We start from the raw sequence: 57671 nt of genomic DNA on the forward strand, positions 1-57671 counted from the left end.
CGTGTGAGTTTTTATAAAGATAATGTTCTTATAGGGACTTATATACCTAAAACTTCATCTTTTGTTGTGACGCCGTTTTTATTAACTTCAAATTCAACTGTTGGTAGTGCTCTGGCAAAAATAATTCACGGTATGGTAGGTGACGTGAATGGGACTTCGCAAATTGTTGATTTGTCTAAAGTGAGGATAGTTAATTCTACATCTACAAATTTAGTGAAAACTTTAGAGGAAAATAAAACTGTTGTTCTTGATGTGGATTTTAATGGAACTTTAATGTCTATTAATGCTACTTCCGATAATGTTACTCTGTGTGTTAGTGGTAACTGTTCTGAAGTTAATTATAGAGATTGGCTGGTTCTGATTTATATGGATGGAGACAATAGTTTAAGTAGTGAAACTGGTGCAGATTTAACCGAACTGGCGGACGTGGTTTATTCTCCGCAGGTGAAAGTTGTTGTTCTTAAAGACACTTATGGTGTGACGGGTGGAACGATTTATGATTATAACTATACGACAGCTTCTTTTGATGAAATTCCTGTATCTGAACCTGATATGGGAAATTCCTCTACGCTTGTTAATTTTGTAGAGAGTTATGCAGTTAAATATCCGGCTTCTAATATCGCTTTAATCATGTGGGACCATGGAGATGGATGGAGGAGTATTAATTATGATGCCAATTATAGGGTAGCAGCTATAGATGAGACAAGTAATGACTATCTATTTATGCACGAATTAAGGGAAGCTTTACAGAAGCTGGAAAGTGATGGTATAAAGGTTAACCTGATAGGATTTGACGAATGTTTGATGGGGAGCTTAGAAGTTTTTTATGACATTAAGGATTATACTGATGTTATTGTAGCTTCGGAGGTTACGGAACCTTTTGATGGCTGGAATTATTCTTACGTTATGGAGGCTATAAATAATAATCCTTCTTTAGATGCTTATGGTTTTGGAAAAGCAATTGTTGATGCTTATAAAAAAGCTTACTCTTCAGGAACAGATACTTACACTATGATTGCTGTTAAAAGTTCTGATGTAGATGCTTTAGTAAAGGACATTAATGAGTTTGTAGATTTATTGAATAACACTACTTATGACTGTTTTTATAGTGCGCGTCAAAGCCAGACAACAATATCTGATAGTTTGGGAGCTATAGATTTAGGTAATTTTGCATACGAACTTGGTAAATGTTTGTCCAATACTTATGTTTCCGATATTATCAATAGAATTAACTCTTTCTATAAGTACGTTTCAGATTCCAGTGTATCTGGTATTTCAATATTTTTCCCTAATTCGGATGAGGTTGCCGAATATGACTATTACTTTGCGAATGTTACTAATCCTGTAGAGATTGCTGTTGGTGATGCGGTAGATGCAAATTACTATAACCCGTTTACAGAAACTACGTGGGATGACTTTTTGAAAAAATATTTTGGTTATTAAGGAGTATTAGGGTGAAAAGATTTCTATCTCTTTCATTTTTAGCGATTTTTTCTTTTTCCTGTGCTGCTCCTACTGTTAATGGAGGAATAAACCTTAGATATGAACAGGTTGGGGAAATTTTAAAGCACTGCGACGATTTAGAAGGTAAAAAAGTTTCCGTTAGAGCTGTTTACGAAGGCTGGCATTGTATAGAGGAGTGTGTTCATCCTGGTTTAACAAGGTCAGATACTTGCGTTATGGATTCTTCAGGTTGTATTTATTTGAAGGGTACGGGAGGACTTGACCCTATTATGGATAGGGGAAAGGAAGTTTTTTTTCGTGCTGTTGTAAGGAAAACGCCTAAAGGGATTTGTTATCTGGAGGTTCAGTCTATAGATGAAATTAGATGAATTTTCTCTTATTTCATTCCTTTCTCGTAAACTGTCCATTTTTCAACCTGAAGTGTTGATTGGTATTGGTGATGATACTGCTGTAGTGAAGAATGGTAATAAATACTCTTTTTATACCACCGATGTTTTAGTTGAAAACGTTCATTTTTTGGACAATTGGAAAAGCAACGTTCCTGACTTTTATTACTTTTTAGGAAGAAAACTGATAACCATCTCTGCAAGCGATGTAGCTTCTATGGGTGGAATGCCCGTTTATGGATTAATTAACCTTTTAATTCCAGAAGTATATGATTTAAAAGAGTTGGAAGAGTTTTATGAAGGAGTTTCCGAGTTATGTAATGAGCTAAGGATTTCTGTTATTGGAGGTGATACTTCAAAGAGTTCTGCTAAAACTTTTTCTTTTTTCTTAATAGGAGAAGGAAAAAAGTTTATGCTACGTTCTAACGCTAAGCCTGGAGATTTGGTTGCTGTTACGGGAACTTTGGGTGATAGTGCTGCTGGTTTGGAACAATTGTTGAAAAAGGAAATAAAGGTTTTTCCGTTAGTTGAAAGGTTTTTAAACCCAACTTCAAGAGTTAGAGAAGGTGTAGAGGTTTCAAATTTGGGTGTTATAACGTGTACTGATGTTAGTGATAGTCTTGTTTTTAATTTATACACGATAGCTGAATCTTCAGGGATTGCTATCAAGGTGGATAGTAAGAACATTCCCCTCTCTCCCCACCTCCTTACATACACTACCGGTAGCCGTGAAAAAGCTTTAAGGTATGCCCTTTACGGTGGGGAAGATTATGAATTAATAGTTACTTTTGAAGAATCACTTCTTAGTGGTGTGGAATCTTTGGGTTTTACGGTGATTGGTGAAGTTGTTGAGGGAGAAGGCGTTTTTGTTGACAATAAAAAGGTTGAAAAGAAAGGGTACAACCACTTTGGAGGTGAACGTTGAACCTGTTTGATGCAGTCGTTTTGGGGATAGTGGAAGGTGTAACGGAGTTTTTACCCATATCTTCTACAGGTCATATGATTTTAGTTTCTTCTCTTTTGGGGATTAAGCAAAACACTTTTGAAAAAACTTTTGAAATAGTCATTCAACTTGGAGCGATTTTGGCTGTTCTATGGATATACAAAGACAGACTTTCAAAGGATATAGCTCTCTGGAAAAAACTTATTGTAGCTTTTATTCCGACGGGGATTTTAGGACTGCTGTTTCACAAGTACTTTGAAGCGCTTTTTAGCGATAAAGTTGTGGCAACGATGCTTATCGTATGGGGCGTTATCTTCATTGTGGTAGAGCTGTTTTACAATAAACTTTCTCATTCAATAAAAGATGTTGATAAGCTGCCTTACTGGAAGGCGGTGATGGTGGGGATTTTTCAATCTTTAGCTATGGTTCCAGGAACTTCCCGTTCCGGCTCAACAATAATTGGCGGGATGCTCTTAGGAATGGATAGAAAAACGGCGACGGAATTTTCTTTTCTACTTGCTATTCCTACGATGTTTGCTGCATCAGGTTTTGAATTAGTAAAAAATGCTTCCTCTTTTACTTTGGATGGAATTGGAATTTTAGCTGTTGGGTTCATTACCGCTTTTACATTTGCTTTCCTTTCCGTTAAGTGGCTTCTCTCATTTATTAAGACACACTCTTTTATTCCTTTTGGTATCTATAGAATAGCTCTTGGAATCTTAGTTTTTTTATTGCTGTCAGTTTTTAATTTACAGTAGTTTTAGTATGCTATACTTAAGTAAGTAATAATAAGGAGAAAAAATGGCAAGAGGGATAGTTGACCTTCTTAAGGAAGTTGTTGATAGAAAAGCTTCAGACCTTCACATTGCTCCTGGAAGTCCTCCTCGTTTAAGGATTAACGGCGACCTTGTTCCTCTTACCGAGTATGGCGTTCTTTCTGCATCTGATACTAAGAATTTGATATACAGCGTTCTTACTGATATGCAAAAGAAAAAATTAGAAGAAGAGTTAGAACTTGACTTTTCTTTTGGAATAAAGGGTGTAGCTCGCTTTAGAGGCAATGCCTACTATCAAAGGTCTTCTTTAGCAGCAGCTTTCAGGTTAATTCCTTTTAGCATTCCTCCTTTTTCAGAATTAGGGTTACCTTCAGTAATAGAAACTTTTGCCCATAAAGACAAAGGACTTGTCTTGGTTACTGGTCCTACCGGTTCTGGTAAATCAACTACCTTGGCTTCACTTCTTGATATAGTGAACGAGACTTATCCTTATCATATCATTACTATTGAAGACCCTATTGAGTTCGTTTACGAACATAAAAAATCTCTGGTGACTCAAAGGGAGTTAGGTAGTGATACCAAGTCTTTTGCCAGAGCTTTGAGAGCAGCTCTCCGTGAAGACCCAGACGTTATATTGGTAGGTGAAATGAGAGACCCAGAAACTATTGAAGCTGCCCTGACTGCAGCTGAAACAGGTCATTTAGTATTTTCCACTTTGCACACGAATTCAACTATTGAAACGATTAACCGTATTGTTGACGTTTTCCCTGCAGAGAAACAGTCTCAGGTCAGAACGCAACTTTCTTTTGTCTTGATTGGGGCTATTGCACAAAAGTTATTAAAGCGAAAAGATGGAAGAGGGAGAGTAGTAGCAGCGGAAGTGTTCATTCCTACTCCTGCTATTAGAAATCTCATAAGAGAAAATAAGTTGCATCAGATTTATTCTTTAATGCAAACAGGTCAAGCAGCTACAGGAATGATTACCATGAATCAATCTTTAGCTAAGCTCTACCTTGACGGCTTAATAGATTTGGAAGAAGCTAAAAGGGTGTCTCCAGACCCTAAAGAACTTGAATCCTTAATTAGAGCTTATTCTAAAGGAATATAAAGATGCCAGTTTATAAGTACGTTGGAAGAGATGTTTTTAACAGACTAAGAAGAGGAAGGGTTGAAGCCGATAATCCTGAAGTTGCAAAAAACCTTATCCTCGCACGTGGTGTAGTAGCTATTGAAAAACTAAAAGAGGATAAGGGTTTTTTAAGTAAGGAGATAAGCCTTTCTCTTTTGGATAGAGTTTCTCTTAAAGATATTGTTCTGTTTACTCGTCAGCTTTATGCGATGGTTCATGCAGGAATTCCTATAGTTAATGCTTTGAAAATTTTGAAAGAACAGATTCCTAACAGAAGGTTAAAAGCAATTTCAGAAGATATGGCTACTTTTATAGAGGAAGGGGGAAGGTTTTCTACTGCTCTTTCTAAATATAGAAATATTTTCGGAGACTTGTATATAAGTATGGTAAGGGCAGCAGAAGAAGCAGGAACCCTTGAGGAAACTTTAAAAAGATTGGCAGAACATTTAGAAAAGATAGAGAAACTCAGAGGTAAAGTTAAAAGTGCAATGTTTTATCCTGTTTTCGTTACGATTGTTGCAACGGTTATCATAGTTGGTATATTGGTTTTCGTTATTCCTACATTTCAGAAGCTTTATGAGAGCCTTGGAGGAAAACTACCTGCATTAACGCAGTTTGTCATTAATTTAAGTAATTGGTTGAGGGATTATATAGGTTGGTTTGTATTTGGTTTGGTTATTTTGGTAGTTCTTCTAATTCAGTTGAGGAAAATAAGAAAAGTTAGGTATGTAATGGACGCTTTCCTTCTTAAATTACCTATATTTGGGGAGTTAGTGCTTAAAAGTAGTATTGCTAATTTTTCAAGAACTTTAGCGTCTATGCTTGCAAGCGGTTTGAACGTTTTGGACGCTCTTGATATTGCGGGGGACACTTCTAACAACGAAGTAATTAAAAAAGCTATTTTAGGTGTGAGGGAACAGGTAGAGAGAGGTGTTTCTATAGGAACGGCTTTAGCCAGATACCGGGTTTTTCCTCCCATGCTTGTTAATATGGTTTCTATAGGTGAAGAAGCTGGAACTGTTGACCAGATGCTTGAGAAAGTAGCCGAGTTCTACGAAGAGGAAGTTGATAGAACAGTAGATGCATTAACGTCTCTTATAGAACCTTTGATGATAGTTTTTATAGGTGGAGCTATAGGTTTCATTATAGTGGCTATGTACTTACCGATATTCAAGATAGGTGAATTGATTAAGTAAACTTAGTGGTAATAACGTTTTTTATTCGTTCGCTCCAGCTAATTCCTGTTGTTTCTTGTGTTTTTCTATTTCCTATCTTCTTTACTTTTACTATATCTTCTCTTGCCGATGTTATAAATATTTCATCGGCATTTAAAAGGTCTTTTAAGTAGAAAAATCCCTCTACCACTTCAATTCCAAACTCTTTTAATATCTCTATGACTACTCTTCTTCGTGTTCCCGGTAAGCAGCCGGTTTTAAGAGAAGGAGTGTAAAAGATGCCGTTTTTGACGAAGAAAATATTGGCGAAAGCTGTTTCTGAAACGAAGTTTTGGTGGGAAAAAAGAAGCGCCTCATTAAAGCCTTTTGACTTAGCCGTTTCAAGTGCAAATAAGCTTTTGGCTATATCTGTTGTCTTGTATTTAGAAAGTTTATCGTAGGTTCTTTTGGGAAAAGGTAAAGGTAGAAGTGAAACTTCGTTTCTTTGGATACACTCTCTTACTTTAAGTGAAAATTTTTCGTTAAAGCTGAGCGTAAATCTGACTAAAACGGGTTTTTCTGAAGAAGCACACTCTTCTAACAATAATTTTTCAAATTTTTCTTCACTTAGGTAGAACGGTATTCCTAACTCTTTGGCGCTTTCTTTTAACCTCTTATAGTGGTAGTTAATAAGTATAGCCTTACCTTTTTCAACTCTTATCGTTTCAAAAATCCCCACCCCTTCCATCCATCTTTCCTCTTACGGCGCATCAAACCCTGGTATTCTCGGGACTTTCTTTAACTTACTTGCTTTGTAATACCAGCCCCACAGTTTTTTTAAGGAGTGACCTATAAACGGTAGTGGTATCATTCTTGAGTGTTTATCGTTTCTTGATACCAATGCTCCACTCATCCAGCAAGGTCCCATATCCATAAGGCATAGTATATGCAAATGTGGTAGATAGCTTTCTCTTTTTTCTATACCTTTTATTTTGTTTTCAAGGTTTCTTGCAACGATTCTTCCCATTACTTCTGCCAAGTGTCCTTGTTTAGCTTTCCACTTGGGTCCTTCTAAAGCTGCACTATCTCCTACTGCCCATACTGTTTCGTTTGTTCCAGGAACAGCGCAAGAAGGTTCTATTTTTACGAAACCTGCCTCGTTGAGGGGCAAGTCTGAATTTTTCAGTACCGGATGTCCATCTGTTGCAGGTATAAACATGGTTAAATCTGTTTTTAAGAAGGAATCATCTTCAAAGACTATTCCATCTTTTCTAAATTCCTTAATCTTTTTGCCAAAATGCCTTTTAATATTCAGCTTATCAAGCATCTGATAAGCTTTTTCTGCATTTTTTTCACCTAACCTTATACCAGGCTTTTCCATGGGAGCGAAGAAGTGAAGTTCAAACTTATCTCTTATGCCTTTTTTCTTCAGGTAGCAATCAAGGTTGAAGATGAATTCAAATGCTGGTCCTCCTCTTACGCCGGAAGGGTCTTTAGGATTTCCGCCGAAACCTGAGGCTATTATTCCACCCCCTTTTTCTATTAATTTTTTTAATCTATCTCTGATTTTGAGGGATTGCTCAGGTTCTGAGCAGATAGAGAGTGTGTTCTCTATTCCTTTGTGTTTTACTTTACTTCCACCTAAAGCTATTACTAAGTATTCGTATTCTTTAACGGTTCCGTCTGCTAAGAATACCTTTTTCTCTTTAGTTGAGATGCCTGTTACTTCTCCTATTGTTAGCTTGAAACCGTTTCTACCAGCTATTTCTTTCAAAGGTATCGTTACATCTTCCCATCTATACTCTTCTGTGGGTATCCAGATAGAGATTGGATAGACATACAGGTAATCGCGGTTTGAAATTAACTCAACGTCAAAACATTTATGGCATAGCGCAAAAGCTGTTTCTACTCCGCCTATTCCACCGCCTAAAACTAAAACTTTTGCAGACATTTTACCCTCTCTATTCGCTTTTCTTTTGAGCAATTTCTTGAGCACCTAACTGAGCAAGCGTATTAACTAAGTTTTTGTCCATACCGGAAAGGCTTGTAAAAGCTTCTATGTATCCTTCAACAACCAGGGATATGATGATGTTTGTTATCATGTTAAATGCGTTAATGAGTTCTTTGGCTTTGTCTGCGGAGTAAGTTTCAAGGGTTTTGTTTGTAAAAATTTCTCTTATAGTGTTCATCATTGCTATGAAGTAGACGTTAGAAACTCTTGCAGCTATATGGATTAACCCTACGTTCCACTGTTTTTCCCAGAACTTCTCGTCAATTTCACCACTTACAATTGCAAGGTACCATTCTCTTAGTGTTTTTTCTAAAGCGTCTCTACTTTTATCTTTAACCAGTTCGTACGTTTCTTCGTATCCGTAAACGATATCGTAGAACGTTTTTACTATTTCGTCTGCCCATTGGGATAAAGTTTCTTTTTCTTCTTTTAAAACGTTGACTTTTTGAGAGTCAAATCCTCTCAAGTTCCTGTAAACTTCTATTACCTTTTTTACGTCCACGCCCTTTCCTCCTTTTATTGGTATTTTACCATTAAATGAAATATTCTTAATGGGTAAATTTAAATATTCTTTTTTCAGTGTCAACTTATGGGAATTTCTATTGTTCTGTTTTGGTCTATGAAGAAGATAATTCCCCTTTTCACTTCATATCCCATAAGCTTTACAGCTTTAGCGTAGAGTTCTATTTGTTTTTTGTAGATTTGTACTTTTTCTTTGCTGTAATTTCCTGTTTTGAAATCCCATACCTCTGCTTCGTTTCTATTTATCGGTAAAATCAAGTCAATTTGTCCTTTGACAATGGTATTTCCTTCTCTGAAAATAAAAGGAATTTCACTTTTTCCTTTTTTCAAAAATGGATAGTTTTCTTCAAGGAGCTTATAGATTTCTTTTAGCCTTTCTTCTAACTCTTTTGGTGGGAACGTTAAAGAACTCAGTGCGAATTTAATTGCTTTTTCTAAACTTGCTCCTTTGACGAAGGCTTGACATAAAGCGTGAACGATTGTTCCGTAGATTTCTGGTGCTATCCGATTTTTTCTATCTGAAGGTTTTTCCTGTTTGATTTCCACTTCTTCTAAGGAAGAAGGGGTAACTCTCTCAAATTTTTTCATTTTTAGGTTATCGGGGTCAAAGATTATTGGTTCTTCTCTGTCTTCATCTATCGGTTTTATTACTTGGACTTTAGGTCTCTGAATATATTTGGTGAAGTCTTTTCTCTCAAAAACAAAACCACCGATTTTGAAAGCGTTATTTTGTTTACCTTCTGGAAATGCTCCTAAAATGAGCTGCTTTTTGGCTCTTGTGATTCCTACATATAAAAGGTTTTTTTCCTCTAATTCGTTGAGAAACCTGTTAACTGTTTTAAGCATGAAGTGGTATGGGCTGGTGTTGGGGTTGTCCCTTTCTTGAGAGAAGAGCTTAACCGTTGCTCCTACGTTGCTAAATATAAATCTACCAAATCTGTTGTTGGGTCTCCAAGGAACTAATATTACTGAGTCAAATTCAAGTCCTTTTGCGCTGTGAATTGTTGTCAGGATAAACCCTTTTTCAGGTACGTTTTTGCCTGTACTTCCGCTGCTGTTGCTGTTTATCAAGCTTTCTATGTACTCTGTAAGTTCTTCAAATGCTACTGGTTCTGACGATTCAAAGAAGAAGGTTTCTGAAATCAATTCAAGTATTGCAATGTAGGAGTCTGGGTCTGTAAGGTGGAGGGCATCTAATATTTTTAGTTTGTTTATCAAGTGAACGATAAGAGCAGAATGGAGTTCTTTGTTTTTCATGGATAGAGCGTTTTCTATCGTTTTTAGCGTTTCCTGTAAAAGTTCTGGTATTTCTTTTTTTATTATCGCTTTGAGACTTTGTTCATGAGAGAGACCTATAAACCTTGAAGATAGGAAGAAAAATAAGGATTTCTTGTCTTCTGGATTACTTAACCATTTCAGGAGGTGTAGAAGCTCTTTTAAACCTTCTGCTTTGAAAGGTGAGGATGAGAGGTAGGTGAAATCTATACCGTTCTCTTTCAGTTTCTTTTCAAAAATTTTGAGAGATTTCCAAGTTCTTGCTACTACTCCTACAGTTCCTTTTTCTGCAAATGGAAGTGCTTTTGAAATTGCTGTTTCTGCGAAGAGTTCCCTTTCTTTCCTTTCTCTGAAAACGATAATTTCAACGCTACCTTTGGGTTCTGTCTTTTCTGTTTTTGTAAACGGCTTGAATAGAACTTCTGCTTTAAATCCGTGATATTTTTTGTTGAAGAGGTGGTCAAAGAAAAGGTTGAAAAAAGATAGAAGGTTTTCTGCAGAGCGGTAGTTTTCTGTTTTTTCGGTTACTTCTGTGCTTATTGATTTCGCTTCGTTCCAGACAAAGATATCTGCAGAACGAAATCTGTATATAGATTGTTTCGGGTCGCCTACTAAGTAGATGAGGAGGTTGGGATTTTCTCTGTGAAGTTCTTTAACTATTTTCCACTGGACTGGGTCGGTATCTTGAAATTCATCAATTATGAGAACTTTTATCTGATTGAGTATTTCGCTTTTCGGGTTATCTAAATGTAGCAACTCCAACGTTCTTTCGAGTATTTCATCGTAGTCTACTGCATTTTCTTCCTTTAGTAGTTTTTTGTAGTTATTAATTGCTTTAAAAGTTAGCTCATAAAGTATTTTTGAGACCTCTAACTCTTTTTGAAAATTCTCTTTCGTTTCTGCTTTTGAAAGGTCAAACTCAACGTCTGTATTCGGGATTGCGCTTAAAGGTAGTTCTTTAAACATGTTTTCTACGTTCTTTACTATTTCTTCTATACTGCTTTTGTAGCCTATAAATCGCGTTCTTTCGCTTATTGCATGTTTTAGGTTTTTCATAAGGTCTTTAAGTGCTGAAACTCCGTCAAAGTCTATTTTGGAAAGTAGTTGGTGGAGTTTTTGGGAATTTTTTGATTGAAACTGGAGTAGAGTTTCAGTTACGGCTTTATCTAAAAGTTTTTCTTTTTTTAGTTCGTTGATTATTTCTGTGTCTAAAGAGATAAATCCAAGTTTGTGTCCATATTTTCTGAGTAGTTCTAAGCAGAATGAGTGAATGGTACCTATCGGAGCTGAGGGTAGGAGCAAGAGGTATTTTTGAAACTGAGGTATCGCTTTAAGCTTTTGACGAATGCGGGTTTTAATTTCAGCAGCGGCAGCTTCTGTAAAAGTTATGAACGCTATATTGTCTGGGTGATATTTTTCTAAAAGTTTTATGTATACGTTGATGAGAGTTGTTGTTTTTCCTGCGCCAGCGTTTGCTTCAATGAGTTTAATCATTGCAGACGTTCCACTACGTATTTTTCAAAGGTTGACCTTATTCTACCAAGTTGAGCGTTTGCAAGTTTTTGTGTTTTGGCTTTGTGAAACGATTCCTTTGCTAATTTTATTGTTAACTTAGAGTCTTTTAGATTCCACTTTAGAGCGTGATTGTCTTTACAGTTAAAGCAGACAATACCGCTGTGTTTGATGGAAAATCCCCCCACTTCTTCGTCTTTTCCAATTGTTTTCTTACATACGGCACATCTGTTCAGAATGGGAAAAATCCCCTCCACGAACGCAAACTTTACTAAAAACATGGTATAGGCAAGGTTAAACTTTTCCGTTATTTTCAGATACCTTTCAACCATTTGGAAAAGTTTTTCGTTTTTGGCAAGAGGGAATTGGGAGAGCAGTTTTGCTATTTTTGACATGTAAACAAAATGCCTGAAGGATTTAGGGAAATTGTGCTCAATCAACTTAACCTGCTTAACTTCAAATCTTTCTCCTATCTGCACTAACTCAAATTGAGAGAGAGAAAAAAGGTCAACAGAAAGGGGGAAGGGGATTTTGTTCGTCTTTACTATTAGATTGAGCATTCCCAATTTATCTGAGAAAACAACTATCTGACGGAGATTTTCCCCTAAGTTTTTGCTTTTTAGGATGAATCCTTTTACTTTCATTACAGCAGGTTAAACTTTTTAAGGACTTCTGCCACTTGCGCATCTTTTTTGGCAAGCTCTCTTAAGCTGCTTACCAGTTTATCTATTCTTTCTGGTTTCCACTTGCGTTCAATCTCTTCTAAGGTTTCCTCTTTTGATTTCCTTATTATTGTTCTTCTGTCCCAGTAAGCGAATCCTATGACGCCAAGAGTGAGCGTTGTAAATATTGCTGTAATCATCCATAGGAAATTTATAAGTTCGTTGAACCTTTTGTTCATATCTTCTCTTAATTCTTCAAATCGTTTGCTAACGTCGTCAAAGCGTCTGTTGGTTTCTTCCCTGAAAGCTTTAAATTCTGCTTCTAAAACCGCTTGCCTTTTCTCTATTTCAATTAATTTCTGGTAAATCATTTCATTTGTAACTTTTACGTACTGCTGCTGCGCCCGTGTGTAAGAAGGAGAGAAAAGAACGGCAACGAAAAATAGCCCGCATAGTATACGTCTCATTCTTTATCTCCTTAAATCCTTATCCCAATTATACATTAAACCTGAAGTAGATAATGTCACCGTCCTGAACGATGTAGTCCTTTCCTTCCAGTCTCATAAGTCCTTTTTCTTTGCACGCCTGCATGGAGCCTTCTCTTATCAGGTCTTCATACTTGATTACTTCAGCTCTTATGAAGCCTCTTTCTATGTCTGAGTGGATTTTTCCTGCTGCTTGGGGCGCTTTCGTTCCTTTCTTAACTGTCCACGCTTTTACTTCCTGCTCTCCTGCCGTGAAAAAGGTAATCAGGTCTAAAAGCTTGTAACCTTCTCTTATTACGGCGTTAAGTCCTGGTTCTTCCATTCCTAACTCTTTCAAAAATTCTTCCTTTTCTTCCTTATCAAGTTCAGAAAGTTCTGCTTCTATCTTTGCGCATATCTTAACTACCGGCGCTTTTTCTTTCTCTGCTAATTCCTTAACCTGCTTTACTAATTCGTTGTCTTCAAAAAGTCCATCTTCATCAACGTTTGCTATATACATTACGGGCTTTGCAGTTAAGAGCGCCAACTCTTTTACCACTTTCAGCGCGTTTTCGTCTAAACTTTCAAGGTGGGGATATATTCTCTCCCCGTTTTCAAGTATCACTTTTAGCTTTTCTAAAGCTTCTACTTCTGCCCTTGCTTTTTTATCGCCAGACTTTGCCTGTTTGGAAACTCTCTGAAGCCTTTTCTCAACGCTTTCAAGGTCTTTAAATACTAACTCGAGGTTTATCGTTTCTATGTCTCTGAGTGGGTTAACGCTTCCGTCAACGTGAACGACGTTTTCATCCTGAAAGCACCTTACAACGTGGGCAATGGCGTCAACGTTTCTGATGTTGGCTAAAAACTGGTTGCCCAATCCTTCACCTTTGCTTGCACCTCTTACCAAACCTGCTATGTCAACAAACTCAATGGTGGTTGGCGTTATCTTTTTAGGTTTAACGATTTCCGCTATCTTGTAGAGCCTTTCATCTGGAACTTCAACGATTCCGACGTTCGGTTCTATCGTGCAGAACGGGTAGTTTGCCGCTTCTGCCTTTGCCGTGTTGGTTAGTGCGTTGAAAAGCGTTGATTTTCCAACGTTTGGAAGTCCTACTATACCGCAGTTGAATCCCATTTTTTCCTCTCCGATTTTTTATGCTGTGTCTTTTACTGTTTTAACTGTTTTGTAGAGCATCCATAAAAGGAGAACTCCGACAGTTACAGTGAAAATTAGCGTAATTATTATTTCTTTTGACATTGTTCCATCTCCTTAATTAGTTTTCGTAAAACATCAAGAATGACAAAAACGCTTACAATTGTTCCTGAGGATAAAATTATTCCTGGAAAAACCAATATTACAGCTACGGGATTGTTTAATTTGAATAGTAAACTTGCAGTTCCTCCTACAATTGCTATTAATAGTAACGTTAAGTTTCTTAATAGGTCCTTATAGTAACTAATCTTTTCCTTAAGGATTTCAAACTTAAGATTTTCTTCTTCCATAATGGCGCCCTGAGTTTTTGTTCAGTCAGTAAATTATACTTTTTTAGCCGTCAGGAAAAGCACTTTATACTTTATCACGCAGTTTTGAGAGAACAGTTCTTTAAACCTTTTAACCGTACTTTTTAAGGGTAGCGGGGGGCGGTGGGGATTTTTTGCGCCGATTTTCGTTACAAATTTAACTGCTTCTTCTACTCTTTCAGGGAATAAGATGTATTCTTTTCTTCCAGCTTCTACTATTTCAAAATTTTCCTTTACCGTTTCAAATATTTTGTTTTCATCAGGAAACTGAAACAAGATATCCTTTTTACCTTTCGTTTCTAAAAAAGCTTTTTGCCAGGCGTTAAATAGTTCCTCTAAACTTCCCTTTACAGGAACAGCTAAGATTAAAATTCCGTCTTTTTTTAAAACGCGGTGAGCTTCTCTAATAGCTCTTTCTACTTCCATCCATTGCAGAGAGAAAGAAGAAATTACAGCTTTGAAGCTTTCATTTTTAAATGGGAGTTTTTCTCCTTCAGCACAGACAGTAAAGCTTAAGTTTTCTTTTGCTTTCTTACACATATCAAAAGAAATGTCTATTCCAAAAGACTGAGGATAACCTTTCATTCCTTCGGCAGTTCCGCAGCCTAAGTCAAGGAGGGGGTGGGGATTTTTTATCAAATCCAATCTTTTCAAAATTTCTTTAAAAACTTCTGTTTGTATTACGGCGTATCTGTTGTATTCTGCTGCTGCTTTTGAGAAATTTCTTCTTACAATCTTTCGCTGCATCTTTTCTCCTTTTACTTTCGCGGAAATTATATAATCACTTTTCTGCAGGAGGGTTGATGGAGAACTGGATTAAAAGGCGCAATTCACGGGTAATATACGTTGGAAACGTTCCAATAGGTGGTAGTAATCCTATAGTTGTTCAATCTATGACAAATACCTTTACTGAGGACGTTGAAAGTACTGTTAAACAGATTAAACGTCTTGAAAAGGTTGGATGTGAGATAGTAAGAGTTGCTGTTCCTTCAGTTGAAGCAGCTGAAAAAATTCCGGAAATAAAGAAAAGAATTTCCATTCCTCTTATTGCAGATATCCATTTTGACTATAAACTTGCCCTTCTTTCTATAGAGAAAGGGGCAGATTGTATAAGGATAAATCCTGGTAATATTGGAGAACTCTGGAAAATAAAGGAAATAGTAAAGTCAGCAAACGAAAAAAAAGTACCAATAAGGATAGGTGTAAATTCCGGTTCTATTCCGAAAAAAATCCTCACCAAACACGGCTTCCCCTCACCGCAAGCTCTTGCCGAAACAGCTCTTGATTACGCTAAACTCTTTGAAGACCTTGGATTCACAAAAATGAAGTTCTCTTTGAAAGGTTCTGACGTTAGAACTACTGTTATAGCCAATCAAGAGTTTGCTTCTAAAACCGATTATCCAATACATATAGGAATAACCGAAGCAGGAACGCTTCTTTCTGGTGCTGTAAAGTCGGCAGTTGGAATAGGTATTCTGCTTTACTTGGGTATTGGCGATACTTTAAGAGTTTCCCTTTCGGCTGACCCGGTTGAAGAGGTGAAAGTTGCCTATAAGATTCTTTCTGCCCTTGAACTTAGGAAAGTAGGGGTAGAGGTAATTTCCTGTCCTACCTGTGGCAGGTGTATGGTTGACGTTCAGGCAATAGCAGAAGAGGTGGAGAAGAAGTTAGAAGGCATAAAGAAACCGTTGAAGGTGGCTGTAATGGGTTGTGCAGTGAATGGACCAGGAGAAGCCCGTTTCGCCGATGTAGGTATAGCAGGAGCAGGTAATTATTTTATTCTCTTTGTTAAAGGTAACGTTGTTGAAAAAAAATTAACCAAAGAGGAGGCTTTAAACCGATTGCTTGAAGAAGTTAAAAAGTTGGCAGGAGAAAGTTAATGAAGGTAACGGTTTTTATAGAAAACATTAAAGCATTTATTCGCTGTGGCGTTTTTGAAGAAGAAAGGAAGTTGGGCGGACAATACGAGATATCACTTTACGTTGAATCTGAAGAATTCGTTGATTACCAAGAGCTTTACTCTTTAACTATGGAATTAACAGAAGATACTTATACCTATATGGAAGATTTTGCTAAAGAACTTTTATTTCGTATTACGGAGAAATGGAATCCTGATTCAGTTATAATAAGAGTTAATAAGTTAAGTGTTCCTTTCAAACACAGCTTTGAAAGAGCTGGAATAGAGATAAGGTGGGTAAGAGATGGAAAAGGAAAGGGAAATAAAATGTAAAGCACTTGAAAAGCTTAGAGAAAAAAAGAGATTAACTCCATCTGAGCTTCAATTTATAAGCTCTGTTGCTAAAGAAACTTTAAAGTTTCTGGCAAGAAATAATATTCCTCTGGTGCCTGAAAACTACGTTCTGTGGTTTGAAATTTTCTGTTATATACTGGAAAACAACCTTAAATTGTCCGACTTGGAAATAATGGGGTTATTTAAAACCAAATATCCTACAACTCAAAGTCTTGAGAACGTCTTAGTTGAACTTGAATCAGAAGATAAGGAACTAATAAAGAAGATTGTTACAGGCATTACTGAAGAGATAGAGAATCTGATTTATACCCTTGAAGAGCATCAGGTTTCTTTAAAACAAAAAGAAGATTCGGTAAGAGAAGTAAAGGATAATATAGAAGACAGAAATATAAAAGATATGTTGTCTTTTATTATAACTGAATTACAAACTATAAGAGCTCAGAATAACGAGCTTAAAAAGAAACTTGAAGAATCCAATCAGCAGATTAAGAAGTTGACTAAAGAATTAGAAGAATCAAGGAAAGAGGCTTCAACCGATTTCTTGACACAGGTAGCTAATAGAGCGAGCTTTGATAGAGCTTTGAGCGATATGGTAAAAGACTTTTACAATAGAAACTATCCTTTTGCACTTTTGATGATTGATATAGATAACTTTAAGCAAATAAACGATACCTATGGACATCAGGCAGGCGATTACGTTCTTCAGGAGCTTGCGAGAGTTATTAAACAACAGCTTAGAGCGAGAGATATTGTTGCAAGGTACGGTGGAGAAGAGTTCGCTATTATCTTGCCAGGTGTAACTTTTAGTCAGGCTGTAAAAATAGCGGAAAGAATAAGAAAGTCGGTAGAGAAACATCTATTTAAATATAGAGATAAGGTTATTCCTGTAACTATAAGCGTTGGTGTTGCAGTTATGAGAGATGGGCTTGATGAAGTTTCTATAGTGGAAAAAGCGGATAAAGCTTTATATTTAGCTAAAAGGGCAGGAAAAAATCAAGTTAAGACCGACTTAGACGTGGAACTTGAAGAATGAGAGTTCTGCTTCATATCTGCTGTGCTCCGTGCGCTTGCTATCCCCTTAAATTATTGAAGAATAAAGGTTATGAAGTTATAGGGTTGTGGTATAACCCCAATATCCATCCTTTAACAGAATATGCTAAAAGGCTTTCTGCTGTTAGAAAACTGGAAGAGTTGGAGAGTATAAAAATTATTTACTTTGACTCATACTCTTTAAAGGATTGGTTAAGGAAGGTAGTGTTCAGAGAAGAAAAACCTGTAAGATGTCAGATTTGTTACGCTGACAGGTTGGAATTTACCGCTTCTATTGCCAAAAAAGGCAAGTTTGATGCTTTTACTTCAACTCTTTTTTACAGCAAGTTTCAAAGTAGAGAGCTTATGGTTCCAATAGCGGAAACTGCAGCTAAGAAATACGGCGTTCAATTTCTAAACGTTGATTTCAGAGAGGGCTGGAAAGAGGGGATAGATATTTCTAAAAATTACAAACTTTATAGACAGCAGTACTGCGGTTGCATTTATTCAGAGGCGGAGCGTTACCTAAAAAAAGGTAAAGTAGAAGATTCTTGGATTGTTGAGCAGGTTTTAAAGGATTGTGAAAACCTTAAGAGTTCAGTTAATTAATTCCGGTTTACCCCATAAGTATCCTTGTCCGTAAATAAGGCAGAACTTGTTTTTATCTGAGAGATTTTTTAGTTTCTCAAGTTGCTCTTTGGTTTCAATGTATTCTGCGACTATGTAGACGTCTTTTATTTTTGCAAATTCAATAACGCTGTTTACGAATAGTTCATCAAGAGGATTTTTTTGTAGGCTTTCTATGATTGAACCATCAATTTTAATGCCATCAACTTGTAATTCTTTTAGTAAGTTATAATTTGAAAATTTAACTCCATAGTCGTCAATGAAAACAGATATTCCTCGCTTTTTTAACTCTTCTAACTTTTTTCTTAAAGCTTTGGTTGTTAGTATATCTGCTCTTTCAGTTAATTCAATAATAAGCTGCTCGTTAGGAATTCCATATTTATCCATCTGGCTTAAAAGCCAGTAGAAGTCATCTTGTAAAAATATTTGTGATACGTTAATGGAAACTCTGTCGTTTATGGCTTTTTCTTTTATTAGTTGAAATAAACTTTCTATCACAAGGCGGTCTAATTTCTTTTCTATAGTTGAATTAGCTGTAAAGTTTATGAATAGCGCTGGTGATATGATTTTTCCGTTAGGAAATATAATACGAGCGAGGATTTCCTTAAAAAACGTTTCTCCTGTAAATATGTTAACTACCTTCTGGACTGATAATTTGATATGTTTTTGATTAAGCGAAAACAAAAGGTCAGTGATTATTCTTTTGTTGTCTAATCTATTTAGGAATTCTTCGCGGGTTATTATGTGGATTTTCTCAATAAATTTATCGTTGATTTCTTTCAAAGAGTTGTATAAAACCCACATAAGGTCGTTGAACTTTAAGTTTTCATCCATTTTTGTGTTCAGGAGTACACCTGTAAATTCTATTTTTATGTTTTCCAAACCAAATGAGGTAGGAATTGATAGTGGGTGTTCTTCCAGCTCTTTTTGTATTTTATAAAGTTTCTTTTTTACTTCTCCTATAGGTAGTTTTGTAGCGATGAAGAATTCATCGTTCTGAAGCCTTGTTACGTAGCAACCGTAAAAGTTGAGTTGGAGGAGAGAAGCTATCGTTGCTAATATGGAATTCCCTACATTGTAACCGTAGTAAAGATTGTACTCTGTAAAGTTTTCTATATCTAATAAAACTGCTGTCTTGAAATTCTTGAGCGTTTCATGCGTTTTAAAAATGAGTTTTGACTTGGAAGGTAATTTAGTTATTGGGTCAACTTCTGCTTTTTCTTTTATTGTATTGATGTAAGTGTCAGTTATGAATGTCAAGATAGCTATTAACATTAGTATGAACTTTTTAAAGGCGTCTAACTTTTCGGGAGGTATTTCTACTTCTGTCAGTATGGCGTTTATGAATTCAGTGTAATCCTTTAAGAAGTCTTTTAATGGTATTTCGGAGCCTGTTATATGTGTTTTTGCAACTGTCTCAACGTAAGTAAACAACTGTTCTCCAGGATTTAACAAATAGTCAATGAATTTTTCTATAGTTCCGGAAAATGCGTTCGTTGCCCCTAAATCTTCCAGCAGTTTTGCTGATTCTGGTAGATATTTGATGACAAATTCGTGCGTTCTTTTACTAATTTTTTCTTTCGTTTTTGCATCAAAAATAGAAGATAGACTCCTAATTTCTTTTAAATTTTCTGGCGTAATGCCGTACAAGTTTATGAAATCTTGAAACTTACCCCTCACATCCTTGCTCCAATAGCCTTAAAACACCTTAAGGAAGCAAAAATCCTATTAGATAAGGTTCCATTAAGAATTTTACCTTTTCTTTGAATTTTGTAAAAGATGCTTGTTTAATATCTGTTATGTATTCTAAATAGTAGCTTTCATCTTCAATTATAGAAACAGCATATCCTATGTTGTCGGCTTCTGTTTCTCCGCTTTCTCTTGAGAAAAGTTCATTTTTAAGGAGTTTTTTCCTGGCAAATTCAAAGTCTTCTTCTGATATAGAGAGAATCTCTTCTATAACTTTCTTGAGTTCTTCTAAACATAGTTCTACGTTGTCCGTCATGGCGCCGATAATGAAGTTAGAACCTAAGAGCAGGTTTTGGTAGTTGGAGTAACAGCTATAGGCAAATCCCTTTTCTCTTATTCTATTGTAGAGATACGCGCTTTTACCGGAAGAAAGAAATGAATCAAGTATTTCATAGTAAACGTCATCTCTACTGCATGGAGGTAGCTTCCATGCTAAAACTAATTGGGGTATTTGAACTGCCGGATGTGTGACGGTAAATTCCCCTCCTTTATTTTCTGCAGGTTCGTTTTCTAAATTTTTGACTTTACCTTTTCTTTTAAAGTCTTCCCACAATTCCTGTATGTTCTTCTTCACTTCTTCTGCATCTATCTTTCCAACTACGCTTATCGCCATTCTGTCTGGAACGTAGTTGTTTTCGTAGAACGTTCTTAATGTCTGAGAATCAATTTTTTTCACGGTGTCTTCAAATCCTAAAATTGGATACTTGTAAGGCGCTTTTGAATATAAGCGGTTCATTAAAGTTTCGGCGAAAACGTCTTGCGGATTATCTTTACTTCTTGCTATCTCTTCCAAAACTATCGGTTTTTCCTTTTCTACCATTTCTTCAGAGAGCAGCGGATTAAGAATGAAATCTGTTAAAAGTTCCAACGCTCTTTTGTAGTGGTTATACGGAACGTTAATATAATAGTACGTATAGTCGTAAGAAGTTGCTGCATTTATTTCACCTCCCATTAGCTCAATTTCTCTGTCTAACGTTCCGGGTGGAAGGTTTTTGCTGCTGTTAAACATCATGTGTTCTAAAAAGTGAGCTATTCCCCTATTACTGTCATCTTCATAAGCAGAACCTGTTTTAATCCAAACGCTTATAGTTACTGTGTTTAAATCTTTCCTTTCTTTGATAGCGTATTTCAAGCCGTTGTTTAGTTTTCCTATTATCATTTTTTGCTTCCTTTTATATCTTTTTTCTCTTTATTTTATGCGCTTTTTCTTCGGAGAACTCACCCATGTTGTACAGTCTAATTTTATGGCTTCTTGGAAATTCCCTTTTTAGGATTTTCTTGAATAATCGTTTCAGTTCTTTATAGGTACTTTTAAACTCGTACTGATAAAAGCCGTTTTCAACAATTCTGTATGAGTCTTCTCCTTCTCTTATAAGTAGCACGCTGCGGTTTCTTTTGTAGGTTCTGATGTCTAAGTAGTGACCTATTGGTAGTTTTTTAGCCCTTTCCATTAAAGTTTTTAGGAAGACGCTCTTATCAATCATTTTTATGTTCGTTTGTAAGGAGGTTTTAAATCTACTTCAATATCTGTAAGTTTTGTGCGGCGTATGAAGTGCTTGCCTTTGCGGGTTATATCGTAATACGTATGGTTTCTGTGTTTAACGACTTTGTTCCTTCTGTCTATTCTATACTCTACTAACCTTCCTGAAACGCGTTCAAGGTAGCCTAATTGTTCAAGCTTTTTTATGTGTTTTCTAATGGTATCGTTGTCTTCTCTGAGGCGTTGACACAGCTTTTTAATGTAAGCTGGTCCTGTCTGGTGGATGTAGTAGAGGATTTTTATCTCTAACTCATTTAAATTGTTTCTGTTGTTCATTTCCTACCTTGAACAGATTTGATTTCTATATAGTATAGAAATGTTTGAGAGATTTTCAAAAATTTCAGGTAGAAAGCAGCTTCCTTTTAGGAAAGAAATTTTATATATTAATAATTAGGTATTGAATTTATTAGGGAGGGAGACATGAGTCCTTATCGTAGTTTCCTGAAGTTTCTTTTCAGTGTTTTTCTTTTAGCCTTTCCTTTAGGTTTGTTTGGTTGTGGAGTTTCATCAAACACTTATAGTACATCAACTTCTCAAGCCAATACAACAGTTTGGGGAACGGCTATACTCGGAAATCTTGCTAACGCTACGGTAAAAATCTATAGAGTAGAACCTGACGGTTCATTTACTTTGCTCTACAATGAAACTACTTCAAACGGTACATCTCTTAATGATATTGGACACTTTGATACTCATGCAAATGAACTAAAAGATGATGAGATTTACGTTTTTGAGGTTTCAGGCGGTTGTGACTGGGATGCTAATGATGATGGAGTAATGGATAGTAACTGTACTGTTAACAAAGGAATAATACATGCAGTAGTTACAGGAGCTGACTTGAAAAATCTATCTGGAAATTTTGTGGTATCTCCTTTAACAGAGATACACTATACGATGTTATATAGTACTTTTCGTGATAAAGATGAGTTTTTGCAAGAAAGAGATAATGTTTCTGAACTCTTGCTAGAGAAGGATGTTAATAGTGATGGAAATATAGATAGCATGGATGTTTATTCTTTTGTTCCTAATAACAAGGAACATCTTGATTGTTTGAGTACGGTTTTGAAAGATTCTTTTTCTTATACAACTTCTCTGATAGAATCTGGAATTGTTGGTAATGTTGGAACCTACGTTGGAATAGCTCCAGTTGTAACTTTAACTACAGGAACTGTAAAAGATTTAACCTTAGATGCGAACGGAAATATTTTTGTTTTAGTAGAAAATAACAGCACGGGAGATTACTTAAAACTATATTCTTATAATGCAGAAACTGGAAACTATAGTGAAAGTGAATATTTGAAACTTCCTTCGCAAGCAACTTCAACAGATCATACTGAAGAAACTGTGAATTGTACCTTTGAATCTATCCAGTATATTAATGGTAAAATACTTTTGTTATATAAAGCTATTCCTGAATATGGTGATCCTTACGGTTCTTTAGGAGTTGTTAGTTCTGAGTTAGATTCAGAAAGTTTATTGTTAACAGGGGAAAATCTAAATATTGGTTATCCGAGCTTTATGTATACCAACAATAATTTAAGTGATTGGATGTTTGTTTCTGGTGAAGAAGGAACTAAATGGTATAGTGTTAATGAAGACTATTCTTTTCCTGAAATAATTGCAGATCTCTTTATGGAATCTGATGTTCTTCAAGTAGTAAGGCTTGGAAGTGATTTGTTAGTTTTAACAAAATATTTAGGAAATGATAGCTATCAACTTTCGATTAATGGTAGTGAAGGAAGTATTTTGTTGACAGATTCTGAAGGTATGCTTTTGATTCCTTATGATGAGGATGGTGCGTATTATGTTACTCCATCTGAATATGGGAGAGTTTATGTAGATGATGGAAGGGTAATTTCTGAAAAGCTGGGAAATGGAACTTCAGAAAACTTTGTTCCTGATTTTGTGTTTGCAACTGTGCCTGTTGACAATTCTACGTTTGTGCTTTTCAGTAGAAAAAATTTCTATATAGTAACTATTGGGGATACAAATCCTACTATTTCTACATATAGTTATTCAAACATAATTCCTGACTTTAATATGGAGGATGGGATAAAACATGTAATTTACCAGAATGGGAAAGTTTATCTCTACGATTCTAATCACATTTATACGATATCTGACTTTTCAATTTTCCTTAGGTTTTTAACTACAGAAAAAGTACCTGTTTCATGTCAAGGAGATAAATTTATTTATAACGGAAAACTTTATTGTTGGAATGAAAATGATAAAACACTTTCTTACTTTAACTTACATGACTATACTGATAATAAAACTTTGGATTTAAGTGATTGGACTGTTAATAAAGTATTGTTTAACCAGGAATACGGAGAGTTTCTTGTGTTAACTATAGGGTCTGGAATTTATATTTATAACAGTACTTTAGAAGAAATTTCGTCTTATTCTACTTCGGACATTGCGGCTGCTGATGTATGGTTGGTAGGAAATACTAATTTAATTTTCCGTGATTTTTCTTCTGGTATTTATAAGTTTTACAGTTGGCAGGAAAACGGAACTTTGAATTTCTTAAATGGGTATGAAAGATTTGATGAAAATCCATCTTCTGGTTTACTAAAAGGTAAGTATGTGATACTGTTTGATGGTTTAAGATTAATACTTGTAGATAAAGATACCGGAGAAATATGGAAAGAAATTGATGCTTCTAACTTTACTGAAGAAGTAGGAGATTTAGGAAATGCGTATTTTGTTGGAACTGATAATGGATTTTTATTGTTAAAGCCCGAAGAGGTGTGTACAGTTAATTATCCTGATTTGGGTTGTATGGAGTGGAGTTATAATTGGAACGTTTATGTATATTCTCTGGATGATAATGGCACTTTAACCTTTGAAACTGAATATGACGATGTTCTTGAAACCGATGAATTCGGAGAAGATTATGCTTTCTTCTATGACAATAATTCTTTGTACCTTGTAGTTTTCGGAACTGCTGGAACTGAGAATTCTGTGCATTCGTTGGATTTGAAGGATGGAGCGCTTTCAGAAATCTCTGTGTTAGAAGATGCTTTGAACTCTTACGAATACGGCGATGGAAGTATCTTCGTTAAGAGAGACAGTATGGAGGTTATTCCTTATGCTCCGTTAACCAATATAGAAGATATTTCTCTTTATCGTAAAATAAGCTTTAATGTTTTGGGTAAAATGTTGAGAAATTAATTTGATTGAAGGGGGGAGAGCCTCCCCCTTTTTTAAATTACTTCTGTTCTGGATGAAGCGTGATATTAGTTTTAGGCAAAGGCTTAAGTGGTAAAGCTGCAGAAAAGTTGTTAAAAAGTAAAGGTTTTCAAGTAATTGTTTATGACGATAAGTCTCCTGTTTCTGTTCCGTCTGAAATTGAATTTGCTGTTAAGTCTCCTGGTGTTCCTCCAGACCATTTTCTCATAAAAGAACTTAAATCTAAAGGTATTGAAGTAATAGGTGAAATAGAGCTTGCGTATCGTTACGCTAAAGGAAGGATAGTTTCTGTAACGGGGACAAACGGGAAAAGTACGACTACGGCGTTAATCTATCACGTTTTGAAGGAAGCAGGGTATGAAGCTTTCATAGGCGGTAATTATGGAATTCCTTTCTCTTCTTTTGCTGATAAAACAACGGAAAATTCCATTACTGTTCTTGAGCTTTCAAGTTTTCAGATAGAAGACCTAAAAACTTTTAAGTCGGATGTTGGCGTGATATTGAACGTTACTCCTGACCACTTGAATAGATATTCATCTTTTGAAGAGTATGCGGAAGTGAAGAAGAGTTTTGTGAAATTTTGTGAAGTATCTATCTTGAATTATGATGACCCGATTTTGAAAAATTTAGAAGGAAACGTTAAGTTTTTTTCCTTTAAAGAAAGAAAAGATGCTTTTTTTGATGGTAGAAAGATAATTGCAGAAGGTTATGAGTTGTCTGTAGATGCTCTTCCTTTAAAAGGGGTTCATAATATAGAAAACTATATGGCAGCAGCGCTTACGTTGTTAGAATTGGGAGTTAAGTGGGGTTATATTGAAAAAGGATTTAGAACTTTTAGAGGACTCCCTCATCGGGTTGAGGAGGTCGCAGTTATAAATGGAGTAAAGTTTATTAATGATTCAAAATCTACTAACGTTGATTCTTTAAGAAAGGCGCTTTTGAGCTTTAATAATATCGTTCTCATAGCAGGTGGAGTAGATAAAGGGCTTGACTTTTCTCCTGTCCTGCCGCTTTTGAAAGAGAGAGTTAAAGCTGCTGTTGTTATAGGTGATATGGCTGATAAGTTAGAGAGTTTGTTTTCAAAGGTTATTCCTGTAAAAAAAGCAGAAACTATGGAAGAGGCTGTTAAATTAGCCTATGGTTTAGCAAATGGTTCTGGAGTTGTTTTGCTATCTCCCGGATGTGCCAGTTTTGATATGTTCAGGAGTTTTGAAGAGAGGGGAGAGGCGTTTAAAACTTGCGTGAAACAACTGGAGGCTGAACTTGAATTATAAAGATTTAAGGAGATTTTATGCGTTTTCCATATTCTTTTTGGCTTTAATTCTTTCTATTGCTGGTATCGTTTTTGTTTATACAGGTAGCTACTTTTACTGCGTTAAACATGGGCTTCATCCTTACACTTACGCTTTAAAGCAGGCATTGGCACTTTTTGCAGGAGTTGTGGTAGCTCTTTCTATTTACAGGTATTTTGATTACAGGACAATTGCTTCAAACAGAAAACTGCTGTGGGGAGTTTATTTTGTTGCTATCTTCCTTTTAATTGCTGTTCTTCTATTTGGTAAAGAGATTAACAACTCAAAAAGCTGGATTTATATAGCTGGATTTTCTCTACAACCTGCAGAGATAGCAAAAGTGTTAGTGATTATCTTTGTTTCCGGTTACATAAAGTACAAGTGGTACGAGATACAGAGAAAGCCTTCTGTATTTGTTGGTTTTCTGTTTTTAGCTTTTTTCCCCGTTTTGTTAATCTTACTTGAGAAGGATTTGGGTTCTGCAATGATTCTCTCTATTGTTATTTTTGCCATTCTTTTTGTGACGGAGCTGAGTTTTAAGTACATTCTCTATCCAGTTTTGATTGGTTTTGTAATGTTTGTTGTTGCTGTTGTTACTGCTCCCTACCGAATAGCGAGAATAAAAATGCTTCTTTCTCCTGCTGACTACTACCACGCTGCTGGTAAGTATAGTAGTTATCAGTTGGTTCAGGCTTTTGTTGCTTTCGCTAAAGGTGGTTTGTTGGGAATGGGATTGGGACAGGGAGCGCAGTCGAAGTTTCTATTTTTGACGTTTTCTTTTAGCGATTTTATGTACGCTCACATTGCAGAAGAAACGGGCGTTGTTGGAGCAGCGATTGTTCTTCTGGCGTTTTTCGCAATTCTTTACTTTGGTATTTCTATTGCTAACGGAACAGATGAAAAGGTTGGGAAGTTTATGGCTTTGGGGTTAACTCTCTATATCTTCCTTCAGGCAATTGTTCACATGGGAGTAAACATGGGATTGCTTCCTACGACGGGAATTACTTTACCGTTTTTGAGTATGGGAGGTACTTCGTTGCTTTCTATGTTTATTGCAGTTGGATTTTTAATGAATATAGCGAAGTTTTTGCCTGACGAGTCAAGGACTTCTTACGAGCTTGTTGAAAAAGGAAGGTATGCATGAGGGTTGTTATTGCTGGTGGCGGAACGGGTGGTCACTTCTTTCCTGCAGTGGCGGTTGCTGAAAAGTTAAAGGAAAAGGGAGCAGAAGTTTTATATATAGGTTCTGTGAACGGCGTTGAGTTTAGGAAAAGGGAGGTGGTGGAGGATTTTTCACCTGTGTTTTTGGACGTTGCGGGTATTAGAGGGAAGGGATTGAGGGCTTTGAAAAATGCTTTTAGTGTGATGAGAAGTGTGAGGAGGGTGGGGGGGATTTTTAATGGGTTTAAACCAGATAAAGTGTTAATCTTTGGTGGATACGCTTCTTTACCGGTTGGATTAGCTGCAATACTTTGGAGAGTTCCTTTTTTCGTTCAGGAACAGAATTCTATTCCTGGAAAAACAAATTTGTACCTTTCAAAATTTTCTTGTAAGGTGTTTGTTGGTTTTAGGAAAGCTCTTGAGTATTTTAAAGAAAAGAGTGTATATACAGGAAATCCTGTAAGAAAGGAGGTCGTTGAATTTTCAACTAAGAGAGCAGAGCTAAGGGATAAATTTTTGAGGAAGTTTTCGCTTTCTTCTGATAAGAAGACATTGTTAATTTTCGGAGGAAGTCAAGGAGCTTTATGGATTAATGAGAAGTTTTTGAAGGTTTCGCATCAGCTATCTCAATTTGCTGATAAGTTTCAGGTTATACACATTACAGGCGGAAAATTAGCTGACAGGTTAAAAGAGAAATATGAAAGTTTAGGGATAAAATCGGTAGTTTTACCGTTTTACGAAAGAATCTGGGAACTATACGTAATAGCTGATTGTGCAGTTTCAAGGTCTGGAGCTATGTCAATAGCGGAACTTTCCTGTTTTGGTATTCCTACGCTATTTATTCCCTATCCTTACGCTGTTGATGACCACCAGTATTACAACGCTTTAGAAATTTACAAAAGTGGAGGATGCTTTTTAGAAAGACAGGATTCTCTTACTGATGAACGTTTTGTGCAGCTTATTTGTGAATTACTTTTTGATAGAATGACTTATCAAAAATTTTCGGAAAAAATGAAAAGATTTTCAAATCCTACAGCGGCAGACGAGATTACGGAGATGCTGTTAGATGAGCGAGTTAAAGAAACTTGTTGAAGCTATTGTGTTTGTTTCTCCTGAACCTGTATCTCCTAAGCAGTTAGCTGAAAATTTAGGAATAGAATTGGAAGAGGTAGAAAAGATTCTTGAGGGGTTAGAATCTGAGTATAGAGATAGGGGAATAATTCTAAAAAAAGTTGCAGGTGGTTACAGGTTCTTTACGTCTCCTACCTTGGCTCCTAAAATTAAACCTTTTATTGAAGATAAACCTGTTAAACTTTCCAGGCCTTTACTTGAGGTGTTAGCTATTGTTGCGTATAACCAGCCGATAACCAAGAAAGAAATTTGGCAGATTAGAGGGCATAATCCTGACGGAGCTATTAAATCTCTGCTTGAAAAGGGACTTATAGAAGTGGTTGGTAGAGCTAATACTCCTGGAAGACCTAAACTTTACGGAACTACAGATGCTTTTCTGTTTCATTTTGGATTGAATTCTTTGGAGGATTTACCTAAGATAAGATTAGAGGAGATTGAATGAGAAGAATAGATGATGCATTGGATTTACTGTATGAAGACGAGGAATTAGCTCTATGTTGTGATGATGTATTGCCTAAAATAGAGGAATTTTTAATTAAACTTGATAACATTCTACCAACGTGGGCTGATAATGATTTTTTTGTTGAAATAATTGATAAAATTAGGAAAGAGCTTTTAGGAAATCCTGATTACAGACAGAAATTACTGGAGGGAAAGATGGGAGTTGTTACTGTAACTTTTGAATTGGGTTCTTCAGGGCTGGAAATAGCCAAGAAGATTGCGGAGAGGCTTGGTTACAGATTTGTTTATTCGGAAATTTTAAGTGATGTTGCTTCAAGGCTTGGAGTTCCTGAAAGGAAGATTGAAGATTTTGATGAGTTTAAATACGTGCCTTCAAAATTATCTTTCTTTGATTTTTTCCAGCTTGACAAGAGTTTTATAGATTTTGGAGCTATCTTTGGAGAGAAGACGAAAGAGATTACTTTTGAGCAGTTTAGGGAAGCTTTAGCTAAGTCTGTAACGGCATTTGCAGTATCCAATAACGTTGTTATAGTTGGGCATGCTGCTGCTTGTATTTTGAAAGAGTATCCTAACTCCTTGCATATTAAGGTAGAGGCTCCATTTGCTGATAGAGTAAAAGTTTACGCGGAAAAAGAGGGTATTCCTTATCCTGAAGCCGAAAAAAGACTTAAGAAGATTGATGAGAAAGAAAAAGAGTTTTACAAGGATATTTGTGGAGAGGATGTAACGGCGATTGATATGTTCCATCTTAAACTTAATACATCAAAACTACCTGTTGATACGTGTGTAGAAATTTCATTAAAAGCTTTTGACCTCGTTGTAGAAGAATGAAAGTAAAAATTTCTAAAAAAGATGCCTTAATAGTAGTTGATGTTCAAAACGATTTTCTGCCGGGAGGTGCTCTCCCGGTTCCTAATGGGAATGAGATAATTCCTGTTTTGAACAAGTACATAGATTTATTTACGCAGGTTGGTGCACCTATATTCGCTACCAGAGATTGGCATCCTGAAAACCACATATCTTTCAAAGGTAATGGTGGGATATGGCCACGTCACTGTGTTCAGTGGACAAAAGGAGCAGAAATATCCTCTGAGTTGAGGTTGCCTCCTGATACTTTTATTATTAATAAGGGAGATAGACCGGAGCTTGAAGCTTATTCAGGTTTTCAAGGTACGCTTTTAGATACTCTTCTAAAGGAAAGAGGTATAAAAAGAGTTTTTATTGGTGGTCTTGCTACAGATTATTGCGTTAAACATACCGTTTTAGGAGCTTTGAATTTAGGATACACAACTTTCTTCCTTTCTGATGCTTCTAAAGGGGTTAACTTGCATCCTGGTGATTCTGAAAAAGCGGTTTTTGAGATGTTATTAAATGGAGCTGTTTCTGTTACTCTAAGTGATTTAGAAGGTGCTGTCCGATAGGACAGCACTTAATCTTCTTTTAATTCTTCTAAGATTTTTGAGATATCTATATCTATATCAAACTCTTCTGTACTTTTGCTCTTTTCTGTTTGTGAGGAGTATCCGTAAGATGTTGAAAAGCCTCTGAGAGGCTTTCCTTTTTCATCAAATCCTGTTGCTATAACTGTTACCTGAATTATTCCAGATAAGTTGTTATCTATACTTACACCGAAGAAGAAGTTCGTATCGTCTCTTTTAGCTCTTTCTTTGATTAAACCTGCAGCAGCGTAAGCTTCATCAAGAGTTAAGTCTGGTCCTCCTGTAATGTTTACAAGTATTCTACTTGCACCTTCAACCTGAACGTTTTCAAGGAGAGGGTTATCTATTGCCTTTCTTGCTGCAGTTAACGCTCTGTCTTCACCGTCTGCTTCTCCAGTTCCCATTAAAGCATAACCACCACTTTGCATTACAGTTTTTAGGTCTGCAAAGTCAAGGTTAATGAGTCCGGGTTTTGTAATGACTTCGGTTATACCTTTGACTGCTTGGTACAGAACGTTGTCTGCTAACTGAAAAGCTTCTAATATGTTGGTTCCTTTTGCTGCTACTGTTATTAATTTTTGATTTGGGACAACCATCAAAGTATCAACGAACTCTTTCAACCTTTTAATACCGGCTTCTGCATATTCATGCCTTTTCCTACCCTCAAAATCAAAAGGTCTTGTAACAACACCGACGGTAAGAATACCCATATCCTTAGCGATTTTAGCCACGATAGGAGCGGCACCTGTTCCCGTACCACCGCCCATACCGGCGGTAACGAACACCATATCGGAACCTTCAAGGACTTCTCTAATTTTAGGTTCATCTTCAAGTGCAGCCTGTTCGCCGATTTCCGGTTTACCACCTGCTCCTAAGCCTTTAGTTAATTTTTCACCTATTTGAACCTTTATAGGAACTTGAATTCTTGAGAGAACCTGAGCATCTGTATTTACGGCGATGAATTCAACGCCTTCTATTCCTTTTTCAAGCATTCTCGCTACTGCGTTGTTTCCTCCACCGCCTACACCAATGACCTTTATTACTGGTCCTTGAAATGCCTCATCGGCAATATCAAACATGTTCCCTCCTCGTTTTGAAAATGCTGTCCTTTAAATTTATTCTCAATTGTTAGAATTAGTAGTAGTTTTTCTTGCTGGAGGTAGCTGTGATACCTGTTTTTGTTGATATCGGTAAAGGAACGCAGGATATTTTAATCCCTTTGGAAGATAAAAATCCTGAAAACTGGATAAAAGCTATCCTTCCTTCACCTACTTCAAAGTATTCCGTTAAGTTGGAAAGATGGGAGAAAAGAAGTTTGAAAATAGATGGAAAAATTATGGGAGGAGGACCGCTTAAAAAGACGTTGGTTTCTTTGTTAGAGAGAGGAGTGGAAGTTACTTTAACAAAGAGATTTGCCAAAACTATTAGAGATGACCTTGAAGAAGTAGAGAAGTACGGTTTCAAAGTTGTAGATAGCATAAAAGAACCGAACTTTTTCTTTCAGGACATTGATTATGACCTTTATAGTTCTATTTTGAAGCTCTCTGGTATAGAAGAGGAGTTTAACTTCCTAGGAGTTGCCTGTCAGGACCATGGATTTAAAAAAGGGCAGAGCGATAGGGTCACAAGGTTTCAGTTATTAAAAAAATTTTTGGATAAGAGCAGAAATCCTTTTGACTTCTACATAACTGAAAAGACAAATATCTTCAGTCGCTTTGATTCTGTTCTTGAGCAGATGGAAGAGAGGAATTTAAAAGGATTTGTTGTAGATAGTAAGATAGCCTCTATTTGTGGAATATTAGTTTACGCGCAAGAAATTGGTACTGATGAGTTTGTTGGACTTGATATAGGAAACGGTCATACGTTGGGAGTGAGTATTAAGAAAGGTTTGATAGCTGGAATATTTGAACATCATACAAGGTTACTGACTTGCGATAAGTTAAAGAACTTGGTGGAAAAACTATGCAGAGCTGAGTTGACTTTTGAAGAAGTTTATAAAGATGGCGGGCATGGAGCTTTAGTTTTTGAAGCAGTTAATCCACAGAAGGTGTTAATAGCAGGACCGAACAGAGATTTGTTTAAAAAATATGGAGAATTTGCCTATCCGTTTGGTGATGTAATGATAACTGGTTGTGTAGGGCTTTATAAAATTTACCATAAAAATTTACAGAATTGAAGCAAAACCACACTAAAAACACATATAGAACCTCGTAAGAGGAAAACCACTATTGCCCTCTCTGTCCGTCTTAACCATTAAGGTTTGGTATAGTCCTGTTCTGTTAGTTAGAAACTGGTAAGAACTGGATGCCATGTACAAACGCCATATTCTGTATTTCTCTTCTCCAGCTACCCTTACTGCTTTATCGTAGTTGTTTTCTAATCTTTTTACCCAATGCATTAGCGTTAATGTGTAATGTTCCCTTAAGGATTCAACGTCTCTTATTTCAAATCCAGCTTTTTCAGCTTCTTCTACGGTAGTTGATATGGGAAGTAACTCTCCATCTGGGAATACGTATTTCCTTATGAATTGAGAAGGTGGTTTTCCGTACTCTTTATAGTTACAACTTATGGCATGGTTAAGGAAAACACCTCCTTCTTTTAACAGGTTGTATATCTTTTTGAAGTATTTCAAAGCATTTACTTTTCCTACATGTTCAAACATTCCAACGCTTACAACTTTATCGTAGTAGTGAACATCATCTAATTCTCTATAATCTGCCAATAGCACTGTGCATTTATCTTCCAACTTCTCTTCTTTTATTTTCTCTTTGACGAATTCATATTGATTTTTACTCAGAGTTATTCCAACTGCTTGTACTCCATAGTTCTTAGCTGCATGTAGTATTAAAGCACCCCAACCGCAACCTATATCCAAAAGTTTTTCTCCTTCCTTGAGTCTAAGTTTTTTGCATATGTACTCTAACTTCTGTTCCTGAGCTTTATCTAAGGAATCGCTGTAATTCTTAAAAAATGCGCAAGAATAAACCATTTTCCTATCCAGAAAGAGCTTGTAAAACTCGTTGGAAACATCGTAGTGATACTGGACAGCTTTTCTGTCTCTCTCTATACTGTGAACTTCTCCATCAAGCTCCACTCTGCACTTTTTGATTTCTTCTTCAGAAGGTAAGTCTTTAACCAACTTCCATACTTTTAATTTCTTTCTTAGAGTGAAGGTTTCCAATATCCAGTCAACGATGGGAAAGAGAATAAAAATGTCTCCTTCTAAATCAATAAGACCGTAGATGTAACTCTCTGCAAGTGATAAGTCGTTAAATTCTTTGAGGGCTTCTTTAAGGGACCAGGGAGTTTTAAGCTTTATCTTAAGTTTTTCCCCTTTACCCCAAACTTTTCTACCGTTCCAGAGGTAAACAGATATGTCGTTTTCTCCAGGAGCGTTTGAAAGCAGTTCCTTTACCACCAATTCGTTTCTTCTGACCCATTCAGATTCAGAACAAACGTTTTTCATGGCTAAATCTCCTCTATTGCGGTTTGTGACTTATCAAAAACCTCATCTATTACTTTAAACATTACATCATCTCTTACTTTAGCATATCTTGCAGAAGTATTCGGAGATGCATGTCCCAAGAAAGCTTGAATTACTCTTATGTCTACTCCTCTATCAACTAAAAGCGTAGCGAAGGTGTGGCGGAGTTTGTGAGGATGGAGGTAAATGCCTGTTTTCTCTTTTATTTTGTCAAAGACGTACTTAGCACCGTGGTATTTAAGGGGAAAGAGCCGCTCACCTTCTAAATTTTTAATGTAATCCATAAGTTCTTTGGCTAATTCGCTGGGTAGAGGAATAAACCTTTCTTTGTTACCTTTTCCCAATACTTTGAGGACTTTTCTTCCTTTTACAGTAATTATGTCATCTCTTTTAAGGTTTAAAGCTTCAGAGATACGCAGCCCGCAGTAAAGGATTGTTTTTATTAGAAGGTAATCTCTCTGAGAGCGTTGTTGGGCGGCGGTGAGGATTTTTTCTACTTCTTCCTCTGTGAGGGCTTCGGGGATTTTTTGCTTTACTTTTTTTATCCTTAAGGACGGCTTAAATGGATTAGAGCTTATTACTTCCATATCTACAAGAAAGTTGAAAAAGGTGTTTAAAGCTGACATTCTCCTGTTTATTAAAGATGGACTGCAATCAAGGGAGGTTCTAAAAATCATAATATCAGCAGTTCTGATTTCAGACACATTTTTGTCACCGATAAGCTCTCTAAATTTGTTTAGGTCACTTTTGTATTCCTTTATCGTCCTATGAGCTAATTCCTTAGATTTAAATTTTAGGAATAATTCTATTGCTTGGGACAATTTCATCACACTCTCCATTAAATTTTATGGTAAATGAAACAAACGTCAATATATTTCTTCTACCTTCAGTCTGATAGGTTGTTATACCTGAAACGCAAAATAAGGCGAATATATCAACGGTTAGCATTTTATCGCCCTTTTACAGCAATTTTAGTTCTATTTTATCCAATTCCCCCTAACAAATGTCAATTTGTTAGGGGATTTTAGCAGATTTCATAGAAATCTTTGATAGAATTTAGCACGGATAAGAAAGTTTTAAGAGGGAGAAACGATGGAAAACTATAACTTATCAACAGAGCTTAAACCCAACCAAGATGTAGTATTGTATGAGGGTCATAACCATAAAGTTGTATACTTGGGAACAAGAGGAATTAATACTGGAGCGGAAGCTGTTGACGTTTTATCTTATTTGATAATAGATGAGGGAGAAGCTCTTTTAATTGACCCAGGAGGATATCACCTCTTTTCTTATTTAGTTTTCAAGATATCCAAATACGTTAATTTGGATTCTATAAAGTACATCTATTTCTGTCATCAAGACCCAGATGTATGCGGTTCACTTCCGATGTGGAAGGATGTATGTCCTCAAGCTAAAATAGTTATAGGTGAACTATGGGTAAGGTTTTTGCCTCACTTCGGGGTAGAAGATGTATCCAAAAGAGCAATGCCAATTCCTTTCAAAGGAGGCTACATTAATGTAGGAAAGACCCCTATTGAAGTAATTCCTGCGCACTATTTACACTCTCCAAACCATTTTAGTCTCTATGACCCAGTTTCTAAGTTTCTCTTTTCGGGTGATTTAGGAATAGCTTTAGGGGAGTTTAATTATTTGATAGTTAAAGACTGGGTGGAACACCTTGAGTATATATATACACCTCATAGAATTCTCATGGCAAACAACAGAGCAGCAAGAGCGTGGGTTAACAGAGTAAAGAATAAAGATATAAAAGCTATACTACCCCAACATGGGGCTATAATGGTTGATAGAGATGTTAAAAACTATCTTAAATTCATGGAGAACTTAAAATGCGGAACGGACTTGATAAAAGATTGATTGACGAAATATCAGAATCTTTGTCACACTTAGAAAGGGGAACGCTTTCAATAAAGGAAGTTTCTAATGTTATATCTAAGTTAGTAGAACAGGTAGAGAGTATTTTCGTAAGGAATAATCAAATCCTTTCTAAGGATGTTGAAATTCTTTATGAGGTTTCAGGAGATTTAAAGGGATTTGTAAAAGAATTTAAACCTATCATAGACCAGATGTCTATAATCTCAGAAGAATATGAAAGTCTATTAGAAAGTTTAAGCAAGATTAGAGATTATTTGGAAAATATAGAAGGGATTGCAAGTCATACCGAACTTATTGCTATTAATGCTTCAATTGAAGCTGCACGTGCCGGTGAAAGCGGCAGGAATTTTGCAGTAGTGGCTAATGAAATAAGAAGTATGGCAAAGAACACATTTCGCTCTATAAATGAAATAAAGGAGTTGGACAAAGAAATTGAACCCAAATTGACTGCTCTAAAGCACAGTATTGATGCTATGAGGAATATTCAAAAGAAGATGGATCAATTAATGGAAGATATAAATCAAGTAATAAAGATATCTGATGAACTAAAAGAAATAAGCACTGTGCAGTCAAAGGTTGTTGAAGAAGTAAGGGGTTTATCCGGAGTGTCTGCTGCTATTAAGCGTATAAATGAAATTTTTAGGAAGGCACAGGGTATACTTGCTTTGACTTTTTCTCGTGTGTTTTCTCGTTAAATCTGTAAAATTTTATGGTAAATGGAGGAAAGGTGAAAATACTCTGGGCTCCATGGAGACTAAATTACGTTAAGAACGCAGATAAAGAAAAAAATAGTTGTTTCATCTGCAAAGCTTTTGAGAGTGACCCAGCTGAAGATAGAAATAATCTACTTCTTTATAGAGGAAAAAAAGCTTTAGTAATACTTAACAAATTTCCCTACAACACAGGTCATTTAATGGTGTGTCCTATCAGACATACCGGTGATTTTCTATCTTTAATGCCTGAAGAATTGGAAGAGATTAATTTTTTGATTAAGAAATCAATAAAGGCTTTAAAAAGAGCTTACAATCCAGATGGCTTTAACATAGGTTTAAATTTAGGGAAAGTTTCTGGAGGAAGCGTAGACACACATATTCATTACCACATTGTTCCAAGATGGCAAGGAGATACTAACTTTATGCCAATAATAGGAAACGCTAAAGTTATCCCTCAGTCGTTAGATGAAACCTACGAAATCCTCAAACGCTACTGGGATTAAATATGTTTGAAAAATTTTTTTCAAAACTTACAGATAAAAAGAGGGAATCTATTGAGGGGTATCTAAAAAAAATATCTGTCAATCGCCACGATTTAATAAATCAGATATCTGAAGTTAATCCAGAAAATCCCGTCAACGCCTACATAACATTAGCACTTTTACTAAAGGAAAAAGGTGAGTACTACAAAAGCTTGAAAATCTTAGAAAAGCTCAAAGATGAGAAGTTACCTGAAACGGAAAAAAAGTTGGTCTATTTGAACTTAGGTCTCGTATATAAAAGTGCAGGATTCCTTGATAGAGCCGAAGAAGCTTTATTGGAAGGGATAAAACTTTTTCCTGGAGAAAGTTATTTTTACTACGAACTGGCAAGAATCTTTAAAAACTCAGGTAGATTGGAAGAGGCAGTAGAATATTTAGAGAAAGCCGTTCAGCTAAAGAAAGAGTTTGAAGATGAACTTACTCATACTAAACTATACTTAGCCGATTACTACATTGAAAACGGAAGAACCGATAAAGCATTCAAAATCATCAGAAAAATCCACCCCCCTCTCCCCACCCCGCTCTTCTACTACATCATGTCAAAACTCTACTACTCAGTTGGCGAAACAGAAAAAGGATACTTAAAAGCTCTACAAGGAATGAGACTGTCTCCTAAACACATTCCTTCCTTCTTAAAGGTTATAGAAGAATTTGAAGAACTTAACGAAGAAAAACTCAGAGATATCATAAAGAAAACTGAACTAAACCCAATTACAGGGCTAAAACTTGCCAACCTTCTCATAACAAAAGGAAGAAGAACCGAAGCATTAAAAATACTGAAAGAGCTAAACGAAAAGTTTCCATCCGACCCAGAAGTCAAGGAATCCTACCTTCGCCTTCTATGGGAAACTGGAAAGAGAAAACAGGTTGTTGAAGAAATAGAAAAATTTCTAAAATTATTAAAAGCAAAGAAGAAAGCCTTCCGATGCGAAAACTGCGGCTTTGAAACAAATACTTTTGACTGGATATGCCCGAGATGCCGCGAGTGGGAAACTTTGGAGATGAACTGTGAGAATAGATAGAGAACTCTTACGGGAGATTCTCAAATCTTTAAAAAGCGGAAGGCTCCATAAACTTCTCAAACTTCTATTGATATTAGCTTTTTTCTACTCATCCTTTTTAGCAGCCCAGGAACTGTTCAGATTCTACTTACATGAAAAAAAAGTTTCCACATTTCACGTATCAGGCTTCCACCTAAGCTACAACAACGGAGAACTGGTACTCTCCTTAAACGACCTTTACTTAAAAAGACCAGACTTTTCTCTCACTCTTTACAAATGTTACGCGAGATTGAAACTGTTAAAAACCCTAAAAGAAAGAAAACCTTACTTTAAAACGCTCCACGTAGGCGAATTCAACTTAAAAATAAAAAGAGAAAGAAAAACTAAAAAAGCACAGAAGAAAAACGTCAAGAATCTGAACCTTAACCTGTCTCTACCCTTTTATGCTGAAGAGCTTCAAGTAGAAAAGTTCTTCTTCAGCTCTCCAACCGTTAACCTTATGGGAAACAACCTCTATTATGACCTTTACTCCTTTAGGCTTGACGGTATATACGGAAAAGTTGAAGGTAAAGAGCTATCGGTTAAAAGTTTAAAAGGCAGAGTTGAAAACGGGTTTCTTACAACAGACAATTTAACTGTCTCCTTTGGAGAATTCCGCTACACAGGAAAAGCAAAAGCATCAAAGGACTTAAGCAAAATTTATCTTGATGGAACGTTCAAAACAAAGGAATGGCAGTTTACGGGAAAAGCTAACAAGGAATACTCTCAATTCGCAATTGAAGGAACTCTACACTATCAGAAAGAAAAGGCTGATTTAAAACTTAAAGGAGCGTTAGAAAGAACAATAAATGTAAATAACGGAACGGTAAATTACAAAAACGTTCAGATTTCTTTTAAAGGAACAGTGTTTCCTCAACTCAAAATTAAAGGACACGTTAAAGGTGATTTAACGTTTGGAAAGTATACAGCAAAAGGTATAAGTGGAGATTTCAACGTAAAGGGAGAAATTAAAGAACCGGAAGTCTACACCAAAATAGAGAGCAAAGAGGTAAAAACTCCGCAGTTAACTCTTAAAAACGTATCGGTAAAAGGTTGGGCAAAAGGGAAAAACACGTGGAAACTTTCAGTATCGTCGCAGCACCTATCTGCAGAAATTACCGGTGAAAATGAAGTACTCTCAGGAAAAGTTTTACTTAGGAAATTTGCAACATCTTTAGTTAAAGAGTTAAAAGAAATTCCAAAGGCAGTAGTAAGCGGAAAAATAGATTTCAGGAAAGAAGGAAACAGATTCAACTACGAGGGAACTCTAAAAATAGATAATTTCTCATACGAAAGATTTACAGCTTCTGGCACGTTGCAGTTTAAAGGAAACGAGAAAAAAACGGAATTCAAAACAACGCTCAGAGGAAAAGGAAAATTAGAAGCAAGTGGAACAGTAAACTTTAAAAACAAAACTCAGCAAGTCGCAGTTTACGGTGAAAAAATCCCCACCTCTTCCTTCACCCTCCTTAAAAAACACGGAATAGAAGGAAAAGTTTCTTTTAACGGAAACATACTTGGAACGTTCTCAAATCCTACTGGGAACTTTACTTTTTCTTCAAACGATTTTTCATACTGCAGCAACTATATAGGTAAAGTTAATGGACAGCTGACGTTCAACCGCAATCAACTGAAAATTCAGGCTTCAGATGAAAAAAAAGATATCGTCTTAAATAACCTGCTCATAACGTTCAAACCCTTTTCTGTGTTGGTTGAAGGAAAGGTAGTCAATAAACCGATAAATTACATCAATAACATACTGAAATTTTATAAGGTAAAACTTCCCGTTGAGCTGTCAGGAACGGTAAGCGGAAGTTATAGCGTCAACGTCGGAAAAGATTTCGTGAAAGTTAAAGCTAACGTTGAGTCGGCATTTGGAAGCTTTGCAGTTGAAAAAATTAGAGGTGCTTTTTCTTCGTTAAGCGGGGGAATTTCTGTTGAAGGTCAGAAACTAACCGTAAATTTAAATGGTAAATTAAATTATGCGGAAATAGATGGAAAAGGAGTGAGTGGGGGGGATTTTTCTTTAGATATTCAAAATAAAAAACTTAACGTTACGCTAAAACATTCTCAAATAACAGGATTCAAAAACACTGATTTAGATACGAAGTTTTCTTACGATATTGCAGAAAAATCCCTTGAAGGAAGCTTTTCTCTTACAGGCAGCATAAAGAAAGATAACACTGCAATTTCAGGCTCTGCGAAAGGAACGTTCAAAGGAAACGTTAAAAACGTAGCTGTTAAAATAGCAGGTAAAGCAAGTCTATCAAACGATTTACTCAAAAATCCCCTCAAACTCTCATTCAGTGGCAACTATCAGACGGGCAGCCAAACAGGAAGGTTTAACGTAAAATCCCCCCGTATCACAGCTACAGTCAACGTCAACAAAAACGAAATAGAATCTTTCGGAACTTTTAAAAACTTTTCAATCAAAACCCCTCAGGCTATTCTAAAAATAGGAATCGGCACGTTTAACCTCTCATACCCCGATTTAAACGGTAACGTTTTCATTCCTGCCTTTGAAGTAAAACCTCAAAAGTTTTACAGGCTCTTTTCCGTTTCCGGTATTTACATAACGCTGAAAAACGGAAAACCGGAAATTTCCGGAACGAAGCTTTCCTACATAGATGGATGGATAGAGATAGAAAAACCTGCAGTGAAAATCGGCAAAAAAGTCCAGGTTTCCGGAAAACTAAACGGTAATTTAGGTATAAAGGGCTTAATATACCTTTCGCCAGTAAAAAATATCTTTAGATACGTCAAAGGAACGCTAAACGTTAAAGGGAACTATCAATACGATAACAGTCTCTCCTATTCCATAATCTTTAGCGGTAAAAATATAAACGGAAAAACAGCTTTCCTTCTGGAAAAATTTTCCATTCCCGATTTTAAAGGAAAGATAAAAAACGGTGCAGTTAAAAACCTTGATGCAGAAATTACCGTAGGAGACGGCAACTTAATAATAAAAGGTGCAGACAACCTGTTTGATGTTTACGTATCGGAAATTCCAGTAGGTGAAATAGCTCTCTGGAAAAGCGTCATCTCTGGCAATTTAAAGATAAATCTACTTGAAAAATCTGTTTCAGGAAAGTTATCTCTATCAAAAACAAGAGTTGAACTAAAAGAAAAGAAAAAAGAAAAAAGTCAGAACAAATCTAAACAGTTAGAGATACCTTTTAAAACAAACGTAAAACTAACTTTCATAGAACCTGCTGTAATATCAACGTCCATCGCAAAAATAGATGTTCTGCCACAGCTCAACCTTGAAGCAATAAACGGAATGCCGATAATAAACGGCAGCTTCTTTGTAACCGACGGAAAAATTGACTATATGGGAAAGATTTTTAAAGTAGTTTACGGTAGCGGTGTAATTAAGAATCTGCTCAAAAACGAAGGACAGATAGACCTTCTTGCAAGTTGCTACATTTCTGGATACTACGTTTATATGAGAATAAAAGGTAGCTTCTCTCACCCTAAACTAATTCTTTCCTCAGACCCGCCGTTAAGCAAAGAGCAGATACTAAACTTAGTTATGACAGGAGCATCACCGGAAGAAATAGAAAAGAGTTCAGAACTATTTCCGGCAGTACAGGTAGCTTACTACGCAACAGCCTCAATATTTAAACCTATTGAAACGAAGTTAGAAAAAACCTTAGGACTTGAAAACTTTTCTGTTGAACCTTACATCACCAAATACGGCGAAACTGTTGCCAAGTTCACCATAAGTAAACGCCTATTTAAACGTTTCAGAATAACAGGATACGAAACAACAGGACAGAAGCCAGAATACGGGGGCAGTTTACAGTTCTTCCTTAACGACAAATATTTCCTTGAAACGAGGTATAACAGCTACTATGGCATAGAAACAGGTATAGGTTTTGACATAAACGTGAGGTAAAATGAAATTAGAAAAAGAAAAACTACCAAAACTTATTGAAGAGCTTAAAAAATTAGGCGCAAAAGAGGAAAATCCCCCACCCCACGCCCTCTCACGTCTCAGGTTAGACAACTCAATAGTAACGATTTACAAATCCGGTTCCATTGTCTTCGGCGGAAAAGAAACCGAAGAAGCTAAAAAGCTCGTAGCCTTTTTAGTGAGCAGGGAAACCGACAGAACGCCGAGAATAGGCTGCGACGAAGCGGGCAAAGGCGAATTTACAGGTCCTTTAGTGTTAGCCTGCATTTACGCAGACGAAAGCACAATCAACAAACTGATAGAACTGCAGGTAAAAGACTCAAAAAAACTCACCAAAAGCAGAATCCTGAAATTAGCCGATGAAATTAGAAAGGTCTGCCACGGAGCGGTTTCTGTAATAACGCCGCAGAAATACAACGAACTTTACGAAAAGCACAAAAACGCTAACAGACTTATGGAAGAAGCCTACTTAAAGCTCATAGACAAACTACTCAAAAAGTTCAAAACAGAAAAGATAGTTGTTGACAGGTTCAGTAGAACGCTTGAAAAGAAGCTAAAAGAAATTTTCCCCGACAAAGAAATAGAAGTTATTCCAAGAGCCGATGAAAAAGACATAGTAGTTGCAGCAGCTTCAATCGTTGCAAAGGCAGAAAGGTTAAAGTTTATGGAAAAACTATCTGAAGAAGCCGGCTTCACTCTGCCGGAAGGAAACTTGAAAAACAGAGAACTTTTAGAAAAAATCCCCCCACACCTCCACCACAAATTTTTCAAAACACACTTTAACGTAGGAGAAAAGGATGAACGGTAAAAAGGTAGCAGCAGTAATACTGGCGGTTTTCTTTCTGTCGGTAATCTCTCTTTTAGCCGCTTTAAAGGTAAGCAACCTCTCTTTTGGCGGAAAAATAGCGATAGTCAAAGTTGAAGGCGTGATAAAGTCAACAGAACCCTACATAAACATTTTAGATAGGCTGGAAAAAGACAAAAGCGTCAAAGCCATAGTTTTAAGAGTAAACTCGCCCGGCGGAGTAGTAGGAGCGTGCCAGGAAATCCACGACAAAGTTGCAGAAATTACCAAAAAAAAGCCGGTAGTAGTGTCAATGGGTTCAATCGCAGCTTCCGGCGGACTCTACATATCCGTTCCGGCAACGAAAATCGTCGCAGACCCGGGAACGATAACCGGAAGCATCGGCGTAATTTTGCAGAGCTACAACCTGAAAAAGTTGGCAGACAAGGTGGGAATAAGAGTGATAACGGTAAAAAGCGGAAAGTATAAAGACCTTTTAAATCCATTCAGAAATCCTACCAGAGGTGAGCTAAAAATCCTTCAACAGCTTATAAACGATTCTTACAACCAGTTCGTAAAAGCAGTAGCAGAAGGCAGGCACCTACCGATAGAAAAAGTGAAAAAGTTTGCAGACGGTAGAGTATTTTCAGGCGAAAGAGCAAAGAAGTTAGGCATCGTTGACGAGTTAGGCGGGTTAGAAAAGGCGGTAGAAGTTGCCAAAAAGCTTTCCCGCTCACCGCACGCAAAGGTTTTCGTTGCAACGCCTAAAGAAACGCTCCTGCAAAAGCTTTTCGGAGAAAAGAGCCAGTCAATCGTCAACACCGCTGCCAAACTGCTCAAAGGAGAAACAACCGAAACGGAATTAATGTATCTCTTTCAGTAAGTAGTTGCTATAATTTGCCAAACACTGGCGGGGAGTAGTCCAATGAAGGTATTAGTTGTTGGCTCTGGCGGAAGAGAGCACGCAATTGTGTGGAAGGTAGCTCAAAGCCCATACGTTGAAAAGATATACTGCGCACCGGGTAATCCGGGAATAGGTCAACTGGCAGAGTGCGTTGACATAAAACCAACAGACATTAAAAAACTTGCAGACTTTGCAGAAGAAAAAGGCGTAAATTTAACAATTGTAGGTCCTGAAGCACCTTTAGTTGAAGGAATTGTTGATGAGTTTGAAAAGAGGGGGTTGAGGATTTTCGGCCCTTCAAAAGATGCAGCACGCCTTGAAGGTAGCAAGGTATTTTCAAAAGAGATGATGAAAAAGTGGGGCGTTCCGACGGCAGACTTTAAAGTGTTTGACAATCCCGAAGAAGCAAAAGCTTACATAAAAGAAAAGGGAGCGCCGATAGTTGTAAAAGCCGACGGACTTGCAGCAGGTAAAGGCGTAACGGTAGCAAAAACAGTAGAAGAAGCCCTTGAAGCCGTTGACAGAATAATGGTTGAGAAAGTTTTTGGAGACGCTGGCAACAGAGTTGTAATAGAAGACTGTCTTGAAGGTGAAGAAGCTTCTTACTTAGTAGTAACAGATGGAGAAAACTTTATTCCCCTTGCCACAGCGCAAGACCACAAAGCAGTATTTGACGGAGACAGAGGACCAAACACCGGTGGAATGGGAGCCTACTCTCCAGCCCCAGTTCTTTCAGAAGAGATGGAAAAGGAAGTTCAGGAAAAAGTTATAAAGCCAATATTAAAAGGTATGAAAGAAGAAGGCTACCCGTTTAAAGGAATACTTTACGCTGGCCTTATGATAACGAAAGATGGAATTAAAGTTCTTGAGTTTAACGTCAGGTTTGGAGACCCGGAAGCTCAGGCGATTTTAAGGCGACTGAAAACCGACTTAGTAGAAGTCTGCACAAGCGTTATAAACGGCAAGTTAGTTGAAAAGTTAGAATGGATACCGGAAACTTCCATATGCGTTGTTTTAGCGTCAAAAGGCTACCCCGGTAAATACGAAAAAGGCAAAGAGATAACCGGAATAGAAGAAGCAGAAAAGTTAGACAGCGTCGTTGTTTTCCATGCAGGAACAGCCGTTAAAGACGGAAAATTAGTAACAAACGGCGGAAGGGTTCTAAACGTTACCGCTTTAGGTAAAGACATAGTAGAAGCAAGAGAAAACGTTTATAAAGCAGTGGAAAAAATCCACTTTGACGGCATGCATTACAGAAAAGACATAGGCGAAAAAGCTCTAAAAAGAATATCCCAGTAATTTTAATTCTCTGAAAAGTTCAAGCAGTTCACGGGGCGGAATTTCCTCCGCCCTTTTATCAATCAAATTTTTAACTTCTTCAGCTCCATTAAACTTTTTTAGCCCTAAATTTTTCTTTAACTTTTTTCTCCTGTGAGAAAAAGCTTTTTTTAAAAACCTTTCAAATTCCAGCAGTTCTTCTTCCTTCATGTCAAAACTTTTTGGCTCCATTAAAAATACCGTTGACATAACCTTTGGAGGTGGCTGAAAAGCCCCGGGCGGAACGTCAAAAAGCTTCTTGAAAGAAAAAAAGTTTGAAAGCAGAGCTGGTAAGTATCCGTAATCTTTACCAGAACTTGCAGTTAACCTATCGGCTACTTCTTTTTGAACCATAAAAACGCCTTTTTCAAAAACTTTTCTGTGGTCAAGAAGGTTTCTCAAAATAGCCGTAGAAACGTTGTAAGGCAGGTTGCCTGCAAACTTCCATCTACCACCTAAAGAAGAAAAGTCAAACTTCACCGCATCGGCATTTACAACTCTCAGGTTTTCAAATCTTGAAGAGAGATATTCACACCATTCAGGGTCTATCTCAACAACTACAAGCTCTTTTGGATTTCTTTTAATCAGTTCTTCTGTCAGAGCGCCGCCACCGCCACCAATTTCAACCACGCAGTCGCTTTCAGAAACTTCAAGAGCGTCTGCTATCCGTCTGACTACCGACTTATCCTTTAAAAAGTGCTGTCCTAAAGACTTTTTAAGCTTCATCTACAACTTCCACTTTAACTTTTAAAGACTTAAACGCCGCAGTTTTAACGTAAACATCACCTTCTTCACCGAAAAGGTAGTTAATCCCGCTTTTTGCGTGGTGGAAAGAAACAAAGAGCGTTCCTTTTTTTATATGTTTGCTGAAAACTATCGGAAGCGGTGCAGTTCTGCCGTATCTTGAAACAAGCACAACTCTTTCAGCATTCTTTAATCTTTCTCTGTCCTCTTCACTGGCGTAAACAATGTCTTCTCTGTAAGTTCTAAATTTTGCAAGAGTCTGGCAGTTCATAGTTTGAACGGCGTTGTTGTAGTGGAGCAAAATCCTCCCCGTCGTCAACCAAAAGCCTTCTTCCTTTTCACTTTCCAGCAATTCTTTAACCATTCCTTTAGGAGAGTATGGCTTAAAAACCAATCGTGCCTTACCGGTTTTAGTTGGAAACTTTTCTTTAAAAAGGCATTCAGTCCCTTTTCCGTCAGCAACAGGCCACTGAGGCGCGTTAAGAAAGCTCTCCTTCAAAAGCTCGTAAGAAGCTCCGCCGAACTTTTCCGGAACTTCCTCTCTAACTGCATTCCAGACATCTTCAGTGGTTTTATAGCCAAAGTCTTTCCCCATTCTCTTTGCAACTTCCGCTATTACCTCCCAGTCGTCAGGAAGGGCAGAATCAAAAAGGGGTTGAGCAAGGTGCAGGCGCCTTTCGGCGTTTATGTAAATCCCCGTTTTTTCGTAACAGCTTTTCACGCCGAAAACTACATCTGCATATTTTGTAACTTCACAGGGGAAAATCTCGTTTACAACTAAAAAGTCAAGCTTCTTTAAGGCTTTTTCTATAAAAGCTCTATCGGGGTGAACGTGCGCTAAATCTTCTCCCATAACCCAGAGCGCTTTAATTTCCCCGCCATCAATGGCTTTTATCACGTCAGGAGTCATCAAACCTTTTTTTTCAGGCTCTCTATAACCGGGAAGGAAGTAAGGAAGCATTCCCATGTCGCAGGCGCCCTGGACGTTGTTTTGTCCCCTTAAAGGAATCAGGTAGGGGTTGCCGGTTAAAAGTGCAAGGTTAGCAATAGCCATAACGGCATCAGAGCCGTCAACGTGTTCTGTTACGCCAAGCCCCCACAGGAAAACCGTTTTAGAGGATGCTACTGCACGGGCAAAACGTTTTATTTCGTCGCAGATGTGTTCGTATCCTTTCAGTTTTTTAAAGATTTCGGGGGAAGGGGTGGTGGGGATTTTTCCTCTAAATTCATCAAAGTTTTCTACCCTTTCTTTCAAAAATTTTTCGTTGTAAAGCTTTTCTTCAACAATCACTCTTGCAACGGCGTTGAGGAACAAAAGATTTGAATCATAAGGAATAATAAACTTAAAATCGGCAAATCGGAAAAGGCCTATTTCTCTAACGTCAATAACAGCTAACTTCGCTCCTTTCCTTACTTTTTCAATAATCCTGTGGCTGACAATCGGGTGGGCTTCTGTAGTATTTGAACCTATAACGACAATTAACTCTGCATCGTAGATAGCGTCAAACGGAACAGAAGCTGCTCCTTCTCCTACTGTTTCTCTTAAACCCTTTAAACTCGGCGCGTGGCATATCCTCGCACAGTTATCAATGTGTGGAGAACCAACTATTTCTCTTGCAAATTTTTGGAAAAGGTAGGCACTTTCGCAGTTTGTCCTCGCACCACCTATCGCCGAAAAAGCTTTCCCGCCAAACCTTTGCTTTATGTCAATTAATTTCTTTGCAACAACGTCGTAAGCAACCTCGTAAGGAACTTCAAAGAAGTTTTCGTTTACTTTCCTTGCAAGAGCAGAAAGTTCAAATTCCTTCAAAATCTCCCTATTAACCCAGGCCCCCTTTATCCTTTTATCGCTAAAAATAAACTCATGACCAAAATTACCCTTTATGCAAAGCTTTCCCTTACTTACGACACCCTCTTTTAAGTGAACAACTCTCTCCCCATCAAATCCCAACTCACACCCAACACCGCAATAGGTACAAACGGTTCTTTTCAAACACCACCTCCAGAAATCCCATAAAGAAATTGTAATTTTAGCAGGTATAGACGAAAGGAAAAGAGGAACTCTCTATTTTTAAACTTTGCTCTGTTTTTATAGAGATTTTTAAATAAGGTTTGTCTCCTTATATATAGACGTATATATTTGAAAATATCAATACGGCAGGAGGATACATTGAAAACAAAATTGACACTTAGGTTGGAAAAAGACGCTATAGAAAAAGCAAAAGAGTACTCTGTGAAAAAAGGAGAATCTGTCTCTCAAATTGTTGAAAAGTTCTTTAAAACTCTTCCCACTGAAAAGGAAGAAATAACCCCTACCGTAAAAAAGCTTAAAGGGTTACTAAAAAACTCAAATATTGACGAAACTGACTACAAAAATTTCCTTGAAGAAAAATACCTATGAGAGTTCTATTTGATACAAACATTATTTTAGATGTCCTCCTTGAACGTCAACCGTTTTCTGAATTAGCATCAAAACTGCTTTCAAAAGTTGAAGAAGGAGAAGTTAGCGGATTAGTGTGTGCAACTACAATAACCACTATTTACTACCTTGCAAGTAAAGCCTTTGACCGTAAAAAAGCAAACGAATGTATAGAACTGCTTCTCAACCTTTTTGAAGTTGCATCTGTAAATAGAATCGTCATAGAAAGTGCTAAGAAGTTGAATTTTAAAGATTTTGAAGATGCCGTAATATACGCATCAGCTTTACACTCTGGATGTAACTGCGTTGTCACAAGAAATGTAGGAGATTTTACTGCCTCAGAAATTCCTGTTTTCTCTCCTGAAGAACTTTTAAAAATTATAAAAATTGGTAAAGAATAAACCTCATTTTTGGTAAACTTCAGCTTATAAATCGAAGCAGGAAGAAGTATGAAAGATAAGGTATTGCTCAAACTTTTTCTCTTCCCAGTAATTGTATCTGCTTTAATAATAATTCCGCTTTTTTTCATCCCGGAACCGCACGCCAAAGTAGGAAAAGTTTCTTTAGGTAAAAAAATTAATTTGGATAAAGTCAAGTTTTTACCGGGAAAATACGGCGGTACTCTTTACACTGCAACGTCGTCAGACCCAAAAACTTTCAATTTAGTTTTGGCGCACGAAACCTCTTCAACAGATGCCGTTGGCGACTTGTTTGAAGGATTGACAGAAGTTGACGTTAAAACTCTAAAGCCTGTTGGGGCGTTGGCAACCAGTTGGGAGTTTAAGGATGGGGGGAGGAGGTGGATTTTTCATTTAAGAAAAGGAGTCAAGTGGTTTGATGGAAAAAAGTTTACAGCAGATGACGTAATATTTACCTACAACGATATCTACTTTAATCCCAAAATCCCCAACTCCACCCGCGACACCTTCCTCATTGACGGCAAACTCCCCAAATTTAAAAAGATAGACAAATACACCATAGAAATAGACCTGCCCAAACCTTTCGCTCCACTGCTTTACTCTCTATCAGCTCCCATATTTCCAAAGCACATTCTTGAAAAAGCGGTAAAGAGCGGAAAGTTTATGGAAACCTGGACCGTCTCAACGCCTCCGAAAGAACTCATAGGAACAGGACCCTACGAATTAGTCAAATACGTTCCCGGGCAGTACTTAGTTTATAAAAGAAACCCTTACTACTGGAAGAAAGACGACGAAGGCAAACGGCTTCCCTACATAGAAAAGAAAGTCACCTTCATTCTGCCCGACAAAAACACTCAGCTTTTAAAATTCAAAGCAGGTGAAATAGACTTTTACAGCATGCGCGGAGACGATTATCCAGCGCTGGCTAAAGGGCAAAAGAAAGGAAATTACACAATTTACAATTTAGGCGCTTCTCTAACAGCAGACTTTCTTTGCTTTAACGAAAAAAAGGGAGCAATACCAAACTGGAAGTGGAAACTATTCACTAACAGGAAATTTCGCTGGGCAATATCCCACGCAATAGATAGAAAAGGAATCGTTTTAACAGTTTACAACGGACTTGGAATTCCCGTTTACGCCCCTGTAACGCCTGCAAACAAACTTTACTGGAGTCCCGATTATCCAAAATTTCCCTATAATCTGAAAAAGGCAAAAAGGCTTCTAGCAGAAATAGGTTTAAAGGACAGAAACGGAGACGGCTGGCTGGAAACGCCCGACGGACATAAAGTAGAATTTAACCTGCTGACAAACTCAAACAATCCAGCAAGGGTAGAAATTGGCGCATTAATAAAAAACGACCTTAAAAAATTGGGAATAGATGTCCACTTTCAACCTTTAGATTTCAATAACTTAGTAGAAAAACTTCTCAATACCCACGATTTTGATGCAGTAATAATCGGTTTAACCGGTTCAATAGACCCAAACAGCGGCAGAAACGTCTGGATGAGTAGTGGACAACTACATCTGTGGAACCCCAACCAGAAAAAGCCAGCAACTAAGTGGGAAGCTGAAGTTGACAAATTGTTCAACGAAGGCGCAGAAACACTAGACTTTAAAAAGAGAATAGAAATCTACAAAAAAGCTTACCGCATAATAGCTTACGAACAACCATTAATTTATATCGCTGCACCCCTCGTCTTAGAAGCTGCAAGGAACAGAGTCAAAAACTTTTTCCCAACCATTTGGGGCGTTTACAAACCCGAAAGAATGTTTATAGAGGGTAAATGAAAAGACATGAACTCTTTATGTTCTTTCTATGTTCGGTTGCATTAATTCCTATATCTCCCGAAAAGTTCATTCCATTTATACTAATCTTCGCTTTTGCCACTGGCGTACTCTATTTCTATAGATTTCAATCAGCTAAAGAATTACTCTTAGGAGGACTAATAGCGTTCACTCTACCCTTTGCAGCTAAACATTTTGAGAAGGAAAAAGAAATAGTCGTCTGGATAAAGAATTACGGCGACAACTACCAAGTGGCTATAACTTCAAAGCACAGATACATACCTATTAAAAATCAAGATGTAAACGTAGGAGACATCGTTTTAGGAAAAAACTTTCTCCCAAATGAATCGCTGAAGGCAGAAATATTAAGATTGAGAAAAAGACTTTATGAAAAAGGTGAAGAAAAAATAGACTTTCCTATATCAGCTATTTGCGGTGCAATCACTCTAGGTATAAGATATGAAATACCACCCTCCATCAAAAGCTACTTCGTTCTAAACGGAACATATCACCTGCTTGCAATATCAGGACTCCACATCGGAATAATTTTAGGTGCTGTCGCCTTTATCCTAAAACTACTAAAACTAAGAAAGCCCTGGAGCAAAGCAGCAATCTTAATCTTGCCTTTGCTACCGCTTACCGGATTTTCACCCTCAGTAGTAAGATCTTACATCTTTCTATCCTTACTTTCCATAGGAATGGAAAATTACCGAAAAGTTTCGCCTTTATACCTATTAGGCGTTGCCATGTTAATTACTATTCTACTGAACAAGTTCAACCTTTCAGCAGTCCTATCTTTTTTAGCAGTTTTAGGAATAATCACAACGCTAACAGAAAAGGAAAATCGCATTCTAAAAACGATAAAAGTTTCTTTGGCTCCAATGCTTTTTACCCTACCTGTTATACTCTACCAGTTTGGCACGGTAAACGTTATTTCTTTTCTAACCTCAATAATTGCGGAATTTCTATTTACACCTTTTCTTATAGCAACTTTTATTTCAAACCTAACAGGCTGGCACTTTAACTTTCTAAATAAATTAACGGAATTTCTGGGTTTTATTTTCTTGAAATTAGAACAAATCCTGTTTTTATTGAGTAAAAGTTTTGTAACTTATAACAAAATCACCCTAACAGCATCTGCAATTACCATACTCATTACTCTACTGCTAATAATCTTTGAAAAACGAAAATTTCAGCTAATTCCAGCAACATTGCTCTTAATTTTCGCGATAGTCACTCAACACCACACAACAGAGAAAAAATTAGAAATCCCAGGATGGAAATTAAATTCTTTTTTCTTTTTATCTACTGAAGGGCAAAAGTATGAAAACTGCAAGATAATTTCCAACTATGTATTCCCATACGCAAGAAAAATCCTACACAGGAACACTTTGATAGACAAAAGAGTGGAAGGCAGAAAACCTTCCACTCACAAATAACTTATGCAACAGGATAGGCAAATTCAGGTCTTTCCTCGTAAAGTTTAACATCAGTAGCTTCTTTTGGTAGAGGAACAACTTTCGTTCTCTCAACCCACCTTTCCGGCAAGTGAATTACTCTTTTTCCTACCCTAATAACAGCAGGTGCAATTTTTGCTTTATAAGTAATTTTTACGCCCCAAACCTTCCTTCCAAATCTGTTCTCAAACTCTCCAGGACCTTCCATCTTTATATCTTTAGCACTACCAGGGAAGTAAATTCTCTTAGCAAAATGTCTATTTCTTTTCGGATGGTAATAAACAAGCCAGAGAACTTTACCTTCTTTATATTTAGCTTCCGTTGGAACGTATCTGGAAGCTTTTTCTTCTTCTTCTATAAGTCTTTCAACATATTGTTCAAGAGTTTCATCTTCTCTAACATCACTTTCATCCCAAAGCTCAAACTCTACCTGCCATCCTTTAACAGTAGCTATAATGTTTGCAAGTTTTACAGTTCTTTTCTCTTCTACTTCTACCAACTTTTCTATTTTGTCTAAAACATCAGAAAAACGTTCCCTAAAATCTTTAAGATGTGTTACAGCAACAACAAGGTCACTCTGCCTTTTTAACCTCTCAAGTAACTCTTGGTCTTCTGCAACAACCATAGCTTTTCTTATTTCACAGAAAGCCCTACGTAATTCTTCTAAGATTTCAGGAGAAAGTTTCAAATCAACAACACTTTCGGTTATTTCTTTGATAACGCTTTCAGGTATCTCCTTCAAGCGTTCATCTATTGTTTTTTTATCTTTACCCCAAGGTGAGTAAACTTTGTCCCAACCTTTGTAGCGAGCAATATAATTGGCAAGTTTTACTGTTATCCTATTTTCTGCTAAAGCTACTTCTCTCAAATCTTCAATTGCAGGACCAAACTTCTTTTTCCAGAACGGTGAAAATGTCAAAGTACAGAGGTAGTCTGAACGTTTCTTCAGGTCTGTAAGTTGCTCCGGCGTCTCAACTTCAAGCATTTCATCTCTAATGATGCAGTTGATACGGCTGATGTCTTCTGGCGTTTCAACTTTTCCGTAGATGCGACCCATGATATCCCCCAAATTAGGTTAAAAAGGGGGCTTAGCAGCCCCCATTAATTAGTTCAGTTTATCTAAAGCTTCAAGAATCAAAAGACCCGCTTCATTAATTGAATTCTTACCTACAAGATTAGATGCTCTTAAAATAACAAGCTCTCTCTCAAAAGTTTCTGGGTCAAGACCAGAAAGCTTAACAGCTTTTTCAAAGTTCTTTGGTAGTATTCTCACTTTTCTCTCCTTCTCGTAGAGAGTTCCAACTTCTCTCAGAGCTGCTAATACCCTTACTGCAAGAGGTGTAATTGGGTTAGCAAAACCTTCAGGTGTTCCAGAAAGAGCTTTCTTTATAAGTTTTCCTGGCTCTGTAAGGATAATTGCTTCGTTTTGAAGAATATCAATGTAACCGCGAGCTTCTAACTTGTTGAGAGCGTATTCAATCTCTTCCTGCCAGGTTTCATCAAACTGTTCATAAACATCTTTAACGAAAAATCCTCTCTCAGGAAGTTTATGAAGAACTTGAAGTTCAAATCTTGTTACGTGAGGAAGTCTCTTAATCTCATAAGCCATTTGAGCATACATCTTACCTGCAACAGTTGGTTCACCACCACCGATTAATTGAGTTTCAACTCCTTTCCTGTACCAGTCAATGTTTGGTGCAGCAAATTCCTTGTTCGTAATCGTAATAGCTTTAACAGCAGTAGCAGGTATCTCCCTAAATCCGCGTGTTTTCATATCTTCAAGAACTTTCTTTCCAAAATCTGTAAGGTAATGAACTTTCTTACCCTCTTTTTCCTCTGCTCTTACAAGGTTAAAGGATTCAAGAGTGTAAAGTGATTCTTGAACAATGTCATACATCTTTTCATACCAACGGTTACCCTTTTCATAAAAGCTCTTAAAGAGTTCTTCTACCGTTTTAACTTCAGAGAATTTCTTCATAATCTCTTCTTTTTTCTGATAACCTAAATCTTGATAAAGTCTCCTACCATAATGCTGAATAAGATGTTTATACTCCTTTAAAGGCTTATAAAAGAGGTAATGCACTATTTCATCAACTGTAGGCATCACAGATGGGTCAGATTCATGATGCTTCCAAACTTCTTCAATACCCTTAAGTATCTCAGCATCAAGAATTTCAACGTTAATAGACTTAACAGGTTTAAAGCTTCTCTCCTTCCAAATACGATAAGCATTTATCAAATGCTCTCCAGCCGGCAGTGGATTACCTTCATCATCAATTAAAGCAAGTTCAAAGAGAACCTCTTTTTCTTCATCACTTATAGCATCGAACCCTTCAAAAACCGCTCTTTCAAGGCTATCCATTATGTCTTCTGAAATTACAGTTTCTAATGAAGGAGCTATAGTTTCACAAGCCTTTTTAATTTCTTGGCCCAAAGTAGTTAGAGAGTAAACATCAGAATTAGGAACAGAAAACGCCAACAGTCTCATAGCTCCAAGCATAATAGGAAATCTACCACCTGCAGGGAGTTCTGAAGATTCAGCAGGACCAGATGGCATTTTCTTGATGTATTCGTAAAGCTCTCTGTCAATTATCAATCTTGGGTGAGCATTCTGGAATATAGAATAGATGTCTTTAGCATACTGATTAATAGCCTTAAACGTTCCCTTCTTTTCCACTTTTCTCTCTTCAATAAAACCTCTTTTTTCAAGCTCCTTCTCTGTGAGATATCCCGGAAGGTCATCGTTTTCTATTGCTGTTTCAATCATCATAATAACTTCAGAACCAAGCCATCTAAAATCATCATCCCACTTTGAAGGATGCTCAATCAAGCCCTTCTCTACCATTTCATCTATAATGTTAGCTAAAGCCCTTCCCCAATAAGTAAGAGAATACTCAAGGGGTCTTACCATTCTTAAAAGGTTCATTCTTTCAAGCTCCAGGTAAGGAGAGTCTTCGCTTTTAGCAAACAACTGACAGGTTGGTGCGTTGTTTCTTTCCTCTTCTCTAACTCTAAGCAGCGCAATTGCGTGCTCTTTTCTTATTACCATTTCTTCCTCCTTTTGTATTTTCTAATTTTCATTACGAAAATTATATCAAACACTCTTTTAAGTCAACTAAAAGCTTTTGTTAAAAGAAGCTTTTATCATACCTGTATAAAACAAGTGTATCAGTTAAGAAAGAAAAAACCAGAGAGGAAAGTGTAAAATATTAATACTATGATAAAAGAACGACTGAATATACGAAAAATAATGCTTCTCTCTGTTCCTGTAGGCATAGCTGCAGGAATATTTACAGTTTTGTTTCTAAAAGCTTTAGATTTCTCTACCCACGTATTTCTTGAACAACTTGTAGGATATATTCCCCCGAAACCTTCGGGTGAAGGAGGTAGATTACCCTATCTGTACTCTCCTGAAAACATCTATTTACTTCCGTTTGTGACAGCGTTAGGAGGACTTATCACAGGACTTTTAATATATTTCCTATCTCCAGAATCAGCAGGAATAGGTACTGATGCAGCGATTAGAGCTTTTCATAAAGGACTACCATTAGGATTTAAAACAGCAATTCTAAAACTCGTAACATCAGCAATAACAATAGGTTCTGGAGGGGCTTCCGGAAGAGAAGGACCTATGGCTTTAATTGGAGCAAGTGTAGGAAAAGGAATAGCTAAGCTGTTCAAACTCAGTCCAAAAGAGCAAAATATACTTTTAGCTGCCGGACTGGGAGCTGGAATAGGTGCCGTATTTAGAGCACCTTTTGCTGGAGGTATATTAAGCGCCGAAGTATTTTACAAAGAAGATTTTGAAGTAGAAGCGCTTATTCCTGGTTTTTTAGCCTCAATCATCGCTTATATAGTAGCAGGTAGTTTTATAGGCTTTCAAACTCTGTTTAACATATCACTACATAAACTCACGTTCTCACAAGAAATCATAGCCGGATACGTCATATTAGGTATAGTATCTGCCGTTGTAGCAAAACTATTAATAAACATTTTTTATAAGGTAGAGGACTATTTTAAAAACATAAAAGTCCCTGATTACATTAAGCCAGCAATTGGAGGATTTGTTGTAGGTATATGCGGAATAATAACGCCTTTAGCTATAGGCAACGGCTACGGTTGGATTCAAATGTTAATGAACGACAATATGTCATTCTTTTCCCCTTTTAAACTTTTTATAAGCATATTCTTGGTAATTTTAGCTCTGTCTTTCACATTAGGTTCTGGAGGTTCCGGAGGAGTATTTGGACCTTCATTAGTTATTGGAGGTATCACAGGAGCGTGGCTTTCTACATTTTTCAATAGCATATTAGGAGCAAAAGTATTTCAGATATCCTCTATGACTATGGTAGGAATGATATCCGTTTTTACTGCTGCTGCCAGTGCCCCTTTGTCAACAATTGTTTTAGTTGCAGAAATGACAAGAGGTTACGACCTATTACCTTTAGCCATAATCTCAATAGTAGTAGCTTACGTTTTAGCAGGAAATGAAAAAACGATATTTAAATCTCAAGTAAAATCACGCCTTCAATCCCCTGTACACCAGGATGAACTTAAGGTTCACCTTCTTGAAATTGCCAAAGTTAAAGATGTAATGACAAAAAATGTAATAACAATTTCTCCTGAAGAACCTGCTATAAAAGCAAGAGAAATAATGGCAGAAAAGTTTATAGCCGGGTTACCTGTTGTTGTAAATGGTGTTGTAGTCGGTATTGTAACAACATCCGATATCCTAAAGTTAAACCCAGAGGAATTAGAACACGTTAAAGTCAGAGAGATAATGACTCCACAACCTAATTGTGTTTTACCTGATTGGACTCTTTTAGAAACTTTACAGCTTTTTATATCCAGAGGATACGGAAGAGCCCCCGTTGTTAAAGACTTTGAATCCATGAAACTTGTAGGTATCATTTCAAGGTCAGATATTAGTAGATATATGATAAAAAGGTCAATTGTAGAATGATAAAAAAGCTACCTGAAAGTGTAATAAGAATAATTTCTTCAGGACAGATAGCATCTTCTCCAACTGCTGTATTAAAGGAACTAATAGAAAACAGTCTTGATGCAAATGCAAAAAAATAAAGGTAGCAATAAAAGATACACGTAATTTTTCTGTTTCAGACGATGGGATAGGAATCCCGTTTAAAGATTTACCTTTAACCGTTGAAAGATTTACAACAAGCAAAATAGAAAAAAAGGAAGACATCCTTAAACTTAAAACTTACGGTTTTAGAGGTGAAGCCCTTTATGCAATTGCTTCAGTATCAAAATTGACCATAAAAAGCAAATACCAGAAGGAAAACTTAGGAGGAAAACTTCACGTATGTGCCAATACCATATTAGAATATAAACCTGTACCATTTTCTCAAGGAACTAAAGTAACTGTAGAAGACCTGTTTTTTAATACTCCTGTCAGGAAAAAGAGCATTCAAAGAAAAGAAAAAAGCAATATGGTTGCTATAGTAAAGACATTAGCTTTGGCAAATCCTAATGTAACTTTCCAGATAAATGAAAAAACCCTTCCAGCCTCATCCATTCACGAAAGAATCAAGCAAATAAGCGGAATTGATTACTTCTCTGAAGTTAGAGGAGATAACTTTCACATCTTTTTTAACAAAAGAAACGATGACGAAAAAAGAAAGATTACCTTAACGTTTGTCAACAAAAGACCGGTAGAAATCCCTGAAATAAAACAACTTATGGAAGAATTAAATATTGGAAACTACATATTATTCCTAACAGTACCGCCAGAAGAAATTGATGTAAATGTGACACCTCTAAAAGATAAAGTATTCATAAACAATAAAAAGATTTTTGAGACTATAAAAGAACAACTAAAGCCAAACGTTACACTTCCTACAATAGCTTTCGTAAAGGAAGAAAAAGTTGAATATAAAACTGAAAAAATCAAACTTTTAGGTACGGATGGAACGGTAATTATTGGCTACGACAACGAATATTACTACTTTTTTGACCAACACCTTATACATGAAAGGGTCAACTATGAAGAACTTATTAAGAAGCTAAAAAGTGGCGAAATTTCTACCGTGAAGTTAACACAGAATCTCAAACTTCCCTATGATAAGAATTTAGCCGACAAACTGAAAAATATAGGAGTAGAGTTCTCTGTAAAAGATAAACAGTTAATAGTTACAGGTATTCCAGAGATATTGAACATAGAGGATATAAACGAGATTATCTCAGGCAAAAGCCCCGAGAGTATTGCCTCTATAGCCTGTAAAAAAGCCATAAAGAGTGGACATTTTCCTATAAGTACGTCTCAGGTAGAAGAGCTGTTTGAAAAATATCTACAATGTGAAGAGAAAGAAGTCTGCCCCCATGGAAGACCCATATATACCAGGATAAGACGGAAAAAAATCCTCAAAAATTTAGGAAGGTAAGTTGTAGTTTCTACTTGAAAGACTATTTTATCTTAAACGTATCAAAAACTCCCTAAACGGAGGAAAGTAATGAACTGGAACACAATTAAAACCACTTTACTTTTAGGACTTCTAACAGGAATACTTATCGCATTTGGAAAGATTTTAGGCGGTAACGTTGG

Annotated in this window: 53 protein-coding genes (2 of these 53 cut by a window edge); 33 read left to right on the plus strand and 20 right to left on the minus strand. The window is 36.8% G+C overall.

The genetic code is table 11. The features are described from left to right. The 6 genes in view from QOL23_RS00560 to QOL23_RS00585 are tightly spaced (at most 43 nt apart) and all read left to right on the plus strand, a layout consistent with a single transcriptional unit that may run on beyond the window. Positions 1–1443, plus strand: the 3' portion of a protein-coding gene (locus QOL23_RS00560) for a clostripain-related cysteine peptidase (RefSeq protein WP_283399628.1). The gene continues 204 nt to the left of window position 1, outside the view; the window shows 1443 of its 1647 coding nt (coding positions 205–1647); its start codon lies off the left edge, out of view; it ends in the stop codon at positions 1441–1443. Between the two features lie 11 nt (positions 1444–1454). Next, entirely contained in the window at positions 1455–1832 is a 378-nt protein-coding gene (locus tag QOL23_RS00565; protein WP_283399629.1) for a hypothetical protein, read from the plus strand. Further along, a complete protein-coding gene (gene thiL / locus QOL23_RS00570; RefSeq protein WP_283399630.1) occupies positions 1819–2775 on the plus strand; it encodes a thiamine-phosphate kinase in 957 nt (318 codons plus the stop codon). Before QOL23_RS00565 ends, thiL begins: the two co-directional genes overlap by 14 nt. Next, positions 2772–3551, plus strand: a complete 780-nt coding sequence (locus tag QOL23_RS00575) for an undecaprenyl-diphosphate phosphatase (RefSeq protein WP_283399631.1) — start codon at positions 2772–2774, stop codon at positions 3549–3551. Before thiL ends, QOL23_RS00575 begins: the two co-directional genes overlap by 4 nt. Before the next feature lie 43 nt (positions 3552–3594). Then, the gene (locus QOL23_RS00580; protein ID WP_283399632.1) at positions 3595–4677 is read left to right on the plus strand and encodes a type IV pilus twitching motility protein PilT; all 1083 of its coding nucleotides are present in this window, start codon (positions 3595–3597) and stop codon (positions 4675–4677) included. Between the two features lie 2 nt (positions 4678–4679). Continuing rightward, positions 4680–5894 (plus strand): type II secretion system F family protein, encoded by a 1215-nt coding sequence (locus tag QOL23_RS00585; protein ID WP_283399633.1) that lies wholly within the window; start codon positions 4680–4682, stop codon positions 5892–5894. Here the strand turns inward: QOL23_RS00585 and QOL23_RS00590 are convergent. From QOL23_RS00590 to QOL23_RS00630, 9 genes are all read right to left on the minus strand, one after another. Continuing rightward, positions 5887–6600 (minus strand): aminotransferase class IV, encoded by a 714-nt coding sequence (locus QOL23_RS00590; protein ID WP_283399634.1) that lies wholly within the window; start codon positions 6598–6600, stop codon positions 5887–5889. The two genes, QOL23_RS00585 and QOL23_RS00590, sit on opposite strands and share 8 nt — an antisense overlap. Before the next feature lie 12 nt (positions 6601–6612). Continuing rightward, the gene (locus QOL23_RS00595) at positions 6613–7803 is read right to left on the minus strand and encodes an NAD(P)/FAD-dependent oxidoreductase (protein ID WP_283399635.1); all 1191 of its coding nucleotides are present in this window, start codon (positions 7801–7803) and stop codon (positions 6613–6615) included. A 10-nt stretch (positions 7804–7813) separates the two neighbouring features. Then, on the minus strand, positions 7814–8365 hold the full coding sequence (locus tag QOL23_RS00600; RefSeq protein ID WP_283399636.1) for a protoglobin domain-containing protein: 552 nt from the start codon (positions 8363–8365) through the stop codon (positions 7814–7816). Between the two features lie 80 nt (positions 8366–8445). Beyond that, the gene (locus QOL23_RS00605) at positions 8446–11154 is read right to left on the minus strand and encodes a UvrD-helicase domain-containing protein (protein ID WP_283399637.1); all 2709 of its coding nucleotides are present in this window, start codon (positions 11152–11154) and stop codon (positions 8446–8448) included. After that, on the minus strand, positions 11151–11816 hold the full coding sequence (recO, locus tag QOL23_RS00610) for a DNA repair protein RecO (protein WP_283399638.1): 666 nt from the start codon (positions 11814–11816) through the stop codon (positions 11151–11153). The genes QOL23_RS00605 and recO overlap by 4 nt, the downstream gene beginning before the upstream one ends. After that, the gene (locus QOL23_RS00615; protein ID WP_283399639.1) at positions 11816–12301 is read right to left on the minus strand and encodes a DUF2059 domain-containing protein; all 486 of its coding nucleotides are present in this window, start codon (positions 12299–12301) and stop codon (positions 11816–11818) included. Before QOL23_RS00615 ends, recO begins: the two co-directional genes overlap by 1 nt. Positions 12302–12329: 28 nt before the next feature. After that, positions 12330–13433 carry a redox-regulated ATPase YchF gene (gene ychF, locus QOL23_RS00620; RefSeq protein ID WP_283399640.1) on the minus strand — a complete coding sequence of 368 codons (1104 nt, stop codon included), beginning with the start codon at positions 13431–13433 and terminating at the stop codon, positions 12330–12332. Between the two features lie 107 nt (positions 13434–13540). Continuing rightward, complete coding sequence (locus tag QOL23_RS00625) at positions 13541–13801, minus strand: hypothetical protein (protein ID WP_283399641.1); 261 nt, start codon at positions 13799–13801, stop codon at positions 13541–13543. Between the two features lie 33 nt (positions 13802–13834). Then, the gene (locus QOL23_RS00630) at positions 13835–14566 is read right to left on the minus strand and encodes a methyltransferase domain-containing protein (RefSeq protein ID WP_283399642.1); all 732 of its coding nucleotides are present in this window, start codon (positions 14564–14566) and stop codon (positions 13835–13837) included. A 56-nt stretch (positions 14567–14622) separates the two neighbouring features. Here QOL23_RS00630 and ispG point away from each other — a divergent pair, with 56 nt between their 5' ends. Genes ispG through QOL23_RS00650 form a run of 4 tightly spaced genes read left to right on the plus strand, consistent with a single transcriptional unit; the run spans position 14623 to position 17708 of the window. Beyond that, positions 14623–15699 carry a flavodoxin-dependent (E)-4-hydroxy-3-methylbut-2-enyl-diphosphate synthase gene (gene ispG / locus QOL23_RS00635; RefSeq protein WP_283399643.1) on the plus strand — a complete coding sequence of 359 codons (1077 nt, stop codon included), beginning with the start codon at positions 14623–14625 and terminating at the stop codon, positions 15697–15699. Next, the gene (locus QOL23_RS00640) at positions 15699–16049 is read left to right on the plus strand and encodes a dihydroneopterin aldolase (RefSeq protein WP_283399644.1); all 351 of its coding nucleotides are present in this window, start codon (positions 15699–15701) and stop codon (positions 16047–16049) included. Before ispG ends, QOL23_RS00640 begins: the two co-directional genes overlap by 1 nt. After that, positions 16021–17103, plus strand: a complete 1083-nt coding sequence (locus tag QOL23_RS00645; RefSeq protein WP_283399645.1) for a GGDEF domain-containing protein — start codon at positions 16021–16023, stop codon at positions 17101–17103. Before QOL23_RS00640 ends, QOL23_RS00645 begins: the two co-directional genes overlap by 29 nt. Further along, entirely contained in the window at positions 17100–17708 is a 609-nt protein-coding gene (locus QOL23_RS00650) for an epoxyqueuosine reductase QueH (protein WP_283399646.1), read from the plus strand. The genes QOL23_RS00645 and QOL23_RS00650 overlap by 4 nt, the downstream gene beginning before the upstream one ends. On the opposite strand, the gene QOL23_RS00655 is transcribed toward QOL23_RS00650, so the two are convergent. From QOL23_RS00655 to QOL23_RS00670, 4 genes are read right to left on the minus strand one after another with little or no spacing between them, the layout of a single operon-like run. Further along, positions 17697–19406, minus strand: a complete 1710-nt coding sequence (locus tag QOL23_RS00655) for an EAL domain-containing protein (RefSeq protein WP_283399647.1) — start codon at positions 19404–19406, stop codon at positions 17697–17699. The genes QOL23_RS00650 and QOL23_RS00655 overlap by 12 nt on opposite strands. 28 nt (positions 19407–19434) lie before the next feature. Next, entirely contained in the window at positions 19435–20634 is a 1200-nt protein-coding gene (locus tag QOL23_RS00660) for a M16 family metallopeptidase (RefSeq protein WP_283399648.1), read from the minus strand. Between the two features lie 13 nt (positions 20635–20647). After that, entirely contained in the window at positions 20648–20959 is a 312-nt protein-coding gene (locus QOL23_RS00665; protein WP_283399649.1) for a hypothetical protein, read from the minus strand. A 2-nt stretch (positions 20960–20961) separates the two neighbouring features. Next, a complete protein-coding gene (locus QOL23_RS00670) occupies positions 20962–21291 on the minus strand; it encodes a DUF2250 domain-containing protein (RefSeq protein WP_283399650.1) in 330 nt (109 codons plus the stop codon). A gap of 144 nt (positions 21292–21435) precedes the next feature. Here QOL23_RS00670 and QOL23_RS00675 point away from each other — a divergent pair, with 144 nt between their 5' ends. The 7 genes from QOL23_RS00675 to pncA are packed head-to-tail and all read left to right on the plus strand — an operon-like array spanning position 21436 to position 29674. Further along, a complete protein-coding gene (locus QOL23_RS00675; protein ID WP_283399651.1) occupies positions 21436–24189 on the plus strand; it encodes a hypothetical protein in 2754 nt (917 codons plus the stop codon). 59 nt (positions 24190–24248) lie between these two features. Beyond that, a complete protein-coding gene (gene murD / locus QOL23_RS00680) occupies positions 24249–25481 on the plus strand; it encodes a UDP-N-acetylmuramoyl-L-alanine--D-glutamate ligase (protein WP_283399652.1) in 1233 nt (410 codons plus the stop codon). Beyond that, positions 25471–26643, plus strand: a complete 1173-nt coding sequence (locus QOL23_RS00685) for an FtsW/RodA/SpoVE family cell cycle protein (protein WP_283399653.1) — start codon at positions 25471–25473, stop codon at positions 26641–26643. Before murD ends, QOL23_RS00685 begins: the two co-directional genes overlap by 11 nt. Beyond that, on the plus strand, positions 26640–27752 hold the full coding sequence (gene murG, locus QOL23_RS00690; protein ID WP_283399654.1) for an undecaprenyldiphospho-muramoylpentapeptide beta-N-acetylglucosaminyltransferase: 1113 nt from the start codon (positions 26640–26642) through the stop codon (positions 27750–27752). Before QOL23_RS00685 ends, murG begins: the two co-directional genes overlap by 4 nt. Continuing rightward, a complete protein-coding gene (scpB, locus tag QOL23_RS00695; protein WP_283399655.1) occupies positions 27727–28233 on the plus strand; it encodes an SMC-Scp complex subunit ScpB in 507 nt (168 codons plus the stop codon). The genes murG and scpB overlap by 26 nt, the downstream gene beginning before the upstream one ends. Continuing rightward, positions 28230–29084, plus strand: a complete 855-nt coding sequence (locus tag QOL23_RS00700; RefSeq protein WP_283399656.1) for a cytidylate kinase-like family protein — start codon at positions 28230–28232, stop codon at positions 29082–29084. The genes scpB and QOL23_RS00700 overlap by 4 nt, the downstream gene beginning before the upstream one ends. Continuing rightward, positions 29081–29674 (plus strand): bifunctional nicotinamidase/pyrazinamidase, encoded by a 594-nt coding sequence (gene pncA / locus QOL23_RS00705; RefSeq protein ID WP_283399657.1) that lies wholly within the window; start codon positions 29081–29083, stop codon positions 29672–29674. Before QOL23_RS00700 ends, pncA begins: the two co-directional genes overlap by 4 nt. 8 nt (positions 29675–29682) lie before the next feature. On the opposite strand, the gene ftsZ is transcribed toward pncA, so the two are convergent. Then, positions 29683–30771: a cell division protein FtsZ gene (gene ftsZ, locus QOL23_RS00710; RefSeq protein ID WP_283399658.1), complete on the minus strand. Its 1089-nt coding sequence runs from the start codon at positions 30769–30771 to the stop codon at positions 29683–29685. An 86-nt stretch (positions 30772–30857) separates the two neighbouring features. Here ftsZ and QOL23_RS00715 point away from each other — a divergent pair, with 86 nt between their 5' ends. Continuing rightward, entirely contained in the window at positions 30858–31868 is a 1011-nt protein-coding gene (locus tag QOL23_RS00715; protein ID WP_283399659.1) for a DUF1786 domain-containing protein, read from the plus strand. Positions 31869–31880: 12 nt separating this feature from the next. On the opposite strand, the gene QOL23_RS00720 is transcribed toward QOL23_RS00715, so the two are convergent. Together QOL23_RS00720 and QOL23_RS00725 are read right to left on the minus strand one after the other, a co-directional pair. Then, on the minus strand, positions 31881–33158 hold the full coding sequence (locus tag QOL23_RS00720; RefSeq protein ID WP_283399660.1) for an SAM-dependent methyltransferase: 1278 nt from the start codon (positions 33156–33158) through the stop codon (positions 31881–31883). A gap of 2 nt (positions 33159–33160) precedes the next feature. Next, positions 33161–34003 (minus strand): tyrosine-type recombinase/integrase, encoded by an 843-nt coding sequence (locus QOL23_RS00725; RefSeq protein WP_283399661.1) that lies wholly within the window; start codon positions 34001–34003, stop codon positions 33161–33163. A 265-nt stretch (positions 34004–34268) separates the two neighbouring features. Here QOL23_RS00725 and QOL23_RS00730 point away from each other — a divergent pair, with 265 nt between their 5' ends. Genes QOL23_RS00730 through purD form a run of 8 tightly spaced genes read left to right on the plus strand, consistent with a single transcriptional unit; the run spans position 34269 to position 44267 of the window. After that, positions 34269–35051: an oxygen-binding di-iron domain-containing protein gene (locus tag QOL23_RS00730; protein ID WP_283399662.1), complete on the plus strand. Its 783-nt coding sequence runs from the start codon at positions 34269–34271 to the stop codon at positions 35049–35051. Next, positions 35024–35764, plus strand: coding sequence for a methyl-accepting chemotaxis protein (locus QOL23_RS00735; RefSeq protein WP_283399663.1), 741 nt, complete (start codon positions 35024–35026; stop codon positions 35762–35764). Before QOL23_RS00730 ends, QOL23_RS00735 begins: the two co-directional genes overlap by 28 nt. Before the next feature lie 32 nt (positions 35765–35796). Next, a complete protein-coding gene (locus QOL23_RS00740) occupies positions 35797–36285 on the plus strand; it encodes an HIT family protein (protein ID WP_283399664.1) in 489 nt (162 codons plus the stop codon). Positions 36286–36287: 2 nt separating this feature from the next. Continuing rightward, entirely contained in the window at positions 36288–37346 is a 1059-nt protein-coding gene (locus QOL23_RS00745) for a tetratricopeptide repeat protein (RefSeq protein WP_283399665.1), read from the plus strand. Beyond that, positions 37333–41262 (plus strand): translocation/assembly module TamB domain-containing protein, encoded by a 3930-nt coding sequence (locus tag QOL23_RS00750; protein WP_283399666.1) that lies wholly within the window; start codon positions 37333–37335, stop codon positions 41260–41262. Before QOL23_RS00745 ends, QOL23_RS00750 begins: the two co-directional genes overlap by 14 nt. 1 nt (position 41263) lies before the next feature. Beyond that, positions 41264–42088 carry a ribonuclease HIII gene (gene rnhC, locus QOL23_RS00755; RefSeq protein WP_283399667.1) on the plus strand — a complete coding sequence of 275 codons (825 nt, stop codon included), beginning with the start codon at positions 41264–41266 and terminating at the stop codon, positions 42086–42088. Then, a complete protein-coding gene (sppA, locus tag QOL23_RS00760) occupies positions 42078–42947 on the plus strand; it encodes a signal peptide peptidase SppA (protein ID WP_283399668.1) in 870 nt (289 codons plus the stop codon). Before rnhC ends, sppA begins: the two co-directional genes overlap by 11 nt. 42 nt (positions 42948–42989) lie before the next feature. Then, positions 42990–44267: a phosphoribosylamine--glycine ligase gene (purD, locus tag QOL23_RS00765; RefSeq protein WP_283399669.1), complete on the plus strand. Its 1278-nt coding sequence runs from the start codon at positions 42990–42992 to the stop codon at positions 44265–44267. On the opposite strand, the gene rsmA is transcribed toward purD, so the two are convergent. Continuing rightward, positions 44247–45011, minus strand: a complete 765-nt coding sequence (gene rsmA / locus QOL23_RS00770; RefSeq protein WP_283399670.1) for a 16S rRNA (adenine(1518)-N(6)/adenine(1519)-N(6))-dimethyltransferase RsmA — start codon at positions 45009–45011, stop codon at positions 44247–44249. The two genes, purD and rsmA, sit on opposite strands and share 21 nt — an antisense overlap. Next, positions 45001–47022: a molybdopterin oxidoreductase family protein gene (locus QOL23_RS00775; protein WP_283399671.1), complete on the minus strand. Its 2022-nt coding sequence runs from the start codon at positions 47020–47022 to the stop codon at positions 45001–45003. The genes rsmA and QOL23_RS00775 overlap by 11 nt, the downstream gene beginning before the upstream one ends. 177 nt (positions 47023–47199) lie before the next feature. Between QOL23_RS00775 and QOL23_RS00780 the strand changes: the two genes are divergently transcribed. From QOL23_RS00780 to QOL23_RS00795, 4 genes are read left to right on the plus strand one after another with little or no spacing between them, the layout of a single operon-like run. Beyond that, a complete protein-coding gene (locus QOL23_RS00780) occupies positions 47200–47430 on the plus strand; it encodes a DUF6364 family protein (protein WP_283399672.1) in 231 nt (76 codons plus the stop codon). Next, on the plus strand, positions 47427–47849 hold the full coding sequence (locus QOL23_RS00785) for a type II toxin-antitoxin system VapC family toxin (protein WP_283399673.1): 423 nt from the start codon (positions 47427–47429) through the stop codon (positions 47847–47849). The genes QOL23_RS00780 and QOL23_RS00785 overlap by 4 nt, the downstream gene beginning before the upstream one ends. 48 nt (positions 47850–47897) lie before the next feature. After that, positions 47898–49655: an ABC transporter substrate-binding protein gene (locus QOL23_RS00790; protein WP_283399674.1), complete on the plus strand. Its 1758-nt coding sequence runs from the start codon at positions 47898–47900 to the stop codon at positions 49653–49655. Then, a complete protein-coding gene (locus QOL23_RS00795; protein WP_283399675.1) occupies positions 49652–51091 on the plus strand; it encodes a ComEC/Rec2 family competence protein in 1440 nt (479 codons plus the stop codon). Before QOL23_RS00790 ends, QOL23_RS00795 begins: the two co-directional genes overlap by 4 nt. A gap of 1 nt (position 51092) precedes the next feature. On the opposite strand, the gene QOL23_RS00800 is transcribed toward QOL23_RS00795, so the two are convergent. Together QOL23_RS00800 and QOL23_RS00805 are read right to left on the minus strand one after the other, a co-directional pair. Then, complete coding sequence (locus tag QOL23_RS00800) at positions 51093–52166, minus strand: hypothetical protein (RefSeq protein ID WP_283399676.1); 1074 nt, start codon at positions 52164–52166, stop codon at positions 51093–51095. A 48-nt stretch (positions 52167–52214) separates the two neighbouring features. Beyond that, on the minus strand, positions 52215–54158 hold the full coding sequence (locus QOL23_RS00805; protein WP_283399677.1) for a DUF505 domain-containing protein: 1944 nt from the start codon (positions 54156–54158) through the stop codon (positions 52215–52217). A 168-nt stretch (positions 54159–54326) separates the two neighbouring features. Between QOL23_RS00805 and QOL23_RS00810 the strand changes: the two genes are divergently transcribed. The 3 genes from QOL23_RS00810 to QOL23_RS00820 form a co-directional block, all read left to right on the plus strand. Next, complete coding sequence (locus QOL23_RS00810; protein WP_283399678.1) at positions 54327–56072, plus strand: chloride channel protein; 1746 nt, start codon at positions 54327–54329, stop codon at positions 56070–56072. Positions 56073–56187: 115 nt separating this feature from the next. After that, the gene (gene mutL / locus QOL23_RS00815) at positions 56188–57510 is read left to right on the plus strand and encodes a DNA mismatch repair endonuclease MutL (protein WP_283400231.1); all 1323 of its coding nucleotides are present in this window, start codon (positions 56188–56190) and stop codon (positions 57508–57510) included. Between the two features lie 69 nt (positions 57511–57579). Next, positions 57580–57671, plus strand: the 5' end (the start) of a protein-coding gene (locus QOL23_RS00820; RefSeq protein ID WP_283399679.1) for a zinc metalloprotease HtpX. Its footprint extends 817 nt past the window's final position; only the first 92 of its 909 coding nucleotides appear in the window; it begins with the start codon at positions 57580–57582; the stop codon falls past the right edge of the window.

The organism is Desulfurobacterium pacificum, from assembly GCF_900182835.1.
In the GTDB taxonomy this organism is placed as follows: domain Bacteria; phylum Aquificota; class Aquificia; order Desulfurobacteriales; family Desulfurobacteriaceae; genus Desulfurobacterium_B; species Desulfurobacterium_B pacificum.

Excerpts from the sequence above, each read along its gene's own strand:
- thiL (WP_283399630.1), top strand. The coding sequence starts at position 1,819 with ATGAAATTAGATGAATTTTCTCTTATTTCATTCCTTTCTCGTAAACTG.
- QOL23_RS00580 (WP_283399632.1), top strand. The coding sequence starts at position 3,595 with ATGGCAAGAGGGATAGTTGACCTTCTTAAGGAAGTTGTTGATAGAAAA.
- QOL23_RS00585 (WP_283399633.1), top strand. The coding sequence starts at position 4,680 with ATGCCAGTTTATAAGTACGTTGGAAGAGATGTTTTTAACAGACTAAGA.
- QOL23_RS00590 (WP_283399634.1), bottom strand. The coding sequence starts at position 6,600 with ATGGAAGGGGTGGGGATTTTTGAAACGATAAGAGTTGAAAAAGGTAAG.
- QOL23_RS00595 (WP_283399635.1), bottom strand. The coding sequence starts at position 7,803 with ATGTCTGCAAAAGTTTTAGTTTTAGGCGGTGGAATAGGCGGAGTAGAA.
- QOL23_RS00605 (WP_283399637.1), bottom strand. The coding sequence starts at position 11,154 with ATGATTAAACTCATTGAAGCAAACGCTGGCGCAGGAAAAACAACAACT.
- recO (WP_283399638.1), bottom strand. The coding sequence starts at position 11,816 with ATGAAAGTAAAAGGATTCATCCTAAAAAGCAAAAACTTAGGGGAAAAT.
- QOL23_RS00615 (WP_283399639.1), bottom strand. The coding sequence starts at position 12,301 with ATGAGACGTATACTATGCGGGCTATTTTTCGTTGCCGTTCTTTTCTCT.
- ychF (WP_283399640.1), bottom strand. The coding sequence starts at position 13,433 with ATGGGATTCAACTGCGGTATAGTAGGACTTCCAAACGTTGGAAAATCA.
- QOL23_RS00625 (WP_283399641.1), bottom strand. The coding sequence starts at position 13,801 with ATGGAAGAAGAAAATCTTAAGTTTGAAATCCTTAAGGAAAAGATTAGT.
- QOL23_RS00630 (WP_283399642.1), bottom strand. The coding sequence starts at position 14,566 with ATGCAGCGAAAGATTGTAAGAAGAAATTTCTCAAAAGCAGCAGCAGAA.
- ispG (WP_283399643.1), top strand. The coding sequence starts at position 14,623 with ATGGAGAACTGGATTAAAAGGCGCAATTCACGGGTAATATACGTTGGA.
- QOL23_RS00640 (WP_283399644.1), top strand. The coding sequence starts at position 15,699 with ATGAAGGTAACGGTTTTTATAGAAAACATTAAAGCATTTATTCGCTGT.
- QOL23_RS00645 (WP_283399645.1), top strand. The coding sequence starts at position 16,021 with ATGGAAAAGGAAAGGGAAATAAAATGTAAAGCACTTGAAAAGCTTAGA.
- QOL23_RS00650 (WP_283399646.1), top strand. The coding sequence starts at position 17,100 with ATGAGAGTTCTGCTTCATATCTGCTGTGCTCCGTGCGCTTGCTATCCC.
- QOL23_RS00660 (WP_283399648.1), bottom strand. The coding sequence starts at position 20,634 with ATGATAATAGGAAAACTAAACAACGGCTTGAAATACGCTATCAAAGAA.
- QOL23_RS00665 (WP_283399649.1), bottom strand. The coding sequence starts at position 20,959 with ATGATTGATAAGAGCGTCTTCCTAAAAACTTTAATGGAAAGGGCTAAA.
- QOL23_RS00670 (WP_283399650.1), bottom strand. The coding sequence starts at position 21,291 with ATGAACAACAGAAACAATTTAAATGAGTTAGAGATAAAAATCCTCTAC.
- QOL23_RS00675 (WP_283399651.1), top strand. The coding sequence starts at position 21,436 with ATGAGTCCTTATCGTAGTTTCCTGAAGTTTCTTTTCAGTGTTTTTCTT.
- murG (WP_283399654.1), top strand. The coding sequence starts at position 26,640 with ATGAGGGTTGTTATTGCTGGTGGCGGAACGGGTGGTCACTTCTTTCCT.
- scpB (WP_283399655.1), top strand. The coding sequence starts at position 27,727 with ATGAGCGAGTTAAAGAAACTTGTTGAAGCTATTGTGTTTGTTTCTCCT.
- QOL23_RS00700 (WP_283399656.1), top strand. The coding sequence starts at position 28,230 with ATGAGAAGAATAGATGATGCATTGGATTTACTGTATGAAGACGAGGAA.
- pncA (WP_283399657.1), top strand. The coding sequence starts at position 29,081 with ATGAAAGTAAAAATTTCTAAAAAAGATGCCTTAATAGTAGTTGATGTT.
- ftsZ (WP_283399658.1), bottom strand. The coding sequence starts at position 30,771 with ATGTTTGATATTGCCGATGAGGCATTTCAAGGACCAGTAATAAAGGTC.
- QOL23_RS00720 (WP_283399660.1), bottom strand. The coding sequence starts at position 33,158 with ATGAAAAACGTTTGTTCTGAATCTGAATGGGTCAGAAGAAACGAATTG.
- QOL23_RS00725 (WP_283399661.1), bottom strand. The coding sequence starts at position 34,003 with ATGAAATTGTCCCAAGCAATAGAATTATTCCTAAAATTTAAATCTAAG.
- QOL23_RS00730 (WP_283399662.1), top strand. The coding sequence starts at position 34,269 with ATGGAAAACTATAACTTATCAACAGAGCTTAAACCCAACCAAGATGTA.
- QOL23_RS00735 (WP_283399663.1), top strand. The coding sequence starts at position 35,024 with ATGCGGAACGGACTTGATAAAAGATTGATTGACGAAATATCAGAATCT.
- QOL23_RS00745 (WP_283399665.1), top strand. The coding sequence starts at position 36,288 with ATGTTTGAAAAATTTTTTTCAAAACTTACAGATAAAAAGAGGGAATCT.
- rnhC (WP_283399667.1), top strand. The coding sequence starts at position 41,264 with ATGAAATTAGAAAAAGAAAAACTACCAAAACTTATTGAAGAGCTTAAA.
- sppA (WP_283399668.1), top strand. The coding sequence starts at position 42,078 with ATGAACGGTAAAAAGGTAGCAGCAGTAATACTGGCGGTTTTCTTTCTG.
- purD (WP_283399669.1), top strand. The coding sequence starts at position 42,990 with ATGAAGGTATTAGTTGTTGGCTCTGGCGGAAGAGAGCACGCAATTGTG.
- rsmA (WP_283399670.1), bottom strand. The coding sequence starts at position 45,011 with ATGAAGCTTAAAAAGTCTTTAGGACAGCACTTTTTAAAGGATAAGTCG.
- QOL23_RS00785 (WP_283399673.1), top strand. The coding sequence starts at position 47,427 with ATGAGAGTTCTATTTGATACAAACATTATTTTAGATGTCCTCCTTGAA.
- QOL23_RS00790 (WP_283399674.1), top strand. The coding sequence starts at position 47,898 with ATGAAAGATAAGGTATTGCTCAAACTTTTTCTCTTCCCAGTAATTGTA.
- QOL23_RS00795 (WP_283399675.1), top strand. The coding sequence starts at position 49,652 with ATGAAAAGACATGAACTCTTTATGTTCTTTCTATGTTCGGTTGCATTA.
- QOL23_RS00800 (WP_283399676.1), bottom strand. The coding sequence starts at position 52,166 with ATGGGTCGCATCTACGGAAAAGTTGAAACGCCAGAAGACATCAGCCGT.
- QOL23_RS00805 (WP_283399677.1), bottom strand. The coding sequence starts at position 54,158 with ATGGTAATAAGAAAAGAGCACGCAATTGCGCTGCTTAGAGTTAGAGAA.
- QOL23_RS00810 (WP_283399678.1), top strand. The coding sequence starts at position 54,327 with ATGATAAAAGAACGACTGAATATACGAAAAATAATGCTTCTCTCTGTT.